The sequence below is a fragment of the Marinobacter sp. HL-58 genome, from assembly GCF_001314605.1.
Classification (GTDB): domain Bacteria; phylum Pseudomonadota; class Gammaproteobacteria; order Pseudomonadales; family Oleiphilaceae; genus Marinobacter.
In genome coordinates this window covers 57,672-113,963 of record NZ_LIHP01000002.1, presented here as the reverse complement: position 1 = coordinate 113,963, position 56,292 = coordinate 57,672, and the positions used below count along the sequence as shown (strand labels likewise).

Here is a 56,292-nt window from a genome sequence, read left to right as displayed (position 1 = left end):
CGCGCTTACCTCGGAAACCCGGCCGGCACCCTTGGTGACCACCAGGAAGTTGATGATCATCAGAATGGCAAACACCACCAGGCCAACGGCGTAGTTACCACCGATCAGCACCGCACCGAAGGATTCGATCACCTTACCGGCCGCATCCCCACCCTCATGGCCGTTGAGCAGCACAATCCGCGTGGAAGCCACGTTGAGCGCCAGCCTCAGCAGCGTAGCCACCAGCAATACCGTGGGGAAAGATGCAAACTCCATCGGCCTGAGGGCATACACACACACCAGCAGAATCACGATGGACAGGGTGATGTTGAAGGTAAAAAACACATCCAGCATGAACGCTGGCATGGGCAGTATCATCATGCCCAGCAGCCCCATCAACATGATGGGCACGCCCAGATTACCCCGCGTCAGGGATTTGACATTATTGAGGACTAACGCTCGGTCCATGCCGGAAAATTCTCCGATAAACGGTTAACCGCGGCCATTCGCGGGTGGTTTTTTTGACGCCGACGCATCGTTTGGAGGGGTATTCGCAAGATCCGTACCAGAGCTCGGTTTTTTTCTGTCTGCCATGCCTGACGGGCCTGCCGATATACGGTATCCTTGCGCCATTTGCCGGTAATTACGCCGCGCCGGCACTCCGCATCCAGACACTGACACAGAGCACATAGGTGAGCCCCATGCCAATCCACGAGGTGAAACACCCGCTGATCCGCCACAAACTTGGCCTGATGCGCCGCGCCGACATCAGCACCAAGAATTTCCGTGAGCTGGCCCAGGAAGTAGGCGCCCTGCTGACCTACGAGGCCACCAAGGACTTCTCCCTGCAGAAAAAAACCATTGAGGGCTGGGCCGGCCCGGTGGAAATCGAACAGATCCAGGGCAAGAAAATCACCGTGGTTCCCATTCTTCGCGCCGGCATGGGCATGCTTGACGGCGTGCTCACCCTGATACCGGGGGCCCGCGTAAGCGTTGTTGGCCAGGTCAGAAATGAAGAAACCCTGGAGGCCAGCACCTACCTCGAGAAGCTCGTGGGAGAGCTCGACCAGCGCATGGCCATGATTGTGGACCCGATGCTGGCTACCGGGGGCTCGATGATTTCAACCATCGACCTGCTCAAGAAAGCCGGCAGCCATGAAATACGCGCCCTGGTGCTGGTGGCAGCTCCGGAGGGGATAGAAAAGGTACTTGCAAAGCATCCGGACGTATCCATCTACACCGCGTCCATTGACGAGCGACTCAACGACAAAGGCTATATCCTCCCCGGGCTTGGCGATGCCGGCGACAAAATCTTCGGCACCAAGCAGAAGGACGTCTGATCATGCAGGACCACCACCTCAACGACCCTGTCTGGAAGCAGGCCATTGCCGGCTCGCAGATGCTGCTGGTGGCCTTTGGCGCACTGGTACTGATGCCACTGATTACCGGCCTGGATCCCAACGTGGCCCTCTTCACCGCCGGCATCGGCACCCTGATTTTCCATATCGTCACCGGCGGTCAGATTCCCATCTTCCTGGCGTCTTCCTTCGCCTTTATTGCACCCATCATTGCCGCCAAGGGCCGCTTCGGCCTGGAAGAAACCCTGGGCGGCCTGATGGCGGCGGGTATCCTGTACATCGTTCTGAGTGGCGCGGTGCGCCTGCGGGGCACCGGCTTTATCACGCGCCTGCTGCCCCCTGTGGTGATCGGCCCGGTGATTATGGTAATTGGCCTCGGCCTCGCACCGGTCGCCGTTCACATGGCTTCCGGCCGCACCGGCGATGGCTCCGAGCAACTGGTTCCCTACGACACCGCCATCTGGATCGCGATGATATCCCTGACGGTGACCGTGATCATGGCGGTCTGGTCCAGCGGTATTTTCCGCCTGATCCCCATCATGTTCGGCATTATTGTGGGCTATATCCTGTCCGCCATTGCCGGCATCGTGGACCTGTCCCCCATCAGCGAGGCGCCCTGGTTTGCCCTTCCCAATTTCGTGACACCGGAATTCAGCTGGGGCGCCATCCTGTTCATGATCCCCGTGGCCATTGCCCCGGCCATCGAACACATTGGCGACATCCTGGCCATCGGTACCGTTACCCGCAAGAATTACCTGGTCAAACCCGGCCTGCACCGCACCCTGCTGGGTGACGGCCTGGCCACCAGCGCGGCGTCAGCCCTGGGTGGCCCGCCCAACACCACCTACTCAGAAGTCACCGGGGCCGTGGTACTGACCAAGAACTTCAACCCGAAAGTGATGATCTGGGCCGCCTGTATTGCCATTGTACTGGCCTTCGTGGGTAAATTCGGTGCGGCCCTGCAGACCATTCCGGCGCCAGTCATGGGCGGCATCCTGTGCCTGCTGTTCGGTTCCATCGCCGTCGTCGGCCTTAACACCCTGATCCGCCACCAGGTGGACCTGTCAAAGCCCCGAAACCTGGTTATTGTCGCCGTTACCCTGGTATTCGGCATCGGCGACCTGGCGATCGGCAATATGGAAGGCATTGCCCTGTGCGCCGTGGTGGCCATTGCCCTGAACCTGATCCTGCCGGGCAGCGGCGAGGCGTGGGGTAAAAAGATCCATGAGCACGACACCCTCTGACAAAGGCCCGGGCAAGCAGGCTGACAGCTCCGGCATCAGCTTTACCGCCCTCTATACCGGTGCCGTCTGGCACCGGTACGGTCTCTCCGATGACGTGCTCACCACCAGCCAGGGCCGCTGGCTCTACCATCTGATGACCCCCTTCGAGGCCGGCAGCAAGGCCCTTATCGGCGGCAATATCCGCACCTTCCTGCTGCAGCGCCACCTGATCATCGACCACCTCATTGAACAGGCGCTGGAGCGCGGTATCACCCAGGTACTGGAAATCGCCTGCGGCATGTCCCCCAGGGGTATCCGTCTGCGGGACAGGCATCCCCTGATCCACATGGTGGAAGCCGACCTCCCGGACATGGCCACCCGCAAGGCGGCCCGTCTTCTGGTCTCCGGCCGGCTCGGCGACCGCCACCAGGTGGTGCCGATGGATATCCTGGCAGAATCCGGCAACCAGTCGCTGGAAGCAGTGGTTTCAGGGGTGTTCGACAACAACGAACCGATGATCGTCATCACCGAAGGCCTTACCAGCTATTTCTCACTCCCGGTTATTTCAGGGTTCTGGAAACGCCTGGCGGTGTTGATGCAGCAACTCCCCGGCTCGGTCTACCTTTCGGAAAGCTACCTAATGCCACAGCAACCGTTTCTGCGCGGCACCCTGAAATCCCTGGGCGGCCTGCTGGGCACGGTTACCCGCAGCGATGTCAGCTTCCACTTCAACAACGACCAGCAGGCCCGTGACCACTTCCTGGCCACCGGCTTCCCCTCAGTCCGGGTCTGGAACCCCACCGAGTTTTACGGCCACCTGCCGATCCCCGAGAGCCGCCGTGATCCTATGGTTCGGGTTATTGAGGCCCGGTCCTAGCCTTTTGTAGCATGATCGATTGCGGGTGTGAGCCGGGTGGGAGGCATTGACCAGGACACGCTACGAGCACATCCATGTGCGCTTGACTTTGGCCATCCATGGCCAAAGACAGTCCTGTTCAATGCCTCCCACCCGGCTCACTCGGGCTGTCGTGATATCGCTGGCTATTGACTGCAATGCGTAGGTCGGATTAGCGAAGCGTAATCCGACAAATGTTGTATAGCCGAGGCACAGTGTCGGATTACGCTTCGCTAATCCGACCTACGTTTCTTGTGCTGTATCGTGAGGTTGAAAGAGCTGTGTCGGGGCCGCCTCCCAAAACCGTGGAGCGCCAGGGATGGCGCGACCGAGCCCTACAGGGACGTATTCACGGGCGTGTTTTGGGAGGCGGCCCCGACACAGCAACACCCCCGAATCCATCAGGCTACGGGATAGAAGACAACCACCAAGCGTCAGATATCCCGCCGCAAATCCGAAGGTATGGGGAAGTCCGGAACGTGGGGTTTCTGGCCCCGGCCCTTGCGGAACTGGCGGAGCTGGAATACGTAGGCCAGAACCTGGGCGATGGCCATGTAGAGGCCGTCGGGAATCTCGCCGCCCAGTTCGGTGTTGTGGTAGACCGCCCGGGTCAGCGGTGGCGTTCGGAGGATTTCAACCTTGTTCTCGCGGGCAATCTCCATGATCTTGAAGGCAGTCTCATCAGAGCCTTTAGCCACCACAACCGGCGCCGCCATCTTCTTCTGATCATACTTCAGTGCCACCGCGTAGTGGGTCGGGTTGGTGATCACCACATCCGCACCCGGAACATCCTGCATCATCCGGCGCTGGGCCATTTCCCGCTGCAGCTGACGGATCTTGCCCTTCACTTCCGGCTTGCCCTCGGTGTCCTTGTATTCGTCCTTCACCTCCTGCTTGGTCATGCGCAGTTTTTTCTGGTGGTCGTAGATCTGGAAAGGCACATCGATAGCGGCAATGATAATGGTGGCGCAGGCGAGGATCAGAAAGCTCCAGCCCAGGGTCCAGAGCACGTGTTCCATGGCCGGTTTGATGGGCTCTTCCGAGATACTGAGCAGGTCGTCGGTGCGCAGGTTGAGAATCACTATGGCCACTGCCATGACCAGCCCCACTTTGAGGATGGCCTTGACCAGCTCAATCAGTGAGCGCATGGAGAACATGCGCTTGAGGCCTTTGAGCGGGTCCATGCGGTTGAGCTTGGGGGCGATGGCTTTGCCGCTGACCAGCAGGCCGCCGATGCCGACGGAGCCGGCGATGGCGGCCACCAGCAGCAGGATCAGTAGCGGCGCCAGGGACAAGGCGGCTTCTTTGGTGGACTGGATCAGTTGAACGCTCATGTGGCGGGTGTCGAAGATGGCTGAGCGTTCTATAACGAAGCTGTCCCGCATGATGCTTTCCATGGACGCACCCATGGAGGCGCCGAATATCAACAGGCCGCCGGCGCCGGCCAGCAGGACGGCCATGGTGGCCAGTTCCTTGGAGCGTGCGGTCTGGCCATCCTCCCTGGCTTTTTCGAGCCTTCGGGGGGTGGCCTCTTCGGTTTTATCCTGGCTGTTGTCGTTTTCTTCGGCCATGGTTTCTGTCTTTGCTTTATCTTCGGCTTCGGCTCGGGAGTGTCGGTTGGTGGGGAAGGCCCTCCCAAAAAACGCCCGTGAATACGTCCATGTAGGGCTCGGTCGCGCCATCCATGGCGTTCCACGTTTTTGGGAGGGCCTTCCCCACCAACCTCAGCAAACTTCTGAGTGCGACCACGCTCAAATCGCCCTATTGCCTGCTTCCTGGTTAACCGTTAGGGCTGACCCTGCAGGTTTCGCATGAAATCGAACGTTTCCCGTGTGTACTGCTCGAAGTGCGGCAGAAAATTGGCGTGCAGCACCCATATGGCAAATAATCCAAAAATCAGGCCAATCGGGAAGCCGAGGGCGAAAATATTCATTTGCGGGGCGGCGCGGGTCATGACGCCGAAGGAGATGTTGACGATGAACACGGCGGTGACCGCCGGCAGGGCCAGGAGTACGGCGGCGGCGAACATCCAGCTGATGCGGTGGGCCAGTTCCCACACACCCGTCTGGCCCAGGCCTTCAAGGCCGATAGGAAGGGTGCGGAAGCTTTCGATGAAGACTTCGAAGGCGACCAGGTGGCCGTTCATGGCCAGATACAGCAGGGTGATGGTGATGGTGTAGATCTGGGCCAGTACCGGCACGTTGACGCCGTTGGCGGGGTCGACCATGGAGGCGAAGCCGAGGCCCATCTGCATGGCGATCATCTGGCCGGCGACGACGAATAGCTGGAATAGCGCGGTCAGGGCGAAGCCCATGCCGACGCCGATGAGGATCTGCTGCAGGGTGATGATTACCCCGTCGGCGCTGAAGGCGTCTACTTGTGGGACCGGGGGGATCATCGGTACCACCAGGATGGTGATGATCAGGGCCAGCCCGAGGCGGACTCTGGCCGGGACCAGCTGGGTGCCGACGAACGGGATCACCATCATGAAGCTGGCCAGGCGGAACAGTGGCCACAGGTGCTGGCCTACCCACTGGTTGATCAAATCCGCTGAAATCTCGGTGGGCATGCCCGGTCAGCCGATCAGGTAGGGAATGCTGCCGATCAGCCGTTCCGCGTGGTCGATAAGCTGGGTGAGCATCCAGGGGCCGGCCACGATGATGGTGATCAGGGTGACCAGCAGGCGTGGCAGGAAGCTCAGGGTCTGTTCGTTGATCTGGGTGGCGGCCTGGAAGGTGCTGACCACCAGGCCGATGACCAGGCCGGGGCCGATGATCAGGCTGGCCAGCAGCACGATCATCCACAGGGCTTCGCGGAGGATGTCGATGACGGTTTCGGGTGTCATGGTTGTGCTCCCCTATATCCCGTAACTGGCGGCCAGGGTGCCCATGATCAGGGCCCAGCCATCCACCAGTACAAACAGCATGATCTTGAACGGCAGCGAGATGATGATGGGCGACAGCATCATCATACCCATGGCCATCAGCACGCTGGCCACCACCATGTCGATAATCAGGAACGGAATAAACAGGATGAAACCGATCTGGAAGGCGGTTTTCAGCTCGCTGGTGACAAACGCCGGCAGCAACACCCAGAAGGAGACGTCCTCCGGGGTGTCGTATTCTTCGTCGGCGATGCGCATGAACAGGCCCAGGTCACTCTCCCGGGTCTGTGCCAGCATGAAGGTGCGGAATGGCAGGCTGGCCTGCTCCACCGCTTCCAGGGATGTGAGTTCTTCTTCCATGTAGGGCTGCAGGGCCACTTCGTTGACCTCTTCCAGTACCGGTTTCATGATGAAGATAGTAAGGAACAGTGTCAGCCCGAGAAGTATCTGGTTGGAAGGCGTGGACTGCAGGCCAAGGGCCTGGCGCAGTATGGCAAACACCACGATGATGCGGGTGAAGGACGTCATCATCATCAGCATCGCCGGCAGGAAGGTTAGCGCTGTCATCAGCGCCAGGATCTGCAGCGATACCGAGTATTCCTCGACGCCCTCTTCCTCGCCCGGGGTTACGGTAAACGCCGGAATACCGGGGATGTCCGCCAGCGCGGCCGGCGCCCAGGACGTGAGTAATACAAGTACCAGCAACGCGACAATGCGCCCGGGAACACGCGCCAACATGTCAGGAGCCTTCCTTCGATGAAGAACCGGAACCCCAGGATTTACCGATCATGCCCTGGAGTTTGCGGGCGAAATCACCGGATACCGGCTCACCGGCACTGACCACCGGTTCGTCAAAAACATGCAATGTGCGAATCGTCGAAGGTGTGACACCCACGAGAATCTGTGTGCCGCCGACTTCGATCAGCGCTATCCGTTCCCGGGTACCCATGGGCATGACGGACACCACCTTGATGGCGCGGGTATTGCCGCCGCTCATCCCCCCCATGCGCCGGACAACCCAGGCGCATCCGAAAATAAGGGCAAGTACCGCCAACAGGCCAGCCCCGAGGGTCAGCATGGTCACCAGGGTATCAGGGGCTGATGCGGTTTCCCGGGCGGGGTTTTCCTGTTCCTGGGCCACCACAAGCGCCGGTGCCACCATGGCCAGAAAGAAGCCGGTAAACCTGTTGTGAAACAGAGACACGGAAAGCAGCGCCATATTACTTCTGCAACCGTTTGATACGTTCACCGGGGCTGATCACGTCTGTCAGGCGGATGCCGAACTTCTCGTTGACCATCACCACCTCACCATGGGCAATCAGAGTGCCGTTGACCAGGACATCAAGCGGCTCACCCGCCAACCGGTCCAGTTCAATAACCGAGCCCTGGTTAAGCTGTAACAGGTTGCGAATCGGTATCTGGGTGTTGCCCACTTCCATGGAAATGGTGACGGGAATGTCGAGAATAACATCCAGATCCGGTGCCGGGCCGCCGCCCTGGCTGAAATTCGAGCCTTCCGGAAACTCTTCCATGGGCGCTGTGCGGACATTGTCTTTACCAGTGTCTTTGCCGCCACCACCCTCGTCAGCGGTTTCACCCGCTTCCGCCATGGCTGCCGCCCATTCATCCTCACGGCTGTCTTCGTCGGCATCGCCAGATTCTTCCATGGCGGATTCCCACTCGGCCGCGAGCTTCTCGTCTTCGCTGAGCTCCTGCTCGTCTTTTTTGTTGTCATCAGCCATTGTTGCGTCCCACCTTCAGTTGCTTTTTCACCTTGGGCACGGTTGCCCGCTCATGGATTCTCAGTGCCAACTTGCCATCACGGGTACCCATCGTGGCTTTGTAGACCGGGATACCGTTGGCTGTCAGGGTCAGTAATTCGGGAATTTCCACCGGAATTATGTCGCCTTCCTTCAGTTTGGCGATATCGCGAAGGGAAATGCGGCGCCGACACACGGTGGTGTTGATGGGAACGTTCACTTCCTTGATGTCTTCCTGCAGGGCGCTGACCCAGCGTTCATCCACATCATCAATATCACTCTGAACACCGGCATCCAGCACGTCGCGGATCGGCTCGATCATTGAATAGGGCAAGGCCATGTGCAGTTCTCCGCCGCCCCCGTCCAGCTCGATGTGGAAGGTGCTGACCACCACCACTTCGCTGGGGCTGACGATATTGGCCATGGCCGGATTGACTTCCGAGCTCAGGTACTCGAAATCCACCTTCAGCACGGCGTGCCAGGCTTCCTTCATGTCATGGAATACCTGGTCCAGCACCATCTGCACGATGCGGGTTTCCGTTGGCGTGAATTCACGGCCCTCGATCTTGGCATGCCGACCCTCGCCTCCGAAAAAGTTGTCCACCAGTTTGAACACCAGCTTGGCATCCAGCACAAACAGAGACGTGCCACGCAGCGGCCTTACCTTGCACAGGTTCAGGCTGGTGGGCACGTAGAGGGTGTGAATATATTCGCCAAACTTCATGATCTGTACGCCGCCTGTTGAAACATCGGCGTTACGGCGCAGCAGGTTGAACAGGCTGATGCGGGTGTAGCGGGCGAAACGCTCGTTGATCATTTCAAGCGTGGGCATCCGGCCACGGACAATACGGTCCTGACTGGCAAGATCGTAGGACTTGATACCGGTATCATCGGTTTCTTCATAGGTATCAATATCGCCGTCATCCACACCGTGGAGGAGCGCATCGATTTCATCCTGTGACAATAAGTCCTGCATAGGTTCCTCTGCCCCTGATCTCTGCCCTGCCCGGGCCCGGTCGCACTATCTGGTGCGGTCTTTACCGAACTTTTTTCACTGCACCACGAAGTTCCTGAAAAGCACCCTTAACAAGGGAGGTTCGCCCTCCTGTTCGAGTGCATCATTGACTGCCTCCAGCATGTCATCGGCCAGCGCCTGCCGGCCTTCCGGCGTCTGCAACTCCTCGAAATCCCTGTCCCCGAGCACACTGATCAACCGGCTGCGCAATAGCGGCATGTGCTGGCCGGCAGCGGTCAATGCCTCGGGGTTGTCCGCTTCGAACGCCAGATAAGCCTGGGCGTAACGCTGCCGCCCCTCGGCCTGTACCGTCGTTACCAGCGCCTTATCCAGTACCGTATAGGTGCTGGGCTTAAAAGCATCAGTCTCCTCCGCTGACTCTTCGTTGCCACCCCCGAGACCGGGTAGTTCGCTTCCAAGGAACCACATGGTTCCTATTACCGAAAGCCCAACCGCCAGAATCACTACCAGTATCAGCAGTATAATAAGCTTGAGCTTGCCTTTCTTCGCCGGCGCCGCCGGGGGCGCATTATCTTCAGCCATAACGTGTTTCTGCCAGAAATCCGTCAACCGGACAGGTTATATGAAGGTATAAGCAAAGGGCGGGCCAGATAGGCCCATCCTCCTTATCAGAACAGCAGTTTAGCGTTGCGACGAAGGATGGGCAAAAGAAGAATTACCGGGAAGGGCAATCGGTTCAGGCGAAGATATCGACTTCGCCTTTCCAGGTCAGGTCCAGGGATTCGGGTTGCAGGTCCTGATCATCCGGATCGGTGGCTGCCAGCACACCACTGCCGTTATCACTGTGCTCACCCGTACCCTCCTCCCCGTTCTGCTGCTGGGAAGAGTCCGATACATCGAACTGTTCGAGGGACAGGCCCTGCTCACTCAGCATATCCCTGAGACGATGGCTGTGCAGTTCCAGCTGATCCCGCACCGCCGGATTAGCCGAATGGACGGTAATATTTGCCTGTTCCTGCTGCACCTGGACCCGCACTTCCATCGGCCCCATATCCGGAGGGGTCAGATGTATTTCAGCAACGGACATGTTGCGCGCGGTGAGCCAGGTCAGTTTGCCAACCAGTTTGTCGCCCCACTCCGCGTGGTTCACCGGCACATCAATTGAGGTGGTATATCCCCGCAGCGCGGCGGCATCCGCGGGAAGCTTGGCGGTATTGGGGTTGGCCACCTGCTGGCTGGCCAGTTCCGCCGCTGCCTGAAAGCGAATGGTACCCTGAACCTGGGGAGCCTCCTGGGTGCGAGACAAATCGGCGGTCATTCCTGACATCAGCGCCTCGGTAAGAGCCAATCCGGCGCCCGGGCCCTGGCCATTACCCTGGCCCGGCTTGCCTTCGCCCGCACCGGGCATGCCTGCCATCATTCCAACAAAAGCCTGCACGCCGGATATGACGCCATTAGAGCCACCGGTACTGCCTGACCGGGCATTGTTACCGCCAGCGGCAACGGGTGGGGTACCGTCCTCCGCAGGCATCACCAGCGCCTGGAGGCCGGCAAAGGTCAGTGGAACCACCTCTTCAGCGGGGTTTTCGCCGGAACCCTCCGGCGTTACGGCTTCGTCGGCCCGGGCAGCGGCATCTTCCCTGACTGCTGACTCGTCCTTCTCTGCTCTGGCGCGACTGTCGGTGTTGCGTGAGGCCTTGTCCACGGAGGTTTCCCTGGTGTCATCGGGACGCTTGTCGCTATTCTTGTCCGGGCGGGCCTCCTGGTGACGGGCTTTATCATCAGCCCGGGCCTGGTCCCGCTTTTCAGCCTGCTTTTTGTCGAGTCGCTGCTGCTCGGCACGGGAAACCGTATCAAAACGGCTGTCGCCGTTTTTATCCTGGCCGGCAGATCCGGGCTTTACACCACTATCGGACTTCGGCCCCTGCGGGGGCGTTTGTGGAAGAACCATCTGGGACATGGCAACCTCTTGCCGCTTTTTGCTGATCGGAGCGCATCTGTCTGCGTTACCGGATACTCAGCAAAAGCGGTGCCATTTCTCCACTATTCCAGAAACCGTCGCAGATTGTCTTCCACCTGCCGGAACTCATTCTCAATGGCATCGACCATGGCAGCCGCGTCTCCCAGGCGATTGTCGCGTCCGGCTTTTTCAGCTTCCGCGCACAGTTCACCCAGTCTTGGGGCACCGATATTGATGCAACTGCCCTTGAAACTGTGTGCGGATTTGGAAAAACCGTCCGCATCCTCCTGCTCCAGTGCCGAGCGCAGGTGAGCAATGCGATCCGAGGAATCCTTGATATAGGTGGTGATGAGAACGTCGAATTCGTCCTCCATCACATCCTGCAACTCGGCCAATGCTTCCTGATCAAGGTGTGGCTTGTCCGACATGACCAACCCCCTGTTTATGTGGTGGTACTACCCTACCGGGCAGCAACCTCGGAAAAATGCCAATCATATACGATCTCTACCCGGGAGCCATATTCCCGGAAGTTGAGGGAATGCCCCAGCTTCCGAAGTAACATCAGGCCTCGCCCGGAATAACCGTTTTCATTACCTTCTTCCGTGTGCTCCTGATAATCGAACCCACTGCCACTGTCTTCACAAACAATGGTCAACTGTCCACCCTGACCGGTCATGGTATGGCTCAGGGTAAACCGGATGAAGTGGTCAGTTACCGTTTGCAAACGCCGCTCTCTCTCAGCGTAGTAGCGGCCAAAACCGTCCGGTGTGGCCTTCCAGTCCGACGACAGGCCCAACACACCGTGTTCCAGCGCATTGGTGTAAAGCTCTGATAACAGAGTGTAGATTTCACCACTCTTGCGACGTAACCCCGGCACTTCCATGCAGATATGCAGCAACAGAGGCAACGGACTGAACTGTCCCAGCGACCGGTCCTGGATTTCGTAGACACAGTGCCACTCCGCCGGCCCTTCCAGCGCCGATTGGGGCAATCGTTCCGACACCCCAACCAGGTCGGCTTCCTTCACCATCTCCAGTGCCAGTAACGTCACGTCATCCTGTTCCGGCTGTTTGCCGGTAAATGCGCGAATTCCTGCCATCACCGCGTCGAACGGTGAACTGCCGGCATCCCTGTCCTCCAGCGAGCGCCTGAGTCGATCCTCTCCGTACATGGAGCCCTGGTGGTTCTCGGCTTCCAATACGCCATCGGTCATCATCAGCAGAGTATCCCCCGGCTCTGTACGGAAAACTTCCATTCCGGCATCGAAGCGGGCGGCACCAAGCACTCCCAGCGGCAGATGCCGGGACGCAACAGTCTCAAGCGCTCCATTTCTCCTTATCAGAACGCCATCCGGCAGCCCTCCGTTCCATATCTGCAACTGATTGAGGTGAAAATCAGCCTGGATCATTGCGGCGCAGCAGAACATACCCGTGGGAAGGATTCTGCCAAGCTTCTGGTTGATCTCCCGCAGCACGTCACTTCCGCTGAAGCCCTTACTGGTCATGCCATAGAAGATCTCGGCCACCGGCATGGCACCGACCGCAGCGGGAAGACCATGGCCGGTGAAGTCACCAACCAGTATCTGCATTCCTCCCGCAGGGCGCGGACAGGCAAAGAGCACATCGCCATTGAATATCGACATGGGCGATGCATGGAAACGGATATTCGGCGCATCCAGGCAACCGGTGTGGGCGATATTCTCGAAAACCCGCTTGGCAATCTCCTGTTCCTCCGTAAGCTGGCGGTTACGGTCACGGATCAGGTCGCGATGTTCGCTCAGGGTGCGGTGCATCAGCCGCATGCGATTGAACGCATTGATCTTGGCTTCGATGATGATGCGGTTATAGGGCTTTGTCAGGAAATCGTCGCCGCCTGCCTCCAGGCAGCGTACCAGTGCGTCGGCATCAGACAGGGAAGTCAGGAAAATCAGGGGCACCAGGCGCTCGCCTGCCAGCGCCTTGATGTGGTGAGCTGCTTCCATGCCATCCATGACCGGCATCAGGGCATCCAGCAATACGATGTCTGCTCCGGACTGGCGAAAGATATCGACGGCCTCTTCACCGTTTCTTGCGTCTTCCACCTCATGCCCCAGGCGACGGAGAAGGGTTTTGAGAATCAGACGATCGCTGTCGCTGTCGTCTGCGATCAGAATCCTCAGCGGCCGGTTGTCTGAGAGTGAATCATCCACAACGAACCTCCGCGACCCTGCGATGTCATGATTCAGTGAATCGCAAACAATTGCTCGAAATTGGAGATGGACAATATTCGGCGAACGTCGCTGTTGCAGTTTTCGATGCGAATTCTGGCGCTGTCACCACCGGCATAGTCCCGCAATAACAGCAACATGCCCAGGGCCGAGCTGTCGAGATAGGTGGTTTCGGAAAGGTCCACCACGAAAGCCGTTACGTTTTCGTCACCATGTTCATAGGCATCACGAAAGGCCTGATGGGTACTGAAGTCAAAGCGCCCTTCAATTTTTATGGTCAGGGTCTGACCGTCCTCGCTGCGATGCGTCTGAATTGGCATTCCGGAGCCTCCATGAGTAACGGGTGTGGTAACAGGGAACAACATGAGCCTCGGGGGCATCCTGTGCTAAAGGATAGCTCACCACACTGATTTTGCATCCATACGGCGTATTTCAGCCACATCTTTAACGACGCCGCGCGTGAATCCGCCCGGCGGCCTCATCCATCTGCTTCTGGTCCCTCAGGTCCTGTTCCCGCTGTTCCTGGCGGCGGCAGGTTTCGATGTACTTTTCCATGCCCCGGCGTCGTTCCCAGGCCCGCTGCCATTCCTCGCGACACGCCTGGAGCCGCTGTTCCGCCTGGACAAGCAGTTTCTGTTGCTGGGCAATCACCTGGTCCAGCTGGGCAATAAACGCCTGCCATCCCTGTAGCCGTGCGACGGATACCACACCTTGCTGACTGCTGCGGATCTGTTCACGATACTCCATCTGGTAGCGTTCAAGGTTTTCTATCTGCTGGCGTTGGGCTTCGTGTTTTTGCTGCGCTTCGGCCATCTTTTCCAGAGCGGCCTTTTCCCGGCGCTCTTCAACTGCCAGCACTACCGCCAGCCGCTGGGATCGCAACATCAGCTATTCCCCCTGGCCGCCGCAGGCGGGGTTTTCGGGCGGTCGGGGGAGCGCCGCTCCGGTACCACCGCGAGTAACTGCTGGATACTGTCCCCGAGGGGCGCACTTTCGTTCAGCCCCTGCTGCAGGAACTGGCCCATGTTACCGATATGGGCGATGGCAAAGTCGGTTTCCGGATCGGATCCTTTCACATAGGCGCCAACACTGATCAGGTCCCGTGCCTGCTGGTAGCGGGAGTATACCTGTTTGAAACGCTGGGCCCGGGCAAAATGTTCCGGTTCCGTCACCTGGGGCATGACACGGCTTATGGATGCTTCCACATCAATGGCGGGATAGTGTCCCTCCTCCGCCAGTCTCCTGGACAGCACAATATGTCCGTCCAGGATGGCCCTGGCGGCATCGGCGATAGGGTCCTGCTGATCGTCGCCCTCTGTCAGCACCGTGTAGAAAGCGGTTATGGAGCCTCCACCCGGGCGACCATTGCCGGTTCTTTCCACCAGCTGTGGCAACTTGGCGAACACCGAAGGCGGATAGCCCTTGGTGGCCGGTGGCTCACCCACGGCCAGGGCAATTTCCCGCTGGGCCTGGGCGTAACGGGTCAGAGAATCCATCAGCAACAGCACGCGCTTGCCCTGGTCCCGGTAGTATTCCGCGATACGGGTGGTCAGCATGGCAGCGCGAAGGCGCATCAGCGGTGAGTCGTCGGCGGGGGAAGCCACCACCACGGAACGGTCCAGGCCCTCATCCCCGAGTATGTCTTCAATGAACTCCTTAACCTCACGGCCCCGTTCACCAATCAGGCCGACCACGGTTATATCCGCATCGGTAAAGCGGGTCATCATGCCCAGCAACACACTTTTACCCACACCACTGCCGGCAAACAGGCCAAGACGCTGGCCCTGCCCTACCGTCATCAGTGCGTTGATTGCACGTATTCCCACATCCATGGACTGACGCACCGGTGCCCGGTCGAGGGGATTGATGATATCGCCACTGAGTGAAACCCGGGCTTCCGCCTGCAATGGCCCCTTGCCATCCAGCGGCTCACCATTACCGTTCACCACCCGCCCCAGCAATTCCGGGCCCACGGGAACCCGACTGGCCACGGATAACGGCACAACCCTGGCGCCGGGACGCAGCCCTTCAATGGCGGTCAGGGGCATGAGATAGACCCGGTCGTCCTCAAAACCGACCACTTCCGCTTCCACAGTGCCCGCGCCCTGCCCGGTAATCACGCAGCGGTCGCCCACCACCATGGGGCAGCCCACGCATTCAAGGGTAAGGCCGACCATCCGTGTGAGGCGGCCGGAAAGTTCCGGCTGGGGTTCCTCGATAAAATATTCCTGCAATCTTGCCAGTCGTTCAGCCAGATGCGCCGTCATCGCCCTCTCCCTCACCCTTGTCCTGGTCGGAATCAAGCACGCCGTGCTGGAAGTCGGTAAGATCGCTCATCATGGCATCAAGCTCTTCGCCTTCACCGGCCTTGTCTGTATCCAGCTGTTTGTCGAGCATGCCCTGAACGGCTTTCTGAAAGCGTTTTTCAACGGTGAAGTCTACCTGGCTGTGGCGGGTTTCCAGCTTGCAGCCTCCCCGCAGAATCGAGGCATCCTCCACGATGGAAGTGGCTGCCTCGAACTTGCCGGCAATCTCGCTGACCCACTGGTAATCATCCGGGTGAATATGAATGCGCACGTTTTCCGTGGTGGACGGCAGCGACGCCATGGCACGGCGAACCACCTGGGTAATGTGGGATGAGTCCAGGGACAGTTCCCGGAATACAACGGCGCGGGCGAGTACGGTGGTCAGGTTAACCAGGGCGGTTTCCAGCTCGTCTTCATGGCGCCGGATAGGAATCAGCAGTTCACCCAGCAGGTGTTCCAGACGGTCCAGCTTGGCATCCACCTCCTTGCGGGTTTCCGCCAGCCCCTGTTCGGTTCCCTTCTCATTGCCTTCGGCAAGTCCGGCTTCGTAGCCTTCCTGATGGCCCTTTTCCCGGCCCTCAACCAGTCCAGCCTGGTATCCCGCTTCACGACCTTCCGTGTAGCCATCCTCATAGGCAGCACGGCGAATGTCATCAATATCACCGGCGGTCAGTGGCTTTACCTCGCGCTCCTCTTCCCGCGCCACCTCATTGCCCCGGGCATCCAGCAAGGGCAGCTCCCAGCGTTCATAGGCGGTGAGATTCTCTTTGGGAATGCGGTCGAGGTTACGGCGGGGATCTTTCATCACATCATTTCTTCGCCTGCACCACCAAGGGTGATTTCACCGGCTTCAGCCATACGGCGCGCAATGGTGATAATGTCTTTCTGGGCGGATTCGACCTCGCTGACACGCACCGGACCCTTGGCTTCCAGGTCATCCTGCAGCAGTTCCGCAGCACGCTTGGACATGTTCTTGAAGATCTTTTCCTGGACCCCGTCGTCGGCACCCTTGAGCGCTACCACCAGTACCTCGGAAGACACCTCTCTGAGAAGTGCCTGAATACCGCGGTCGTCGATGTCCTTGAGGTTGTCGAAGACAAACATCAGATCCTCGATGGTCGAGGCCAGGTCAGGATCCATGTCCTTGATGGAATCCATCAGCCCGCCTTCGATACTGCGATCCATGAAGTTCATGATGTCCGCGGCTCGCTTGACGCCACCAATACGACTGGTCTGGGCGGCAGAGCCGCCGGAAAACTGTTTCTCGAGGATGTCGTTGAGCTCCTGCAGCGCCTGGGGCTGGATGCTTTCCAGTGAGGCCACCCGCATCATGACATCAAGGCGCACCTTGTCGTCCAGGGTGCCAAGGATTTCAGCGGCCTGATCGGGATCAAGATAGGAAATGACAATGGCCTGAATCTGCGGATGTTCATAGCGAATGATGTCGCCCACGGCACGGGGTTCCATCCATTTGAGGGTATCCAGGCCAGTGGTGTTGCCGCCGATAAGAATCCGGTCGATCAGGCTGGACGCCTTGTCGTCACCCAGGGCCTGGGTCAGCATGGTACGGATATAATCGTCGTTCCCGACACCCAGGCCAGTCTGGCCGCCCACCGCCTCGACAAACTGATTCAGCACATAGGTGACATCGTCCTTGCTGACATCCTTCATCTGGGCCATGGCCACGCCAACCCGCTGGACCTCCTTCGGGCCCATGTGTTTGAGCACCTCGGCGGCATCGTTCTCGCCCAGCGACATCAGCAGGATCGCCGCCTGTTCCACCCGCGGAATTTTCCGCTGGGGTTTCTGCGGCGCCTCAGGCTGGCGGTTGTTCTCATCAGTCATCGACATTCACCCACTGGCGCATCACCTGGGAGACCCGCGCGGGGTCTTCCGCAATCAGGCCTTTCAGTGCATTCAACTGCCTATCATAGCTGTCCGTCGCTCCGGGCAAAAGCAGATCGTCCTGTGAATGCATGGCTTCTCGCAGGGCGTCCCCGCCCTCAATGCCATCCAGGCCTTCGTAACCTTCATCATCCGAATCGTCCCGGCGCTCACTGCGGCCACCACCAGACAGGCTTTTCAGGGTCGGGCGCAGTAGGCCCAGTACCAGAACCAGGATAACCAGGCCGGCCAGCACCTGCTTCATCAGGTCCCAGAACCAGGGCTGCTCCCAGAACCCCGGTGTCTCAAACTCCATCTGCTCTTCGGCCGCAAAGGCGGTATTCATCACGGTAACACTGTCGCCCCGGGCGGCGGAATAGCCTACGGCATCCCGCACCAGCATGGTCAGGCGCTGAAGCTCCTGTTCCGGCCAGGGCTCATAGCTGACCTCTCCACTCTGGGGGTCAACCACTTTCATGTCATCCACGGCAAGGGCCACGGATAGCCGTTTTACACGCCCCAGTTCCTGGCGGATGTAACTGACCGTGCGATCCATTTCATAGTTACGGGTGGACTCCTCACGCAGATTCTCGGGTGGCGCGGCCGGAGCCTCGCCATCTTCGCCACCGTTAGCCTGTTCCGGAACCTCGGCCTGCCCGGGCGGCTGGTTCGAAAGGGCTCCCGGGATACCGCCGGCACCGCCGCCGGAGCGCCGCTCGGACATCTGGCGCTCGCTTCGTACGGCCTGCTGCTCGGGATTGAAAAGCTCCTCAGCCTGTTCCACCGATGAAAAATCCAGATCCGCCGTCACTTCGGCACGGAACCGGCCGTCACCCACTACCGGGCGTACCAGTGAGGCCACCCGGCGGGTCAGACGGTCTTCAACACGGGATGTGTAATCGTACTGGTCTTCAATCTGTCGGCTGTCACCGCCGTCGTCGCGGCCAGTGAGCAGGTTTCCGTTCTGGTCCACCACAGTGACATTGTTCTTGCTCATTTCCGGAATACTGCCGGCCACCAGGTTCATGATCGACGCGATCTGCTCCTGCTCCAGCCGGCGTCCGGCGACCACCTCCAGGAAAACAGACGCGGTTGGAACCCGGGCATCACGAACGAATACCGAGCGCTCCGGAATGGCCAGGTGAACCCGGGCAGATCGCACTGTACGCATGCTGCTGATGGTGCGCGCCAGCTCGCCTTCAAGGCCGCGCCGGAAACTGACGGTCTCCATGAACTGGGAGGTGCCCAGGCCACGATCCTCGTCCAGCAGCTCATAGCCAATGGTCTGCTCATCGGTGACGCCTTCAGCCGCCAGTTTCAGGCGGGCGTCATAGACATCCTCGGAAGGCACCAGCAAGGCCCCGGTGCGCTGATCCATGCGGTAATCGATACCATTGCTTTCAAGAATGGTCGTAACATCCTGGGGATTGTAGCCAGACATATCCCCTACCACCGGCTGGTAGTTCGGCTCCTGGGCCCAGAGCACCACCGCGACACCCAGGGCAACACTGGCTGCAAGCCCCACCATCAGCCCCACCTGCCGCAACAGGTTCAGCCGGTTAAACCCGAATAGCAGGTCACTGCGGCTTTCGCCGGTATCGTCAGCCCGTGCCGCGGGCATATTCGAGGGTGAGGTTTCGGCAGGTACGCTGGCCATGGGTATGCTCCGCTATTAAACCGGCATATTCATAATGTCTTCGTAGGCCTGTACCACCCGGTTACGAACCTGAGTGAGTGCCTCGAAGGAAATGGACGCTTTTTCGGACGCAATCATGACCCGGGTAATATCCACGTTGGGATCCCCCATGTCATAAGCGGTCTTGAGATCATTGGACGACTTCTGCAACTCGTTCACCGAGCCCACGGCCTGGCTGAGCATGTCGCTGAACTTCGGCGTCTCCTGGGATTCCTGAACCCGGGAAGGGCCATCAACCCGGCCGCGAATATTGTTATCCTGCTCGACCCGCTGATTTTCCATCATCTGCGAGCGCATATTGCGGATTTCGGATAGAACACTGTTGATATCAGCACGCTGGACCATGACTCACTCTCCCGGATTACCCCTGAAACAGGCAAACCATTGAACTGGATATGTCTTTCCCAGGTGAAAGCAATCCGCAGGCCAACATTAATTATTGCTATATTTTCATTAAGTTAATGAACACACCGAAAGAAATGGGCGGGTAAGCGACAGTCTTTTGACAGCCCCATAAAAAACGGCACCCGCGGGTGCCGAACGAAGGAGTTGTTGACGGAATCAGGCGGTAGCCAGTTCGGCATCCAGATCAATGCCTGCATCCCGCATCTGGGCCAGCTTGTATCTGAGTGTGCGGGGGCTGATACCCAACTGCTCTGCAGCCCGGTTGCGGCGGCCACGTTCCTTTTTCAGTGTCTGGATAATTATCCGGAATTCGCGCTGGCGAACCTCGTCACCGAGAGATGTCGGAGCCAGGTCTTCCGGGCCCGGTGTGGCCGATTCCCCGGCCGGCTCATCACTGGCCGGTCGCATGGTCTCCGAAAAATCCCCGGCGCCCATATTCCGGGGCGCTACGGCCCCTGAAGCGCTGTCCATACGCCCGGTAATACCCAGCTCCAGGCACAAGTCGCCGGCATGGATGACATTACCCTGATGCAGCACCAGTGCCCGCTGGATGGCATTGTCCAGTTCACGAACATTGCCCGGCCACCGATGGGCCAACAACGCATCCCTGGCGTCGGGCGCAAAGGTTACGCCAGTCAGTTTCATCTTGCGGCAATGATTCCTGAGCAGGAAACTGGCCAGCGGCATGATATCGAGAGCGCGCTCACGCAGGGGCTGCCAGTGCATGGGAAAGACCGTCAGCCGATAATAGAGGTCTTCCCTGAACTTGCCCTCACGCACATAGTCAGACAGATCCCGGTTGGTGGTGGCGATTACCCGCACGTCGAGGCTAATGGTCTTACGGCCACCCACCCGCTCAACCTCGCGTTCCTGCAGCACCCGCAGCAACTTGGATTGCAGGCCCAGATCCATTTCCGAAATCTCATCCAGCAGAATGGTGCCACCATTGGCCTGCTCGAATTTGCCGGGCGACGAAGCCACAGCACCGGTAAAGGCCCCTTTCTCGTGGCCGAAGAGGATGGCTTCCAGCATGTTCTCGGGAATGGCCGCACAGTTGATGGCAACAAAAGGCTGCTCTGCCCTCGGAGACTGCTGGTGAATATAGCGTGCCAGCACTTCCTTACCGGTCCCACTCTCACCGGAAATCATCACCGTTGAGTCGCTGGCAGCCACTTTTGCCGCCAACTGGAACATGCGCTTGCTGATGGGGTCTTCCGCAACCGGCTGGTCATTGCTTTTCTGCCGCCCTCCACCAACAACCTTGCTGACAGCGTCCACCAGCACGGCGGGCTCAAAGGGCTTGACCAGGTAATCAATGGCGCCTGCCTGCATGGCCGAAACCGCGTGGCTGATCTGGCCGTAGGCGGTAATCAGCATGGTCGGCAAACCGGGGTACAAACGCTGTACTTCGTGCAAAAGCTCGTGTCCGGACATACCCGGCATGTTCACATCACTGACCACCATGTCCACCGGCGACTCCGCCAGCCGAGACAGGGCCTGTTCCGCATTGGCGGCTTCCCGCACCCGGAACTTCGCCAACTCCAGCGTCGTTACCAGCGCTTCACGCAGATCGTGGTCATCTTCAACGATCAGAATCTGGGCTTTGGCCATGATTGCCTCCGGTCAGTTATTCTTTTGTGCCTGCGCATGCCGGCCATTGCCGGACAATGAACGCAGTAACGGTAGCGAGATAGTTGCCACAGCGCCTCCACCGGGGGGCGCGTCAATTGCAAACCGGCCCTGATGTGCCTTGACCACGGCCTGAACAACCGCCAGCCCAAGGCCAGTCCCATGGGACTTGGTGGTGTAGAAGGCCTCCAGCAGCTGGCCGGCCTGTTCCGGAGAGAAACCGGGGCCGTTGTCAGCCACCCGGATCACCAGCTCCTCTGCGGCAGACCTGACAGTAACGGTGATCACCGTCGCACCGGCTTCCACGCTGTTATTCACAAGATTGGTACAGGCACCGACAAGGGCGTCGCGGTTACACATCAGCGCCTCGTCGTCCACCCGGCTGTCAAGCTTCACGGTTGCACCGGAATGAAGTTTCAGCCCATCCAGGGCGGATGCCAGGGCCTGGACCAGCGAACCGGCGGACAGCTCCTCCGCCAGCCGGGTCTCACCCCGGGCGAAAATCAGCATATCGCGGACCTGCTGCTCAAGATGCGTCAGGCGGGACATCAGACGGGAGGCGCAACGCTGGCGCATCTCCTCATCCAGATCATCCTGGCTCAGGTGCCCGCCATACAGAATGGCGGCAGAAAGCGGAGTGCGAATCTGATGAGCCAGTGACGCCACCATCCTGCCCATGGCCGACAGGCGCTGGGCATGGGCAAGCTGGGCCTGGAGATGACGGGTCTCGGTCAGATCCGTCAGCAGGATCAACTGCCCTGGCTGATTCTCCATGGTACGGATTTCAATACTGACCCGCCGTCCGTCCTTCAGCGACACCTCATGACCGTCATCCCGCCGGGGCGCAAAACAGCGACGAATCACATCCACCCAGCGCTCGCCGCCCAGGGGCTCACCCAACAACGTAATCGCCGCCGGATTGGTCTGCGTCACCACACCCTGGCTGTCGAGTACCACAACACCGGCCGGAAGCGCATGCAACAGCGTCGACAGCCGGTCCGCCAGCTCCTCCTTCTGCTCCAGCTCCACCTGACGCTGTTGCGACTCCGCCGACAACTCCCCGGACAACTGATTAACCCGGGACTCAAGAGTGCGATAGGAATCAGTAATCTGCCGTGACATCTGATTGAACAGCTCCAGCGCCGTCCCCACCGCCTCATCATCCTGCGCAGGAAACAACGCCGTCACCTTGTCATTGACATCCGCCGCCGCATTGACCGAAGCCTCTTTACCACCTGAAGACTTCTTTGACGACGACAAACCAACAAATTGCAACTGACTCATAAACTCGCCCTCTGACCGGACCAACCCCCGGCCCGTACCACACGGATGGATCGTTTGGGCAAACCCAAGCCAGCACCGTGCCAACTTTAATTTTTGTTTATATTTCAGAAGGAAAGGAAAACAAAGAAAGGACCAACGACGGGTTTCCGTCGCCCTGAAACAACAACGGCGCCGAAGGTTACAAACCTTTGACGCCGTTACTTACAACTCTGACACACGATTTCCTGAGGGCTACTCAATGTCAGGGGCATGCAGCCGTCAGACTTTTCCAGGATTGTCTGAAACCAGGGATGGTTTCAGTCAAGCGCACAGGGATGTGCTTGTAGCGTATCCTGGAAAAGTCTGACGGCTGCATGCATACTCCGAAGGCCGAAAAACCTGTACCGAACAGGTGAAATCAGCCCTCCTCGGACTCCTCATCCCGAAGCCCATACTTCCGCACCTTCTCCACCAACGTCGTCCGCCGAATCCGCAACTTCTCCGCCGCCCGGGCCACCACACCCCCAGCCTCATCCAGCGCCTGCTGGATCAGCTGCTTCTCAAGATTGGCAAGATAATCCTTCAGATCAATACCATTGACCGGCAACAACGCCGGCGCATCCAGACCCACCAGCCCCGGAATGTTGGACGGCATCCCTGAATCCTCGACCGGCCGGTTTTCGTCGTAATCATCCACATAGCGGAACTTCTTGGGCAACTCCTGCACCCCGATCACCCCATAGGGATGCATGATCGCCAACCGCTCTACCAGGTTGGCCAGCTCCCGAACATTACCGGGCCAGTCATGGCGACACAGGCTCATGATGGCTGCTGAATTCATACGCAACGAACCGCGCTTCTCCTTCTCCATGCGGGAGATCAGCTCATTGATCAGCAGCGGAATGTCCTCAACACGCTCACGCAGGGCCGGCATCTCGATGGGGAACACATTCAGCCGGTAGTAGAGATCCTCCCTGAACTCGCCACTTTCGATCATTTCTTCCAGATTCTTGTGGGTGGCTGCAATTACCCGCACATCCGCAGACTGTGTACGGTTGCTGCCCACCCGCTCATAGGTACGCTCCTGCAGAACCCGCAGTATCTTCACCTGCATGTTCAGCGGCATGTCCCCGATCTCATCGAGAAACAGCGTACCACCCTCGGCCAGCTCGAATCGGCCAACCCGGGATGTGATCGCACCGGTAAAGGCACCCTTCTCATGGCCGAACAGTTCGCTCTCCAGCAATTCCGCCGGAATGGCACCGCAGTTGACCGGAACAAAAGGCTTGTCTCGCCGGGCAGAATGGTAATGCAGGTTGCGGGCCACCACTTCCTTGCCGGTGCCGGATTCGCCGGTAATCAGCACACTCACATCCTTGTCTGCCACCTGCTCCATCAGCTGGCGGACTGACTGCACCTTACGGCTGGTTCCGACAAGGCTGCGGAAAAGCTGCAAACCCCGCTGTTGCCCACGTTCCCGGGACCGGGCAAACTGATCCCGGAAAATCTGGGCACGGTATAGGGAATCCACAAACTTGGTGTAGTTCAGCGGCCATTCCATGCGGGCGATAACACGGCTGGCGTGGTTGTCAGGCAATCCTCTCAGGTCGGGATCGCCAACCATCAGAACCGGCAGGCCCTCAGCGGCGTTGCAGACTGAGGAAACGGTCTTCCGGACACTGTCGTCTTCGCCGTTCACAACCACAACGGAGATCTCGTCCAGGGTGTCGGGGTCGCCACTGGCAAGAAGCGAATGCGCCGCTTCACCAAAGATGACGTCTTCTTCGCCAATAAACTCAAGGATTGTCGCGATATCGCGCTTTCTTGAATCGTCCTCGCTGAGCACCAGCACTCTGTTATTCTTCGACATCCAAACGAATCTCTTGCGGGGATTTGTGCGGTATTTAAGACTGTAAGCGCGCCCGAGTCAATTTTATGACGCTATTTGGGACGATTTAAGGAGACGTTCTGATAGGCTTTTGCCGCACTCCGGTTCTGGCTGACCTCCTTCAGGGCCTTCTGGGCTTCCGCCCTGGCTTCATTTGCCGAAATATTGGCACGGTCACAGAAAGTCTGAAGCGTTGCCAGCCGTTGCCTGACCGGTTCCGCACTCAGTTCTCCGGCTTCAAGGGCAGCCATTACCGGTTCAATGGTCGGTTTGACCAGCTCGTTCAGACGCGAAAGCTCCTCCCAGTTTTTCTCGGCCAGAGCGGTTTTCAGGTGCTCCACCAGGGTATCTACTGCTTCAAGTTGTTCCGGCACCGACATGCCTGCATCTCCCGTCTTGTTACATGGCCCGGACCATGGCCGGGAACCCGATAGCCCCGGCCATTGCTACCTGATCATCAACGACGAGCTGCCCTGCGGGCAGCGGACGCCGAAAACTGGTTGCCGCGGAAACCGGGATTGAAATTATAGGCCGGGAAACCGTTATCCAGACCATCAATATAATAACGTTGCGCCTTGAGGTCGTACGTCATCTCCATGGTAGTCCAGAATACCGGTTCACTGTAATAGCTGATGTTGTGGGCTTCGGATACGCGCCAGAGTTCTCCGTCCCGGTCATACTCCTCAGTGGCCAGGATCTGCCAGCTATCCTCATCCACGTAGAATACCCGCCGGGAATAGATATGGCTGATCCCGGTACGCAGCCTGGCCTCTACCACCCATACCCGGTGCAGCTCATAACGGCTAAGTTCCTGATTGATATGCCTGGGACGGATGATATCGTCAGGGCTGACATCTTCATCGTGAAGCTTGTAGGCATTGTAGGGCACAAAAATTTCCCGCTTACCCTTCAATTCCCAGTCATACTGGTTCGGAGCGCCGTTATACATATCCTTCTGGTCAACGGATCTCAGGGAGGAGGAATTCGGCAGGTCCGTCTCGTAGGCCAGGTTGGGTGACCGGCGCAGGCGTCTGGAGCCGGAATCATAACGCCAGGCCAGGCGCGGGGAACGGATCTGGTCGAGCGTCTCATGGACCAGCGTAATGGTGCCTGCCAGATTCGAGGGAGCGATGGTGTCGGTCTTCAGGTAGAAGATCTTGTTATCGATATCGTCCAGAACAGCCCCTCTGCGACTGTAGGCAAAGAAGTAGTCGTACTGGTTGATAATCTGGTTGTAGGAGCCGTTCCGTTGCGGGGTCGCCGATGAACTGCGGAAGGACAGTTCCTCCCCACGGTAACGCAGAATGTGATTCCAGATGACTTCAAGCCCGTCCTCAGGAATCGGAAAAGGGCTTGTCATGATCGTGTCCCGAACCCCGTTACCGTTACTCAGCAGCTCGGCACTCGTTGCGTTTTCGCGGTACTTATCGTAAACATCGTCCGGAAAGGCGGCCGTGCGGCGAGTCTGGTACACCGGCATGACGAAATCCGGGCCATACTTCTCCAGCATACGGATATGACCGTCCGTGAGCTTGTCCCGATACAGGTCCACATTGTCTGCGGTAATCACAAACAGGGGCTCATCCTCGGGAAAGGGGTTGATCTCGATCTGTCCGGGTGCCCAGCCAGCCGGCGGTGTCGACAATCCACCCGTCCATTCCGGAATGCTGCCAGAGGCATTGCCCTTTCTTTCCGCACCAACGGGGGTGAGTTCGCTGCCCAACCTCTCGGCTTCGGACTCACTGACCTTTGCATGCAGGTTACCTGCAAACCCGAGCACTGCCACTGTCAAACCTGCGACCAAATGGTTACGCATTCCCTTCCACCTCCACTGAAGCTGATCCGGACACCTGGCCGACAAGATTTCCGGTTGTCGGGAACCCGGTGCCAGACGATCAATAGTTACTCAAAACCGGGCGCCTTTTTGCCAAATTCAAACGACCGTTTCAAGTGAATCTTTGTAGTTTCTTGTCAAAGCCGCAGCCGTCCGGCGGGAGGAAGAAATTCACAATCAGAAATGTTACTATCGGGAGTCAAGTTATCGCACTGTGTAAAATTAAAATGTTTCTGGCTCTGACTACAGGTATTTCCATGGCGTCACCCTGGCACTCGCTGGTTTCCCGGAATATTTTTCTTGCCAGAACCCTGCTTGGGCAACTCGAGGGCAATGACAGCACCCCGGGGCGTGAAGCGCTGGTACACGGGGCTACCGAACTGGCACTGCGCGCAAGGAAACTGCTTCTGGTGATGATCGCCAGAATGTATCAGGACAAACTGGCTCGGCCAGACAACCTGGCTGAACTGGCCGAACTATTCGGAGAGGATATTCCGGAAACAGCAGAGCTGCTCCGGTTGGCCGGCGACGCAGGCAGCTGGTGGAACCATCTTGAACAACTTGAGCGGTATCAGGGCAACCCGCCCACGGCCAAAAAAACCGTGAGCAGCGACAATATCATTGCGGTTTCAGCGGAGACGGGCCCCGACAGGTCAAAGCAGGCGCTTGAGCAGACCCTGAATGCGATCAAACACTTTACCGACACCCTGGAGGAACGGCATAGCGAGTGGTAACACCAGCTACCATCACTATTATCCGTCACCCGGGGAACGAACTGAAAGGTTAGATGAATGTCACCCTCTTTCTTTGAAATAGTACAACTGAGCAACGGCGATTATGCACTTCGCCGGATCGACGACGACAGCGCACCACTGGTGAAAATCTCGTTCTCGGACGAAGCGCGGGAAATGATGGAAGACCGGGATATGAGCGTGGCCAAGGCCATGATCGCCGCCGGCATCGAAGCGGTTGGCAATGTCGCCCACGATATTGACTGGGAGGAAGACGAGCCAGACACTCATGAGATCCGGCCCTCCTATACACTTCACTGACTGGCTTTCTGCAGATCCGTCACCGCTGGCGCAATACAACGCCGTGACTGTTGCCCCTGGCAGACGCTTCTTCCAGTGACGCCAGGGCCTCACGCCCAAGCTTCCGAGTCCACATTACCACCGCATGACAGGTGCCTGCGCTCAGCGCCCGTTCGGCCAACTGCCGTGCCGGATAGTCCGGCGTGGACCTTAAAACCAGCAATTCACCGGCGACAATACCACGCATGGTCTGCCACTTGCTGACCAGGCTTTGGGGTGGGTCGATCCAGGCGAGCCAACGCTTTTCCTGGTTCAGCTGGGTCAGCATCGGCAACAACAGCTGGAAGTTCTCAACCTGCCCTTCCGGCAGGATGATTTCAGTCACGTTAGCGGTCGGCTGTGCCGGGCGCCCCCGGCTGGACGCCGCCCTGTCCAAATCATGGCTGCTGAAACCGGCAGCCTCAGGGCCGGCGAAACTGCCGCCTCCCAGGGAGTAAGCCATATTCTGGTTAAAGCTGAGTTGTTCCATGATACGCCTCATCTGCTTTTGAGCTTGGCCCTTCTGTGACTGGCACATTGCGGGCACTGCCGGAAATGTCCGGAAACCGGGCTATCAGTGAAGATCCGAACGCCGGATCACCCCCACTCCCAGACCTTCGATGAATAATTCCTGCTCCGTCAGGTCTACCTCAATCGGCGCAAATTCTTCATTCTCTGCGATGAGGTAGACCTTCGATCCTTCCTTGCGGAACCGTTTGACCGTCACTTCTTCGCCAACCCTGGCCACAACAATCTGGCCATTGTGAACGTCACTGGTGCTGTGTACTGCCAGCAGATCGCCGTCCAGGATGCCGATATCCTTCATGCTCATGCCGCGCACACGTAGCAGGTAATCCGCTGACGGCGAGAAGAATTCCGGCTGCAGGGTGCAGTGATCCTCTATGTGCTCCTGGGCGAGAATCGGACTACCTGCAGCAACCTGCCCTATGACCGGCAACCCGAGATCCGCCTCTGCTTCCGGCAGCCGGATACCACGGCTTGCCCCGGGAACCATCTCGATGGCCCCTTTTCTGGCCAGCGCCCTGAGATGCTCTTCAGCGGCATTGGCTGAACGAAACCCGAGTTCCGCGGCTATCTCGGCGCGGGTGGGCGGATATCCAGTCTCGTCGACGTAGCGGCGGATGATATCCAGTACCTGTGTTTGCCTTGCTGTCAGCTTCATGAGTCGGTGGCCCCGGTTAGTCCTGTTTTTATATACAGTGATTTGACTATATACAGTGTTTTATCCAGTGTAAAGTCCGTGCCCGCAATTTTTCCCCCGCGGCGGGCGGATTCGCCGTCGCCACGCGTTTGCACGGTGAATGACTGTGTTAAGGTAACGCTAACCCCTTGTGGAGACGCGTTAATGAGCAATCAATGCAGTATGCCGGACATCACCAGAACCGATGGCGGAAAAGAACGGAAAGTCGGCGTCGAGATCGAATTGTCCGGCCTAGGATACGAGGACCTCGTATCGCTGTCGTCAAGACTCCTGCGCGGCGAAGCAAAACCCGTGGCGCGCTATGTGTCGGAGATTGCCACCGATGTAGGCACGTTCACGATTGAGCTGGATTCAGACCCCATCAAGGATCTGGATCTCCAGGACCAGCGGTTACCGGAGTCGGTGCGGGAACTCGGGGGGCAGGCAATGAATGTGATAGACGCGGCTGCCGAGAAGATCGTACCCCTGGAGATTGTCAGCCCGCCAATACCTTTCGGTGAACTGGAGCGCATCGAAACGCTCTGTGATGAACTGCGCAAGGCAGGTGCCCTGGGCAGCCGCGAAGCACTCTACTACGCTTTCGGCCTGCAACTGAACCCGGAGCTCCCCAACCTGAAGCCATCAACCCTCGTGCGCTACCTGCAGGCCTTTGCCGCCCTGTACGAGTGGCTCAAGGCCAGGCATCAGATTGATTTCAGCCGCAAGCTCACCAGCTATATCGAACCCTGGAGCAGCACATATATCGATCTGCTGATTGCCGAAGATTATGATCCGGACATGGATCAGTTGATGAAGGACTACCTTCACTACAACCCTACGCGGAACAAGGCCCTGGACCTGCTTCCGCTGTTTGCTCACCTGAACAGTGATCTCCTGGCCCGTTATGTAAAGGATGAGCGCATCAAGAGCAGGCCCACCCTGCATTACCGTCTGCCGGATTGCGACATCGACAACCCGGGCTGGCACTTCTCCACCGTCTGGAACGATTGGGTCGTCCTGGAGCAACTGGCCGCCGACGCGGGTAACCTCGCAGCACTGGTGGAGGCGTTCCGCAACAGCCGAAAACTGAGCTTTCACAACCTCACCCACAGCTGGGTTGATACCTGCAGCCAGTGGCTGCGGTCCCGGAATTATGTCTGAGGCTGCCAAAGAAAAACCGGAACATCCCGGCCTCACCATCGGGATCAGCGGCCCCGCCCGGCGCAGCCTGGCACACCGGCTGATCAGTTTTGCCCTGCGTATGCATGGAGCCCGCACTCATTTCATCCGGCCTGGTTCCAGAGTGGACGTCTCCCTGCTTGATGGGCTGGTGCTTTCCGGCGGCACTCACGTTCACCCCTCCCGGTACGGGCAGACACCGCAGGTCACTGCCAACTACGACCCCCGCCGGGACGAAACCGATATACGTCTGCTCACCCGTGCCGAAGAGCTGAATATTCCGGTGCTGGGCATCTGCCGCGGCGCCCAGTTCATCAATATTTTCCGTGGCGGGTCGCTGTGCCAGAACGTGACGCCACTGCGGGTAAACACCCGTCATCGGCCACTGCTCCTGCCCATGCAGACGGTTCGGGTGGTCAGTGACAGCCGCCTGGGACAGGTCATGCGCAGCCCGGTGATCGGCGCCAATCGCATTCACAGTCAGTCCATCAAAAAGCTTGGCAGGCATCTGCGGGTGGTTGCGGTGGATAACGACCTTTTTGTGCAGGCAATAGAAAATACCCGCGGGCAATGGCTGATGGGCATTCAGTGGCATCCCGAATATCTGCTGTATCACGGTGGCCACCGACGCATATTCAGTCACTTTGTACAGGCAGCCGAGGAGAGAAAGCTGATAAGGCTGGATGAGCCAACAGACATGGAAGGCGCAGGTGAAGACCCACTTCAGAGCGGCAGATAGCGCTGCAACACCGCCTTGATTTCCCGTATTTCCCTGGCATCCCCGGGCAGGGCCTCCAGATGACGTGCGGCCCACTCTTTCAGTTGGTCCCGGGTCGTCACATAATGGGGATCGCTCCCGGTCAGCCTGAGCAGGATGTCACGCTCCCGGGGAGTCAACCTGACCTGATTATTGTGTAAAAGCATGGAGATACCACAATGTTTTCCACCGCCCATCGTTACCTGCTGACTGCCGCCACCCTGACACTCCTTCCCCTGGGGGTGATGGCCGGGGAAGTAAGCCTGAGCGGCCAGGCCTCGGTAAAGTATACGCCAGACAGCGCCCGACTGCAGTTTACCGCCAATGCCGAACACAGCCTGCCCGAGACGGCCACCCGGCGGGTGAATGAAAAAATGGAACAATGGCGGGACGGCATCAGCGATTTCCGTGACCAGCTCGATTCCTACAGTGATGCCTCGGTCAACCTTTACAGCCGCTCGGTGCCAACCCAGGAGCGCAGTCAGAAAACGGAGAAAATAGCGGTGGCATCGCAGACCGTGAGCTTCACCATTGACGACCTTTCGCTGCTGAACCCGATTCTGGCGCAGGCCCAGGAACTGGGCCTCGATTACAACCTGGGGCCGCACCACTTCTTCCACTCCGATGAGAGCAGTCTACGCAAGCAGGCACTGGCAGGGGCAATCGCCGATGCCAGGGCACGGTGCGAATTCGTCGCCAATGAACTGGACAAGCAGTGCGGTGAGGTCATCAATATCAACATTGATAATAACCACCAGCCGCCTGTTCCCATGATGGCGGAAATGCGTGCTTCATCCGCCCCCGTGTCCGAAACAGGGCCACGGGAGCTCACGTCCCGGGTCAGCGCTACTTTCGAACTTGAGTAACCGCCAGGGTCAGAAATCCCGGGTATAGAAAATATCCAGGGAAGCAGCCAGCCCACTGGCTGCTTCCAGGTAAAAATACCTGCCCAGATCATAGCGCAGCGCAACTGTAGTGATCGGCGAGAAAATACCCACCCCATAACGCAGGCTCAGCTCGTCAGTCAGGTAGCCGCTGGCAACCACGGCTGACTCTTCACCGCTACCCTCCGCTTCCAGGGTCAGATTCCGTATACCAATTTCTTCGCCCAGGCCCTGGGTTACCTTGTTGGCCTGGGTCAGGCCCAGGGAAATGGCCGCCCGGCTCATCTGCCCTTCGTCCCCCCTGCTCTGGGGTGCCCGTCCCAGAATCACATATGACAATGCGTCTGTCTGGGGCATTTCCGGCTCCGAAAAGACTTCAGTCTGGGGAGCGCTTACCGGTCCACTGAGCCGGATCCCCGCCACCACATTGTCTACCCGCCGGACTGCTTCAATGTCCAGATAGGGTTCCGTCAGGGGCCCCACGAACTGCAGCCTGGCTCTGCGCAGCTCCAGTTCCTGGCCGTAGGCTTCATACTGCCCGTCAATCAGTTGCAGGGCACCACGGGTATCCATGTCGTTGCCGATACGCAGGGTGCCTTCCAGATTGCCAGTAACTCCGAAACCGTCGAAGCTGACCTGGTCATCCCCCACCACAACCGTCACGTCCATATTCAGGGAGCGCAGGCCTTCCTCTTCCTGCTCCACACCCACAATCACTTCATCTTCCGATACGGAAACCGCCTGTTCAGGCAGCGCCCTGATCTCGATCTCACCGCGTGGAACTTCCAGCCGGCCCGTTATGCCCAGGTCACCGCTGCTGTAGCTGATGGTGAGATCCGGAACCAGCTCCACACGAGCGTAAGGGTCGTAGCTGAATGGCAGACGATCGCCGGTGAGATTGATCTCCACCGAGGGTTCGCCCTCCCAGTCCAGAGCCCCCTTGAGATTGCCGGTACTGCGCTCATTGCTGCGCCAGCGGCCCGACAGATCGGAGGAATACCCGTTCAACTCAAGGCTCACAACCATGTCTTCCAGCGGTATGGGCAGCCGTGGATCGGAAATTCGCCCTCCGGTCAGGGCAATTTCACCGCTGACGCCCGGCTTCAGTAACGGGCCGGAAAGCGAACCCTCGCCATTGAGCTCACCCTCGACCACCTCCAGCCCGGCAAAAACACCCGCCATCGCAATGTCCAGTCCCCGGACACGGAACTCGCCATCCACCTCCCGCTCACTGTCATCTGGATCGACCGCCATCGATACTGACAGGTCACCCAGTTCAGGTCCCTCCAGACGCACATCCAGTTCGGCCACTTCCGGCTGCAACCTGAGCCCGGTGGTGAAGGTGTCATACCCCAGTGCCTCCCACTCGTCCCCCACCATGACTTCAAACTCGCCCGAACCAGCGTCCACTGACACCTCACCATCCGGGCCCTCTTCGGTCATCGCCAGTCTGATATCCGCGTTCAGGAGTGCATCCCAGCGCAGGGTTTCCGGCAGCAACGGCGTCAGCGCGGTGGTCGGGAAGTTCTCTATCCGGTACGCGATATCCTGGGTTGGCAGCAGAGTCTGGTCTTCAGCACAGACTGACGCCTCCTGCCATCGCCAGCAGTGGCGGCCGAAGGTGAGCTTTCCGGTGTCTGCCAATTCCAGTGAGGCCGGCTCCGCCAGCGTCCATTGCTGATCCTGCCGGGGAATATCGATCCGCCCCTGTTCCAGTGCCCCCCGCCAGGCCTTCCAGTCGCCGGAGGCATCGCCCGCGAACACCAGCCCGAGTTCGGCTTCTTCATGAACTGCACCCACTTCCAGCCGATGATCATCCCGGGTACCGGACAGCCCCAGCGTCAGGGACTCCAGCAACTGTTCGCCGTACCGGAGCTCACTTGCCTGCACATCGGCGTCAACACTCAGCCCTTCGCCAAGTGACGCATTCAGATCCAGGCTGGCCAGGCTCAGTTCATCCTGCCACGCCAGATCGGTACCGGACACACTCGCCTCGCCCTGCGGCTGATCGGGCGTTCCCGACACCGACGCCGTTCCGCTCAGTGAGCCAGCGAGGCCCGGCAGGAAGGTTTCCGGCGACGGCACCTCCATCGCCAGGTTTCCGGCAATCTCGTTACCCCACTGGCCATTGCCGGTAATACGGTTGTCACCCACCTCCAGTTCCAGGCCGGATAACATCCAGGCCCCCGCGTCGCTGTTCAAGGCACCACGAATGATGGCGTCGTTGGCCTGCCAGTTTCCTGACAGATCCCAGTCCGCCTTTACGGATGGCGTGCCATCCGCCTCCATCCGCCCGCTGGTATTGACGTCACCATCAAGGCTGGCTTCCAGAGCCGGCAACCAGTAGCCCGGGTTGAAACCGTCCAGTTCCAGGCTTGCATCCCAGGCCAGCTGGTCGGCAAAGGCAACGCTGCCATGCCCCCCGAGAAATCCGGCACCTGTATTCACTCTCAGGCGGGTTACCTCCACGGATTCCATATCACCGTCAAGCTCCCCTGCCAGGTCTGCCTTTCCGAGCGGGCCGTCAACACTGGCGTCGACATTGGCCTGGTAGCTACCGGACTGGTACCGGATATCACCGTTCAGTTGCCGCAGGGAAACAGGGGGCTGGCCGAAATCCGGTATCAGGGTGTACCAGGGAAAGTCTGCCATCGCGACGGTGGCATCCACCCGGAAATCCTGCTGCCAGTCCATGCTTCCCGTCACCGAGGCCTCGCCGGTTTCGGCCTCATCCTCACCCGGCCCCGAAAGGGAGAGGTTCAGCTCGTCAACGCCAGAAGTCGTAATCAGCCCTTCCAGTGCAACCGCAATATCACCGGATGTGCCGGGCAGCGTCGTGCTGGAGTCAGAGCGGAAGCCGTCCTCAAGGCTCCCCTTCAGAGCAACCTCTGTGTTCTTCAGCTCCAGGGTTTCAGGCAGGCCCTCGGCGGGAACGAAGCTCGGGGACCTCACTGTCAGTCGTGCCGGCAGCGCACTGTCCAGGGGAGCCACACGGCCGGCCAGGGTGGCTTCCAGGTAACCACTGCTTTCACCCTGCACTCTCAGGTCCACGGCACTGCCGGACAGATTCAGGGCAAGTTTCCATTCGGGCCCATAGGGGGGAGGCAGGTTTATATCCGCATCCAGATTCAGAGGCCAGTCACCGCGGGTCTGTACCCGGCCGTCCCCGTCAATACGGATACTGTCCCGGACAAAGGTCAGGTTCTGCAGATGCCAGTCCGCGCCGGAACCTTCGGCCTGTAACTGCAACTGATCCCAGATTTTACCGTCGTTCACGGTGAAGGTGCCGAGGTTCACGTCCCTGACCGCCAGTCCAAGGGGAAGGTTTACGCCGGGGAGACTGATATCGCCACGCTCATCCTCCTGGTCACCGGACGGCTGTAGCGTGAGGTCGATGGATTCCGCCCGCAGGGATTCCAGGCACAGCTGCTTGCTGAAAAGGCAGGTGGGCGACCAGTCAACAACAGGTTCTTCCAGCACAAGTCCAACGCCGTAACCCTGCCATCTCAGCGACCGGGCCTGCCACTGCCCCAGCAGTGAGCCCTGACCCTGCTCCACATTCAGGCCGGGGATCTGGTCGATGACCCAGGCGGTTCCGGTTTCCGAGCGCAGGGCCAACAGCAGCACCCCCACCAACAACAGGGGCAGCAGAATGGCAATAGCCAGTGCGGTCAGCAGCCAGTTTCTCAGGCGGTTTGGATGCCGGGCCTTTGCCGTTGCCTCGTCGGTCATAGCTCGGGCCCCATGGAGAAGTGAACACGCCATTCACCTCCGAATTCGGAATCCAGCCCCTTGGCGATGTCAAGGCGCAAGGGCCCCACCGGGCTTACCCATCGGATACCAAGGCCGGCGCCGGTAGCCAGCGGATCCGCCAGGTCATCAATGGCATTGCCCTCATCAACAAATGCAGCCACCCGCCAGTTGTCGGCAAACTGGTACTGGTATTCGGCACTGCCAATCATCATGAAACGTCCACCAAGGGCAATATCCTCATCGTCCCGCGGCGACAGGGTTTCATAGCCATAACCCCGCACGCTCTGGTCACCACCGGCAAAAAAGCGCAATGACGGCGGCACGTCGGAAAAGCGGTTGGTTGCCACCCCGCCAAACTGGAAACGGGTCAGAAACCGGTGGTTGTCCGCCAGGGTAAACAGCCCCTTGGCAAGAAAGTTCACGTGAAGAATGTCCACGTTCGACAATGCCGCCCGATGGGAGCCGGTGACATCAAACTGAATCCGGTAACCCCTTGAAGGATCCAGGGGCGAATCCGCGTGTAGCTTGGAATAGCCCAGACCGGGCAATAACAGGCTGCTCTGCTCCGTATCGCCGTCACCGATACGAAAACGCTCCCCTTCCCAGCGGAGCGATGCCAGTTGCTGCCAGCCATCGTCAAGCTGGTGTTTCCATTGCTGGCCAAGGGTCAGCAATTCCGACTCAACGTCCTCGATATCTTCGCGCTGATAGCCTGCCGACAAACGAATGGAGTCCGTCATCGGCGGATCCAGCGGCAGTTCATACCAGGTACTCAGGTTCTGGCGCGGGGCCGAAAGCTCGGTTTCAACCCCACGACTGTGGCCCATGGGATTGATCCAGTGCTCCCGCCAGTTGCCCCGGAAACGCGGCCCCACGTCTGTGGAAAAACCGACACCCGCGGAAACGGATCGGGGCGGGCGAGTGGTCAGCCCGACCTTCACCGGGATCACGCCATCCTCGGCGCTGCCGGGAGAGGCATCAACATCCACACCGGAAAAATACCCACTGTTGGACAGGTCACTGTTGAGCCTGGCGATCTTGTCGGCATGAAAGGTTTCTCCCGGTTCAAAGCGAACAAAGCGTTCCAATAGCTGTTCTTCGAATCCATGGCCTTCCTCAAAACTGACCTTCCCCAGCCGGTATCGTTCACCACTGCGATAGATCAGGGTGATATCGGCTACTCTTTTTTCAGGGTCCACTTCCAGTTTCCGGGTGGTGAACTCACCGTCAAAATACCCCAGCCGACTGGCACGATTCTGGATTGTCTGGCGCAGCGCACTGTACTCGCCATGATTCAGTACATCACCTTCGGCCGGTTTCTGCGGCAGGGTTCCCATGAACTCGGAGTCTTCACGGGCCGCCCCCTGAATTTCAACCCTACGGGAGCCGACACGTACCGGCTCACCGGGCTCAACGGTAAGCACCAGGCGCGCAGGCTTCTCTTCCTCTCCGGGAGGCTCGATGACTTCCCACTGAATCACCGGGCTGTAGTAGCCGAGGGCGCGAAGGGCGTCCTGTATCTGGTTTTCCGCAGTATCGGCATAACGTCTCAGACTGTTGGCGCTGCGGCCTTCGACCTCTCCGATAAACGCTTCGGCATTGTCCTGCAAGCTCGGATAATCACCTTCAACCTGCACTTCCACCTGCTGTGCAAAAACCAACGCCGGCAAAGACCAGGCCAGAAGTGTGGCAATCAGGAGCCGGTGATAAAAACGGTACTCAGTGTGGAGAAGCATCCAGCAGCGTTACTTCTGTCAGCGTGAATTGAAGGGGCAAGACAACAGTCGGAGTTTACCGGCTAGAGGTGCGGATAATCTACGGCAATTGGCCATCTTGCCCTCCCGTAATGTAAGGCGCGCCAATGGCGCCGATCCCGCCCGGGCCCATGATCAGCATACAACGACCGCCCCCTGCTCGCCCGAAAACGGGAGAAGCAATGCGTAAAACAGGAGAGAACAGATGACACGGGATCCCATGGGCTTCGCCCTGTCCATGATGAACAGGCTTGCCGCCAACCCGATGCTGGACCGTCTGGGGCTTCGCACCCCACTGGAAAGAACCGCTTACCACGGAACCCGGACCGGCTTTCGCACACTCGCATTCGCCGGTAGGGAGTTCAGGCGGGTCAACAACTGGTTGCCCAGAAAACGGCTGCCCATCCGCTCTCGTTCCGAACTGTTCGATCTTTCACTCAGCGACGACCAGCGCATGATCACCGATCTTCTCGGCCGGTTTGCCCGGGACGAAATCCGACCCGCAGCAGAATCCGCCGATGAACATGGTGACATCCCGGAGGGCGTCTCCAGGGCAGCAGCCGAACTGGGCTTGCCGTTGTACGCCGTACCGTCAGAATTCGGAGGCGTTGCGGAACAGCAGTCACCGGTGACCAGCTTACTGATCGCCGAACAACTGGCCTGGGGAGATATGGGCCTTGCTACCGGCCTCCTTGCGCCGTTCAGCGTCGCCCAGGCCATTACCCGCTGGGGAACGGGCGAACAGCAAAGCCGCTACCTGCCAGCGTTCTGTGAGGACCAGCCACCGGTAGCCACCATCGCCATTGACGAACCGTTTCCACTGTTCAACCCCTACAAGCTGCAAACGACAGCCCGGGAGACGGATAGCGGTTATACCCTGAGCGGCCTGAAAAACGGCGTTGTGCGCGGTTCGGGCGCCGATCTCCTGCTCATTGGGGCCGAGCTCCACGGGCAGCCAAGACTTTTTATTGTGGAGTCAGGCACACCGGGTATCAGCGTGAAAGGCGACCCGGCAATGGGGATCCGGGCCTCGGGCGCCGCCCGGATACTGCTGGAAAATGTGCAGCTGCCGCCTGACGCCCTGCTTGGAGATGACGACTTCGACTACCAGGGATTCCTCGATTGCGGCTCGATACTCCGATGCGGGCTCGCCATCGGCACCGCCCAGGCGGTTCTGGACTATGTGATTCCCTACTGCAACGAACGGGAGGCCTTCGGCGAACCCATCAGCCATCGCCAGTCCGTGGCGTTCATGATCAGTAACCTGGCCATCGAAACCGACAGCATGCGCATGCTCACCTGGCGCGCCGCCAGCCGGCTGGAACAGGGCCTGCCGGCTCACCGGGAAACAGCGCTGGCACGATTGCTGTGCAACGAGAAAGCGATGGAGGCCGGCACCAACGGCGTGCAATTGCTCGGTGGCCATGGCTTCGTCAAGGAACACCCCGTCGAACGCTGGTACCGGGACCTGCGCTCCGTGGCCACCCAGAACGGTGGCCTGCACGCCTGACAGCCCTTCCCCCCAATCAAAGTGAGCAGCACGACATGAACCTTGAAATACCGAAAAAATTTACTCCGCTGATCAACCAGGCCCAACAGGTTGCCCGGGAGGTATTCCGCCCCATTTCCCGTAAATACGACCTGGCAGAGCACGACTATCCCAGGGAACTGGACTTGTTCGCCTCCATTATGGACGGCATGAACGACGGCGCGGCGGATGGCGGCACCGGCGCCGGGAAACTGGCCCGCACCGACAGCAATGGCGAAGCCGGCAACCGCAATGGCACCAACATGAAAACCGTCCTCGGGCTGACCGAGCTGTGCTGGGGCGACGTGGGCCTGGCCCTGTCCATCCCCCGCCAGGGCCTGGGCAACTCCGCCATCGCCGCCGTCGCCAACGACGAACAACTGGCCCGCCTGGGCAAGACCTGGGCCGCCATGGCCATCACCGAGCCCGGCGCCGGCTCCGACTCCGCTGCCATCCGCACCACCGCCACGGAAGACGGTGACCACTATGTTATCAACGGTGAAAAAATCTACGTCACCGCCGGAGAACGCGCCGACGCTGTTGTAGTCTGGGCAACCCTGGACCGCAGCAAAGGCCGCGCCGCCATCAAATCCTTCGTGGTAGAGAAAGGCACCCCCGGCATGACCGTGGAACGCCTCGAGAAAAAACTCGGCATCCGCGCCTCCGACACCGCCGCCATCCGCTTCGACAACTGCCGCGTACCAAAAGCAAACCTGTTGGGTGACCCGGACATCAGCGTCGAAAAAGGCTTTGCCGGCGCCATGCAAACCTTCGACAACACCCGCCCGGTCGTCGCCGGCATGGCCATCGGCGTTGCCAGCGCCGCCCTGCAGAAAACCCGGGAACTCATCGCCCTCACCGGCACCGACCTGGACTATCACCACCAGACCTGGACCCAACCCGCCGTCACCCGCGAACTCCAGCTCATGGAAGCCGAACTCGAAGCCGCCCGGTTACTCACCCTGCGAGCCGCCTGGATGGCCGACAACGGCCTGCCCAACTCGAAGGAAGCCTCCATCGCCAAAGCCAAAGCCGGTCGCGTTGGCAACACCATCACCCTGCGCTGCGTGGAACTCTGCAGCAGCCTTGGCTACGGCGAAACCGAACTGCTGGAGAAATGGGCCCGGGACTCCAAAATCCTCGACATCTTCGAGGGCACTCAGCAGATCCAGTTGCTGATCATCGCAAGAAGATTACTGGGCAAGTCGTCGGCGGAGCTGAAATAGGCTAACCTGTGAAAAGTACCAGTAGAATCAGGCTTATAGCGAGAGAGAACAGCACGATGCCTGGCGCGAGTTTCGGGCGGGGCCTCCCCAGACCGTGCATTGCCATGGATGGCAATGCCGAGCCCCCATGGATGGGTTCACGGCGTGTCTGGGGAGGCCCCGCCCGTAACTCGCCAGCACCCAACCAAGCAGTCCTGGACCGATGAATGCTGAAAGTAAACCGAGAAAACCTGAAAACCAGCCACCAACTCATCTGGTTCGTCATAGACTTCCTGATGCTGGGCCTGCTCATCATCAACCTGGCCTTCATCATCTTCGACTCTGTCTACAACTTCGTCGCCATCCAGAACATGCTGGCCGAAAACGCCCCGGCCATCAAAGAGCTTTACCACCCCATCCACGAAAACTTCATCTTCTACGACCTCATCTTCGTCAGCATCTTCCTGACCGAGTTTGTGATTCGCTGGGGCTATGCCATCAAGGCAAAGGTCTATGACCGATGGTATTTTTATCCATTTATCCACTGGTATGACATAGTCGGCTGCATTCCCGTCGGGAGCTTCCGCTTCCTGCGGATTTTGCGCGTAATCTCCATTGTTTACCGCCTGCATCAGTACAAAGTCATCGACTTCACCCAGACCCGGACCTTCCAGTTCTTCAACTTCTACTACGAAGCCTTTATGGAAGAGTTGTCCGACCGGATCGTCATCAAGGTACTTTCAGGCGCCCAGGAAGAAATCCGCCGGGGTTCTCCCCTGTTCGATCGTATCCAGAACGACATCCTCTACCCCCGAAGGGAAATGCTCTCGGACTGGATATCGCAACGCGTGGCGGAAGCAGCGCAGGAAGGCTACGTGCCCAATCGCGGTGCCCTGCGCAGTTATCTCGAGACCCGCGTCGACAACGCCCTAAAGCAGAACCTGGAACTGTCGCGCCTGAAATACCTGCCCGTGGTCGGGCCGACCATCCAGGAAACCCTGGAAGACGCGGTGGGGGACATTGTCGCAAACGTGATTCACCAGATACTGGAAGACCTGGCGTCAGCCTCCAACCATGCCTTTGTTGAAGACATCGTGAACGTATTCCTTCCCTCTCCGGATGAAAACGGCAACCAGGAAGCACCCAACGAGGCGCTGATCAACCTGATCATCGAGATACTGGATGCCGTCAAATCCCAGGTAAAAGTCAAACACTGGCGCAGCGAACTGCCCTGACCTTCCGGCCCAGGACCAACGAGGAAACCATGAATCCACTGCATTACCGCCCTGCCACCGAACTTGTTAGCGACCTCAAGAACGGCAAGCTAACAAGCATGGAACTTACCCGTGCTTTTCTGGAAAGGATCCACCAGCACAACGGCACCATCAATGCGGTTGTGACACTGGACGAAAAGAAAGCCATGGAACAGGCCCGGAAGGCCGATGAAGCCCTGGCGCGGGGTGGCCCCACAGGCCCTCTCCACGGCCTGCCACTGACACTGAAGGATACCTGGGAAGTGGCGGGGATGGCCTGCACTGCGGGCGCACCTGCGCTGAAAAATCACCTCCCGGAAAAGCATGCGGATGTCGTCAAACGCCTGGTAGACGCCGGTGCCATTATCCTGGGAAAAACCAACGTTCCCGTCTACGCCACCGACCTCCAGAGTTACAACAAGCTCTTTGGCGTCACCAACAATCCCCACAATCCGGCGCATACCCCGGGTGGGTCTTCAGGTGGCGCCGCCGCGGCCCTGGCAGCCGGGATGACTCCCCTGGAAGTGGGCAGCGACCTGGCCGGCTCCATCCGCACGCCAGCCCACTTCTGCGGCATCTTCGGCCACAAGCCCTCACGGGCGCTGGTCTCGTTCAGGGGCCATATTCCTGGGCCGCCGGGTACCGAATCCCGTCCTGACCTTGCCGAGGGTGGTCCCCTGGCCCGTTCCGCGAGCGACCTGGAGTTGCTGCTGAAGGTGATCGCCGGCCCCGGAGAGAGGGAGCGCACCAGCTGGCAGCTGGCCATGGCGCCGGCAGCCATTGACTGCCTGGAACAGGCCCGGGTTGGGCTCTGGCTGAAAGACCCCCTGTGTCCGGTAGATGATGAATTGGTAACCGGCTACCAGCAACTGGGCCAGGACCTGGAAAACCACGGCGCGTTAGTGTCCGAAGCACACCACAACCTGTTGAACCTGGAACACATTCTGCCGGTTTATTTCAATCTTCTGGGCAGCCTGCTGAGCACCTCCCTGAAACCGGCCCAGCGCCGACAGATGAAGTGGATAGCCCGGCTTGAAAAATGGCTGCCCCTGTTCGGGCCGGTTACAGCGTTCATGGGTGAATACGGCCGTGGGGTGAATCAACCGGTCTATCAGTGGATGGCCTGGAACGAAACCCGGGAGAAAATGCGGGCTGAAATCATGTCGCTGTTTGAAGAATTCGATGTTCTGCTGACCCCGGTTACGCCCACCACGGCCATCCGCCACGACCACAGCCACCCGGTCTTCAAACGACGAATTACCGTGGCTGGCCAACCCAGGGCCTATATGGACCAGTTCTGCTGGATTGCCCTTGCCACACTCCTGGGCCTGCCGGCAACCTCGGTACCGATTGGCAGAACGAAGGAAGGTCTGCCATTTAACGTGCAGGTGATCGGGGCGCCGGGAATGGATCTGACCACCATCCGGTTCGCGGAGCTGCTGGAAGCAGACGGGCTTGCCGGCTTCCAGCGCCCACCAGATCTCAGCCGTTAACCAGGAAGTGCACCCAGATACTGGCTCCATAGCCCAGGGCGATCGCCGGTGTCCACTTCAGGTGGCTGAGGAAGGTATATTGCCCTCTCGCCTGCCCCATAAGGGCGACACCTGCGGCTGAACCTATCGACAACAGGCTACCACCAACACCGGCCGTCAGGGTTACCAGCAACCACTGGAAGTCCGGCATTGCCGGGTTCATGGTCAATACCGCGAACATCACCGGGATATTGTCGACCAGTGCCGAAATCACCCCGATCATGACATTGGCGAGAGTGGGGCCCAGGTCGCCATAGAGTGTGGCGGACATCATGCCCAGGTAACCGATGAAACCCAGCCCGCCAACAGCCATGATGACTCCGTAGAAAAAGAACAGCGTGTCCCATTCCGAGCGGGCAATGTGGGAGAACACATCAAAGGCACGACGACCTTGCGTCCGGTCCCCGGAGCTGTCTCCGGGAGGTGTTTCAAAGCTTTCGTTCCAGTGGTACTCCTCGTGGCGCTTGAGGTAGAAACCAAATACCTTCAGGTAACCCAGCCCCGTCATCATTCCGAATACCGGAGGGATATGCAGGAACTGGTGGAAACTGATAGCGGTGACGATGGTCAGCAGAAACAGGCCGCAGATCACCAGCCCGCCCGGACGAATGACATTATCGTAGAACTCCGGCGAGGCCGGCTGGCCCTTTGGCAGGGCAAAATGCATCAGCACAGCCGGCACGAGGAAGTTCACCATCGAGGGCAGCAGCAGGAGGAAAAAATCCTGGAACGGAAGAATGCCTTTCTGCCAGACCATCAACGTGGTGATATCACCAAACGGGCTGAATGCGCCCCCCGCATTGGCACCGACCACGATATTGATACAGGAAAGCGAGACAAAAGCCGCGCTGTCACGGCCCACCGCCATCACCACCGCGCACATGATCAGTGCCGTGGTCAGGTTGTCCGCCACCGGCGAGATACAGAATGCCAGGACACCGGTAATCCAGAACAGACGCCGGTAACCGTAACCCTTACCCAGCAGCCAGATCCGTAACTGATCGAAAACGCCGCGCTCAAGCATGGCATTTATGTATGTCATCGCCACCAGCAGGAAGAAAAACAGTTCAGCGTATTCCAGGAAATTGTGGCGGATCGCCTCTTCGACTTCGCCATTGGCTCCCGCAACCCGATAGGTAATGGCCACCAGCACCCAGATCAGTCCTGCGGCAATCAGCATGGGCTTGGACTTGCGCAGATGGATCCGCTCCTCCAGCATCACCAGAACGTAAGCCAGCCCAAAAATCGCCAGCGCCAGATAGCCTACCGGATGGTCAACAAGATTCATGGAATCAACTCCAGTTCACGACGAATTTCATCGGCCGTTGGCCGCAACTGAGGGAGTCCCTTGCCAGCGCGTCTCTGGCCCAGGTAATACAGAATCGGCGATGCGATAAAAACCGAGGAACTGGTGCCAATCACGATGCCGAACAGCATGGGTAATGCAAAGCTGGATACCGCCGCTCCACCGGCAATGCCCATGGGCAGCAGAGCCAGGAAGGTGGTTACCGAGGTGAACACGGTACGGGTCAATGTGGAGGAGATACTCTCGTTGAGTAGCTCCAGCATTGGCCGCTCCGGGGCGATTCGCATATTTTCGCGGATGCGATCGAATACTACCACCTTATCGTTGACTGAATATCCCATCAACGCAAGCATCGCAGCCACTGCCGTCAGGTTGAACTCCACGCCGGCCAGGGCAAAGAAGCCAATGGTCTTGGTGAGATCCAGGGCAATGGTCAGTACGGCCGCCCAGGCGAAGTGAGACTCAAAACGGAACCAGAGGTACGCCAGCATGCCGGCGCCCGCCAGCAGAATGGCGAGGATCGTGGCATCGCTGAAACTGCCGCTGACTTTCGGGCCCACCATGTCCACTTTCGGAAACTCGGCACCGGGCTCCAGTGAAGTAACCGCGGTTTTGAGCCATGCCACCTGCTCCGCCGTCGCACCGGGAGCGCCCTGCTCTGCCGGCAGGCGGATCAGGAAACGACCGTCAGCGCCAGCCTCCTGAATGGAGGCGTCTTCAAGATCTTGCGCCTGCAGGGTGGCGCGCAATTGGTCCACGGTAACCCCCTGGGCCCGCACGTCCACTACCGTACCGCCGGTAAAATCGACACCGTATTTCAGCCCGGGCTGCACGAACAGGGCAATGGCCGCAACGGAAAGCACCGCCGACACCATAAGCCCCATCACCCGGCCACGCATGAAATTCACACCGCGTTCACCGAGTTGGTCCAGCCAGGCATTGCCGGAAATCACCAGCGCCTCCCGTTCATGGCCCCGGATACGCCACTCCATGATCAGGCGGGTGACGGCAATCGCCGTAAACAGCGAGGTCACCAGGCCGATGCCTATGGTGACAGCAAACCCCCTTACAGGGCCGCTGCCAAACAGGAACAGCAGGCTGACGGCAATCAGGGTGGTAAAGTTGGAGTCCAGAATCGTGCTGTAGGCCTTGCCGAAACCTTCACGCAGGGCCATCCACGCCGGCTTGCCGCGACGGGATTCCTCGCGGATACGTTCGTTGATCAGGATATTGGCATCCACCGCCATGCCGATGGTGAGGATGATTCCGGCAATGCCCGGCAAGGTCAAGGTCGCCCCCAGCAGGCTCAGTATCCCGAAGACCAGGCCAATGTTCACCGTCAGCCCCACACAGGCAATCAGCCCCCAGCGACCATACAGGCCCACCATGAAAGCAATCACCATGGCCGCACCCAGCAAACCGGTGGTCAGCCCCATGGCGATGGCATCACTGCCCAGGTCCGGGCCAACGGTGCGTTCTTCCATCACATGCAACGGCGCCGGCAGGGCGCCGGCCCGCAGCAGCAGGGCCAGATCACTGGCTTCCCTGGTGGTAAACGCGCCACTGATCTCACCACTGCCACCACCGATCACGCTGCGAATCACCGGGGCGGTAATCACTTCGCCATCCAGCACGATCGCCAGGGGACGACCGATGTTGTCCCGGGTCATGTCCCCGAATATTTGCGCACCTTCATCGTCCAGCTTGAAGTTGACCACCGGTTCGCCGGTATCCGGATTGAACGCCAACTGGGCATCGCGAATGTGCTCGCCGGCCATGGCAACCCGCTGCTCGAGCCTGTGCTGCCTGTCGTCCTGGGCGTCCGGCAGGGTGATCACGGGAATATCGTCCCGCGACGTCTGCCGAGCAGCCCAGTGAAAGGTCATTTTCGCAGTGATACCCAGCAGCTCACGAATCTCGCTGGGGTCGGCAACGCCCGGCATCTGCACCAGGATGCCGTCACTGCCCTGGCGGGTGATACTGGGGTCCACAAGTCCGGTTTCGTCCAGGCGCCGCCTGACCACTTCCAGGCTGCGCTCCACCGCATCCCGGGCAATGCTCTCCCGCCAGGGCCCGGTCAGGGTCAACACCAGGCGCGTACCATGCAGGTCAACGTCAAACCGGCGCGTGCCATCCGGCGTTTCCGTAGCCAGCGCCCGGGCAAGGCTGGCCGCTTCGGATACCCTGTCAGCCTGGCGTACCGGCAGCTCGATTCCCGCATCGGTCATCTGGGCACGGCCGTAGCGAATACCCGCCTCACGGAGGGACTCGGTCAGCTCATCGGCAACCGTTTCATATTCGGTCGCAACCAGTTCCTGGATATCCGCCTCCAGGAGCAGGTGTGAACCACCCTGGAGATCCAGGCCCAGGCAAACAGTATTCTCCAGATACCAATCGGGCAGTTCTCCGGACAATTTATGGGGCAGGATATTTGGTAATGCGCTCAGCAAGCCAAGCACAATCACCAGACCGTAAACTACGGCTCGTGAACGCAGAGATTTCATGGGGTAACCCTCAGGAACGCCATCTATTTGGATTGACTGTTCCCACGGAACAGCCGTAAACAGGGGAGGATTACGCCAGAGGAGGAGCCCTGGGCAGTGGGCGCACAAAAGCACGGCACGGACCCGGGCCATTGCATACCGGGACGACAAAGAGAGCCTGGACAGCGTCGTCGGCGCCAGAATCCGGGGGACCAGCAGGCAGCCCGTCAGGACCATCATGATCGTTTCCGGAGCCGGCCATGGTGGCGACAAAGGTCCTTTCCACGCGGATTTTCTCGACGTGAGGCGCCAGTGCATGCTGCTGGAGTTCGGTGAAGGCGCGGGGATCAGCAAGGCTTCCTGGAGATAACAAGCCAGTGCTGCCGGAAACGATGATAAACAGCATCAGTATCAATGACAGGGAGGCAACTGGCGTCGCTTTTGCCCACTGATAGTCGATTTTTGCTGCGCTCATTGCCATGTCCCTCAGGCCCGGATATAAGTCTGGGGCCGGGCTGGATCTCCGTCAACTGAATCCTGATCCGGAAGGGGAAACTACCTAGATTCAGGGATTCACGCGTAGCCTGGCTTTCGATAAACTTGCGATGTTTCCACTACCACAAGGTTGTTATGACACTCCTGATCGCATTCGCGGTACTTTCTATTGCCTTTTCTTTTCTCTGTTCGATCCTTGAAGCGGCACTGCTATCAATCACGCCCAGCTACATCGCGTCGCTGAAGAAATCGAACACGACACTGTTCAAGCAGTTGCGCAAACTCAAGGATGAGATTGATGACCCGCTGGCGGCCATTCTGACCCTCAATACGGTTGCCCATACCGCCGGTGCGACTGGCGTCGGGGCCCAGGTAGCCGTGGTCTTCGGCCAGGCCTGGGTCGGGGCAGCCTCGGCAGTCATGACCCTGGCCATCCTGATTCTCTCGGAAATCATTCCCAAGACCATTGGCGCAAAGTACTGGAGAAGCATCGCCCCTATACTGCCGGCGTTCCTGCGCACCATGGTTCTTATACTGCTGCCTTTTGTGTGGCTGTCAAAACAGGTAACAAGGCGACTCACCCCGGGCGATGCCGATACGGATATCCGGGCAGAGATCAGTGCGCTCGCTGAGATAGGGCGTGATCAACAAGCGCTGGATGAAGACGAGCGCAGAATGATCCAGAATGTCCTCCGCTTTCACGAGATCAAGGTCAGCTCTGTCATGACACCTCGCACGGTGTGCAAAACCATCACTCCGGACACCACCCTTGAGCAGTTCAGGGAAAAAACCCGGTCAGCACCGTTCTCGCGGTATCCCATTATCGATTCGGAGGGGGAAGCCCTAGGTTATATCCATAAATCAGACCTGATCAACCTGCAACCTGGCGCCTCCCTCATGGACAACCTGCGCCAGATAAAGAAAATCAAGGCAAACACCAACATCGAGTATGTATTTTCGGAAATGCTCAGGGAACGGCAGCACATGGCCATGGTCTACGACGAGCTCGGCACCTGGCTCGGCGTGGTGACTCTGGAAGACATCCTGGAAACCCTTCTGGGCACTGAAATCATGGATGAGACCGACAACGTATCGAACCTGCGTCGCTACGCCAAGCAGCGCTGGAGCAGGAAGCTGCGAAAGGATACGAGCAAAGCCTAGCTTGGCCAGCCTTTTGCTGCGACAGAAATAAAAAAGGCAGATCAGTCACGTACTGATCTGCCTTTTCTGTATGGTAGCGGGGGCTGGATTCGAACCAACGACCTCCGGGTTATGAGCCCGACGAGCTACCAGACTGCTCTACCCCGCATCAAACTGGCTGTTGCCAGGGAACCCCTGATCAACGAGGTGAGAATGGTACGGGTAGAAACCGTGACTGTCAAAGGAAAAAATGAATTTTTCCGGATACTTATCGCTCCAGTATCGCGGTCACCCCCTGCCCGCCTGCGGCGCAGATGGAGATCAGCCCGCGGCCGCTGCCCTTCTGTTCCAGCAGCTTCGCCAGAGTGGCGACAATACGCCCTCCGGTAGCCGCAAAGGGGTGTCCGGTGGCAAGGCTGCTGCCCTTGATATTCAGCTTGCTGCGGTCAATGCTGCCCAGGGGTTTGTCCAGCCCCAGCCGATCCTTGCAGAAAGCCGGGTCTTCCCATGCCTTGAGGGTGGAAAGCACCTGCGCGGCAAAGGCCTCGTGGATTTCGTAGAAATCGAAATCCTGAAGCGTAAGCCCGGCTTTTTCCAGCATGCGTGGCACGGCATAGGCCGGCGCCATCAGCAGGCCCTCTTTCTTGTCCACAAAATCCACAGCCGCCACTTCAGAGAAGGTCAGATAGGCCTTGATCTCCATATTATTGGCCTTGGCCCACTCCTCACTGGCCAGCAGCACACAGGAAGCACCATCGGTCAGCGCCGTGCTGTTGGCTGCGGTCATGGTGCCATTGTCCCGATCAAACACCGGCTTGAGGGTCGCCAGCTTCTCCAGCGTGGTGTCCGGGCGCAGAATGTTGTCTTTCTCCAGGCCGGCCAGGGGGGTCATCAGATCCCTGAAGAATCCCTCCTCGTAGGCCGCGGCCAGTTTCTGGTGGCTTTCATAGGCCAGTTTGTCCTGCTCGTCGCGGGGAATCGACCATTCGTGGGCGGTAATCTGGCAGTGGCCACCCATGGACAACCCGGTTCTGGGCTCGCCGTTCTGAGGAATCTCCGGCTTCAGGTGCCCTGGGCGGAAACGGCTGAGAACCTTCAACCGCTCACCGGTGGTTCTGGCACGGTTCAGGTCCAGCAGAATATCCCGCAAGCCTTCACCAACACCAATGGGCGCGTCGGATGTGGTATCGGTACCACCGGCAATCCCGCACTCGATCTGCCCCAGGGCGATCTTGTTGGCCACCAGAATAGCCGCCTCCAGGCCGGTTCCGCAGGCCTGCTGGATATCGTAGGCCGGGGTTTCAGGCGCCAGGCCACTACTGAGGGCGGACTCGCGGGTCAGATTGAAGTCCCTTGAGTGCTTGATCACAGCGCCGGCAACCACCTCGCCCACACGCTGCCCCTGCAGGCCAAAGCGATCGACCAGCCCCCGCAGGGCAGCGGTCAGCAACTCCTGGTTGCTGACCTTGCTATAGGCCGTATTGGAGCGGGCGAAGGGAACCCTGTTACCGCCAATCACTGCAACCCGGCGAACGCCACTTCCGGAGGCCGCGGTCTTTTTCGGTGCCGTGGTTTTCTTTTGGGTGCTTTTCGGTGCCTGTGCCATGATGGTGTCCTGTTTGAACGAGTGTATTCATTGCGTTGCAGTTTAGCGCCGGGGGGGCCTGGCTCATTGGCATCCCTGACAACAACAGGGGAGCGTTGAGTCAATCCAAAAACGGCCCGATTCTTTAACCTGTACGCCGATATTCGTCTTGCAAAAGGAAAATGCCATGTCTGATCTTTATCTCAAATTCGTCAATACCCCGGTGGGCAAAACCACCGCCCAGACACTCGGGCTGCCCTCCCCCGTGCCGCTGAAACGCTGGAAACGCGCTGACCAGCCATTTATCGAGGGCGATGTACTGATCGGTGCCGCCAATGGCAGCAAGGCCATTGGCGCTGTTGCCAGCCTGCTGGGCGCAAGCCCGGCAAACCTCTTTCATGCCAGTGCTGTGAATACTCTGACCGATTCTGCCAAAGGCGGCAATAAAGCAGAGCCACTGCCCCTGGACGCCGACATCGAACGGAAATTCTCGGCGCTGGTATTCGATGCCACCGGTATGAAAGACACCACTGACCTGAGAGCGCTTTACGACTTCTTCCACCCTACCATCCGCAAGCTCGCTGGCAATGGCCGCGTTCTGGTGATCGGCCAGAACCCGGCCACCTGCCGCCAGCCGGCGAAGGCAGCCGCCCATCAGGCGCTGGAAGGTTTCGTTCGCAGTGTGGGCAAGGAAGTCGGCAAGAAGGGCGCCACCGCGAACCTGCTGTGGATAGCGCCTGGCGCGGAAAAGCAGCTGGACTCCAGTTTGCGCTTCTTCCTCTCTGCCCGGTCAGCCTATGTGTCCGGACAGGTCGCCCGCATCAGCAAGTCCACCGATGCACCGGCAACCAATCCGGTGGCGCCGCTGACAGGAAAAGTGGCACTGGTAACCGGTGCTTCGAGAGGCATCGGCGCGTCCATTGCGCAAACGCTGGCCCGGGACGGTGCAACGGTCATCGGTCTGGATATTCCGCCGGCCATGGAAGAGCTGCAGAAAGTCACCGACGCTATCAAGGGCAAGGCCCTGGCCTGTGACATTACCGATGAAAGGGCACCGAAGCAGATTGCAGACTTCGTGCAGGAGCACTTCGGCGGCATTGACCTGGTTATTCACAACGCCGGCATCACCCGCGACAAAACCCTGGGCAACATGCCGGAGCACTTCTGGGACATGACCATCGCCGTGAACCTGACGGCGGAGGAACTGATCGACGAGGAACTGATGCACCGGGAACTGCTGCGGGAGAACGGCCGCATTGTGTGCATTTCATCCATCAGCGGCATTGCCGGCAACTTTGGCCAGACCAACTACTCCACTGCCAAATGCGGCGTGATCGGCTATGTGGAAGCCATGGCAAAACAGGTGAAGAACGGCGTAACCATTAACGCCATCGCCCCCGGCTTTATCGAAACCCAGATGACCGCCGCCATGCCCATCACCATCCGCGAAGCCGGACGGCGCATGAACAGCCTTTCCCAGGGTGGATTACCAGTAGACGTGGCGGAAGCCATTGCGTGGTATTGCAACCCGGCATCGAACGGTGTGAATGGAAATGTGGTCCGGGTTTGTGGGCAGTCGTTGATCGGCAAGTAAGAAGGGTGTCGAGGTAAGGGTGTCGGATTGGGAGTCGTGGTGTCGGATTACGGCTGCGCCTAATCCGACCTACGGGGCTACGCCATTGTCGGCATCCGTGCCCCGTAGGTCGGATTAGGCGCAGCCGTAATCCGACGACCCAGAGCACCTGGATTGCGACAAAATAACAAGGGGAAAAATGGTGGGTGGTACTGGGATCGAACCAGTGACCCTCGCCTTGTAAGGGCGATGCTCTCCCAGCTGAGCTAACCACCCGGGAATAAAAATGGCGGAGCGGACGGGACTCGAACCCGCGACCCCCGGCGTGACAGGCCGGTATTCTAACCAGCTGAACTACCGCTCCGCATCAATCCCGGCCTGAACGGCCTCAGGGATCTGAAACCGGGCGGGGTGGCCCGGCGATGCTGAAAAGTGGTGGGCGGTACTGGGATCGAACCAGTGACCCTCGCCTTGTAAGGGCGATGCTCTCCCAGCTGAGCTAACCGCCCACTTTCGCAGCGCACTGGTGATTCAGCGTTGCTGTCTCAACCAAGTGAGACGCGCATTTTAAGCATTTGTCTGGCGGTGTCAAATTTTTTCCGGGATTTTTCTGAACAATCCCGCAAGCCCTTATAAAATGTGCACTTTCTGATCAGGCCTGTTTGTTACCGGAAGCCTTTTTGACACCCTCAACCACCTTGAGCTTCGTACTTTTCTGGCCCGCCTGCCGCGCCTTTCGGTGGAGCGACATCTCGCTGACACGGTGTTTGCGATCCTCCGGCAGGGCACGCTCCGCCAGTGAACAGTTCAGATGCTCGAGCCGCTTTCTGAGGTCTCCCGAAAGCCTGCGAAATGTGTGTTGCATTGAATCCTTCAGCGACATGTTTCCGCGACCCTGTTTTACCTGACGTCCTACAGTCTAGTAACAGTCACCGAAAACCACAATTCACCAGAGGCCACTTCAGGCCTCAGAAAATCCACCAGCCGCCACCGCCCTCTTCTTCCTCGCGCCGTTTACGCTCCTGCTCAAGGGCCGCATAATCCTGCTCAAGCTCTCTCAGCTTGCGGTCACTCTCCAGCGGCTGGGTCGGACCACCCCCGAAAGGCCAGTACCAGGGCGCCTCTTCATATTTCCCTTCTGCCTTCAGGCGCTCGATTTCTTCCTCACGCTCCTCTTCCAGCAATGCCAGATCACGCTCGTAATCGCCGTCCTCGTTGACCTCTACAATCGAGACCGCGGCGTGATTGGGCGCCAGCAGGTCGCTGTTGAGAAAACGCGTGGAAACAATCTCGTCAGACTGCATGGCATACTCCCGCGTGACCAGTTGCAAGTCACCTGACGTCAAAGGGTGATCTTCGGCCAGTTCAGGATGGGTGCTCTCGGGCTCTTCCAGTTCGTTGTAGCGCAGGTAATAGATCTTGCCCGGCTCTACCTTCAGGTTGGCATCGGCAATCAGGCTGAGACTGAAGGAGTTCAGCCCTTCAAGCCCCAGCAACGGCCGGCGTATGGCAATGTGGCGCTCGCCGGGGGCCACTTCGAGCCAGGTGAAACTGTCGTTGCGGATATTGAAGTAGTGGTTGTCGTCGATGTAGACACTGGGGGCTTCTATTTCATCCGCCGCCCACTGCGAGTGGGTGCGATAGAAATACAGAACCGCGTTGCTGCGATCCCACTGATCGTTATCGATATGGACAAAATCATGCCCGGATACCGGATGCAGGAACGAGCCCACGCTCTTGCCGATGGACTGGTACACCGTGCAGCCTGAGCCGGAAACCAGCAGAAAAACCGTTAACACCGCTGCCAGAAAACGGGGAAGACCGGGAAAAAGAAATCGGGTTCTCATTGTTGTTCACTCTTCATCCTTTCGCGAGTTGCCCCGATCATAGCAACTGCGTACCTGCGGAACTGAGAGCTACCGCAAGGGATGAATACAAACTGTTACACAGCCCGGCCACACCAGTGCAGGCGAATATCAGGGCGTGCTACTGCCCTGATATCTGTGAGCGCAGATCACTGACTTCCTCTGATAACCGCACCAGACGTGACGTCAACTGGGAACGGGAGGAATCGATCGACTCAACGGTTTTCTCGAGCTCCGACAGATCACCACGAACTGCATCCAGCTGACCGCCACTGGACAGATCTTCCGTCGCCTTCTCCAGTGCCGCGATCCGGCTTTCCAGGCCATCGATAGTCAGCTTCTGCTCCCGCTCAAAGCGCTGCAACTGGCGTTCAACCAGTTTGTCGACACCGTCGAGTGATTCATCAAGCTCGGTGAGCCTGGAGTCATTCTTCTGGCCGGCTTCACGAACCTCTGTAACCTGTTTCTCCAGGTCGGATGTCACCTCTTCCATCCGGGCCGCCAGATCTGCCTCCAGCTCATTCAGAGACGCCGCCAGTTGTTCCCGGTCGCCCTTGCCGCTGTCCACATCTGCCTGCAGCGACTCCAGCCTTGACTCGTGATCATCCAGGCGTTTGCGGTTGCGGTCATTGGTCACCCCCCAGAGCTTGCGTATTTCGCTGTCCGCGGTATCAAGGCGCTCATCCTGGTCAGCCAGCCGATCCTCAATGGACTTCCCCTTTTCCTGCAGACTCTCGCCGGTCTCGGAGAGGTCCCCTTCAAACCGTGCCAGGGCAAGCTTGCTCTGGCGCGCCCAGTAATCCGCCTCTTCCAGCTGGCCCTCGAGCATCTGTATTCGTTGTTCCTGCTGGTACCAGCCTGCCCCGGCCGCTCCTGCCACGACCAGCAGACCAACACCCAACACGAATCCACGGCCCGAACCACCGCCACCGGAGGATTTGCCGGCCGGTTTCCGGGTGCCACTGTCACCACCCTGCCCCGGCGGTTCGGGCTTTTTGCCCACAGCCGCCTTTTTCTCAGCCTTCGGTTCCCGCTGGGCAGACAAACCTTCTTCCCGCTTGGTGCCAGCGCGTACTTCATCATCATCCGGACGGATCGGTTCCATAACAGCTCCAGGATATGGACGGTAAGGGTAATAAGGCCTGATAATACCCGTACCTGGCGACACAGCAAAATGAAGGCCCGGAAAGGTGGGGCCGGACAACGCCAGATCATCGTCTGTTTGCATGGTCACAGGGCCTTACATACAATGGCCGGCTTTCTCACACATCAGGACTGTTGCATATGCAGCCGCTTGTAGGACTCATCATGGGCTCGAAGTCAGACTGGCCCACCATGGAACATGCCGCCGGGATGCTCGACAAGCTGGGCGTGCCATATGAGACAAAAGTTGTCTCCGCCCACCGCACCCCGGATCTGCTGTTTGATTACGCCAAAACCGCTTCTGACCGGGGCCTGAAGGTCATTATCGCTGGCGCTGGTGGCGCTGCCCATTTGCCCGGCATGGTCGCTTCACAGACGTCATTGCCAGTACTGGGTGTTCCTGTCCAGTCCAAGGCACTCAACGGTCTTGATTCGCTGCTTTCTATTGTGCAGATGCCTGGCGGTATTGCGGTCGGTACTCTGGCTATTGGAAACGCGGGCGCCACCAACGCAGGTCTTTTAGCGGCCCAGATTATCGGAACTTTCAGCGCCGATGTCCGTAAGGCGGTCGATGAATTCCGCGCGAACCAGACACAGACGATTCTGGATAATCCTGATCCCAGCGATCAGTGAATACAACTCCATAGTCGGCTGAGCGGGTCGGGGCAGGCTTTCCAAAACTGTGCGGAGCCATGGATGGCGGAGCTCAAGCGCCACAGGGATGTGCTTGAGCGTGTTTTGGAAAGCCTGCCCCGACCCGCTCACAACACCGAACTTTTGTAGATGCCCTTGAAGGCAGGAGATAACAGATGAGAATTGGTGTTCTAGGGGCTGGACAGCTTGGGCGTATGTTGGCGCTGGCCGGGTACCCGCTGGCCAAGACGTTTGTTTTCTACGATATGTCGGGTAGCCCCAGTGCCGGGCTGGGTGAAGTGATTATTGACCGGGATGGCCAATATCTGGACGACTTCATCTCCCGCGTAGATCGCGTCACTTATGAATTTGAGCACTTACCCGTTGAAGTGGCCGAGCAAATTGCCAAAGAGAAGCCGGTTCATCCCTGCCCCCGCGCCCTCCAGGTTTGTCAGAATCGCGAAATGGAGAAGACGCTATTCGGTGAACTCGGCATCCCGACACCGCAATGGAAAATTGCAGACAGTGCCGAGTCGCTGCAGGCTGCCGCCGAAGAGCTGGGCTGCCCGGTTGTGGCAAAATCCAACACTGAAGGCTATGACGGCAAGGGCCAGGCGGTTCTTCGCTCACCGGAAGAAGCCGCAGCAGCCTGGCAGTCCATTGGCCATCCGCGCCTGATTGTCGAGAAATTCGTCGAGTTTCGCCGCGAAGTGTCCATAATCGCTGTCCGCGCCGAAGACGGCGAGCTGGCGTTCTACCCCATGGCGGAAAACACCCACCATGAAGGCATCCTGCGCTACTCCGTTGCCCCGGCTCCGAAGCTTGAAAAGCATATTCAGGAAGACGCCGAGCGCTACATCAAGGCGCTGCTGAACGAGCTGGATTATGTCGGCGTACTGACCCTGGAACTGTTTGAAACCGCCGAAGGCCTGGTGGCCAACGAGATGGCTCCACGGGTGCATAACTCCGGGCACTGGACCATCGAGGGCGCGATGACCAGCCAGTTCGAGAATCATATTCGTGCGGTAAGCGGTTACCCACTTGGAAACACCGAGCCAAGGGGTGTCAGCTGCATGATCAATATCATTGCCGAGCATGGTGACATTGAACGAATCCTCGAACTGCCCTACGCTCATCTACACCTCTACAACAAAGGCGAACGCCCGGGGCGCAAACTTGGTCATGTGACCGTCCTGGCGGACAGCTACGAAGAATTGGTATGGCGGGTAAAAAACTGCGCCCAGTTTTTGCCCGGCTGTCCGGAGTTCAAAAGTAAGTTGACTGGATAACAGCAAAGGTTCTGAAGGGAGGCCCGCCTCCCTATACTCCGAAGTTGGGCGCAAGGGGTTGATATAACTCAAACCGCCCCTATATTTATGGTTTACATCCACATAAACAGAGAGAACCAGGGAGAACGACCTCATGGCATTTGAACTTCCCGCACTGCCGTATGAAAAGAACGCACTGGAACCGCACATCTCTCAGGAAACCCTTGAGTATCATTATGGTAAGCACCATAACACCTACGTTACCAAGCTCAACGGCCTGATCGAAGGTACGGACAACGCCAACAAGTCGCTCGAAGACATCATCAAGAGCGCCAGTGGCCCGCTGTTCAACAACGCAGCCCAGGTCTGGAACCACACCTTCTACTGGCACTGCCTGAGCCCGAACGGTGGTGGTGAACCTACCGGTGCTGCCAAGGATGCCATCGAGAAAGCCTTTGGCTCCTTCGAGGATTTCAAGAAAGAATTCAACGACAAGGCCGCCAACAACTTTGGTTCAGGCTGGACCTGGCTGGTGAAGA

Annotated in this window: 53 protein-coding genes and 4 tRNA genes (2 of these 57 running past the window's edge); 17 read left to right on the top strand and 40 right to left on the bottom strand. The window is 58.8% G+C overall.

Annotation, left to right across the window (positions count from 1 at the left end; translation table 11 throughout):
• On the bottom strand, positions 1-447 hold the 5' portion of the coding sequence (flhA, locus tag HLUCCO03_RS02695; protein WP_027832539.1) for a flagellar biosynthesis protein FlhA. 1,722 nt of this gene lie to the left of the window's left edge; the window shows 447 of its 2,169 coding nt (coding positions 1-447); its start codon is at positions 445-447; its stop codon lies off the left edge, out of view.
• Between the two features lie 233 nt (positions 448-680).
• Here flhA and upp point away from each other — a divergent pair, with 233 nt between their 5' ends.
• From upp to HLUCCO03_RS02680, 3 genes are read left to right on the top strand one after another with little or no spacing between them, the layout of a single operon-like run.
• On the top strand, positions 681-1,319 hold the full coding sequence (upp, locus tag HLUCCO03_RS02690; protein WP_027832540.1) for a uracil phosphoribosyltransferase: 639 nt from the start codon (positions 681-683) through the stop codon (positions 1,317-1,319).
• A gap of 2 nt (positions 1,320-1,321) precedes the next feature.
• Positions 1,322-2,581 carry a uracil-xanthine permease family protein gene (locus HLUCCO03_RS02685; protein WP_027832541.1) on the top strand — a complete coding sequence of 420 codons (1,260 nt, stop codon included), beginning with the start codon at positions 1,322-1,324 and terminating at the stop codon, positions 2,579-2,581.
• Positions 2,562-3,437, top strand: a complete 876-nt coding sequence (locus tag HLUCCO03_RS02680) for a class I SAM-dependent methyltransferase (RefSeq protein WP_051603894.1) — start codon at positions 2,562-2,564, stop codon at positions 3,435-3,437. The genes HLUCCO03_RS02685 and HLUCCO03_RS02680 overlap by 20 nt, the downstream gene beginning before the upstream one ends.
• Before the next feature lie 452 nt (positions 3,438-3,889).
• On the opposite strand, the gene flhB is transcribed toward HLUCCO03_RS02680, so the two are convergent.
• The 23 genes from flhB to HLUCCO03_RS02565 all read right to left on the bottom strand — a co-directional run bounded on the left by flhB (position 3,890) and on the right by HLUCCO03_RS02565 (position 26,128).
• Positions 3,890-5,026, bottom strand: a complete 1,137-nt coding sequence (gene flhB, locus HLUCCO03_RS02675) for a flagellar biosynthesis protein FlhB (RefSeq protein WP_292016603.1) — start codon at positions 5,024-5,026, stop codon at positions 3,890-3,892.
• A 215-nt stretch (positions 5,027-5,241) separates the two neighbouring features.
• The gene (gene fliR, locus HLUCCO03_RS02670) at positions 5,242-6,024 is read right to left on the bottom strand and encodes a flagellar biosynthetic protein FliR (RefSeq protein ID WP_027832543.1); all 783 of its coding nucleotides are present in this window, start codon (positions 6,022-6,024) and stop codon (positions 5,242-5,244) included.
• Positions 6,025-6,030: 6 nt separating this feature from the next.
• Entirely contained in the window at positions 6,031-6,300 is a 270-nt protein-coding gene (fliQ, locus tag HLUCCO03_RS02665; RefSeq protein WP_027832544.1) for a flagellar biosynthesis protein FliQ, read from the bottom strand.
• Between the two features lie 12 nt (positions 6,301-6,312).
• Positions 6,313-7,077: a flagellar type III secretion system pore protein FliP gene (fliP, locus tag HLUCCO03_RS02660; RefSeq protein ID WP_027832545.1), complete on the bottom strand. Its 765-nt coding sequence runs from the start codon at positions 7,075-7,077 to the stop codon at positions 6,313-6,315.
• A 1-nt stretch (position 7,078) separates the two neighbouring features.
• Complete coding sequence (gene fliO, locus HLUCCO03_RS02655; RefSeq protein WP_036197595.1) at positions 7,079-7,558, bottom strand: flagellar biosynthetic protein FliO; 480 nt, start codon at positions 7,556-7,558, stop codon at positions 7,079-7,081.
• Position 7,559: 1 nt separating this feature from the next.
• Positions 7,560-8,081, bottom strand: a complete 522-nt coding sequence (fliN, locus tag HLUCCO03_RS02650) for a flagellar motor switch protein FliN (RefSeq protein WP_027832547.1) — start codon at positions 8,079-8,081, stop codon at positions 7,560-7,562.
• Positions 8,074-9,075, bottom strand: coding sequence for a flagellar motor switch protein FliM (gene fliM, locus HLUCCO03_RS02645; RefSeq protein WP_027832548.1), 1,002 nt, complete (start codon positions 9,073-9,075; stop codon positions 8,074-8,076). The genes fliN and fliM overlap by 8 nt, the downstream gene beginning before the upstream one ends.
• Positions 9,076-9,150: 75 nt before the next feature.
• On the bottom strand, positions 9,151-9,657 hold the full coding sequence (fliL, locus tag HLUCCO03_RS02640) for a flagellar basal body-associated protein FliL (RefSeq protein WP_027832549.1): 507 nt from the start codon (positions 9,655-9,657) through the stop codon (positions 9,151-9,153).
• Between the two features lie 154 nt (positions 9,658-9,811).
• The gene (locus HLUCCO03_RS02635) at positions 9,812-11,035 is read right to left on the bottom strand and encodes a flagellar hook-length control protein FliK (RefSeq protein ID WP_027832550.1); all 1,224 of its coding nucleotides are present in this window, start codon (positions 11,033-11,035) and stop codon (positions 9,812-9,814) included.
• Positions 11,036-11,118: 83 nt separating this feature from the next.
• Positions 11,119-11,463, bottom strand: a complete 345-nt coding sequence (locus HLUCCO03_RS02630; RefSeq protein WP_027832551.1) for an Hpt domain-containing protein — start codon at positions 11,461-11,463, stop codon at positions 11,119-11,121.
• Between the two features lie 32 nt (positions 11,464-11,495).
• Positions 11,496-13,223 carry a fused response regulator/phosphatase gene (locus HLUCCO03_RS02625; protein ID WP_027832552.1) on the bottom strand — a complete coding sequence of 576 codons (1,728 nt, stop codon included), beginning with the start codon at positions 13,221-13,223 and terminating at the stop codon, positions 11,496-11,498.
• Positions 13,224-13,255: 32 nt separating this feature from the next.
• Positions 13,256-13,561, bottom strand: a complete 306-nt coding sequence (locus HLUCCO03_RS02620) for an STAS domain-containing protein (RefSeq protein ID WP_027832553.1) — start codon at positions 13,559-13,561, stop codon at positions 13,256-13,258.
• Between the two features lie 124 nt (positions 13,562-13,685).
• On the bottom strand, positions 13,686-14,126 hold the full coding sequence (fliJ, locus tag HLUCCO03_RS02615) for a flagellar export protein FliJ (RefSeq protein ID WP_027832554.1): 441 nt from the start codon (positions 14,124-14,126) through the stop codon (positions 13,686-13,688).
• A complete protein-coding gene (fliI, locus tag HLUCCO03_RS02610) occupies positions 14,126-15,508 on the bottom strand; it encodes a flagellar protein export ATPase FliI (RefSeq protein WP_027832555.1) in 1,383 nt (460 codons plus the stop codon). Before fliI ends, fliJ begins: the two co-directional genes overlap by 1 nt.
• Positions 15,489-16,352 (bottom strand): flagellar assembly protein FliH, encoded by an 864-nt coding sequence (locus tag HLUCCO03_RS02605; protein WP_051603895.1) that lies wholly within the window; start codon positions 16,350-16,352, stop codon positions 15,489-15,491. The genes fliI and HLUCCO03_RS02605 overlap by 20 nt, the downstream gene beginning before the upstream one ends.
• Complete coding sequence (fliG, locus tag HLUCCO03_RS02600; RefSeq protein ID WP_027832556.1) at positions 16,352-17,392, bottom strand: flagellar motor switch protein FliG; 1,041 nt, start codon at positions 17,390-17,392, stop codon at positions 16,352-16,354. Before fliG ends, HLUCCO03_RS02605 begins: the two co-directional genes overlap by 1 nt.
• On the bottom strand, positions 17,385-19,088 hold the full coding sequence (gene fliF, locus HLUCCO03_RS02595; RefSeq protein WP_027832557.1) for a flagellar basal-body MS-ring/collar protein FliF: 1,704 nt from the start codon (positions 19,086-19,088) through the stop codon (positions 17,385-17,387). The genes fliG and fliF overlap by 8 nt, the downstream gene beginning before the upstream one ends.
• A 15-nt stretch (positions 19,089-19,103) precedes the next feature.
• Complete coding sequence (gene fliE, locus HLUCCO03_RS02590) at positions 19,104-19,472, bottom strand: flagellar hook-basal body complex protein FliE (RefSeq protein ID WP_027832558.1); 369 nt, start codon at positions 19,470-19,472, stop codon at positions 19,104-19,106.
• A 216-nt stretch (positions 19,473-19,688) separates the two neighbouring features.
• A complete protein-coding gene (locus tag HLUCCO03_RS02585) occupies positions 19,689-21,143 on the bottom strand; it encodes a sigma-54 dependent transcriptional regulator (protein ID WP_027832559.1) in 1,455 nt (484 codons plus the stop codon).
• Positions 21,144-21,155: 12 nt separating this feature from the next.
• Entirely contained in the window at positions 21,156-22,445 is a 1,290-nt protein-coding gene (locus HLUCCO03_RS02580) for an ATP-binding protein (RefSeq protein WP_027832560.1), read from the bottom strand.
• Between the two features lie 397 nt (positions 22,446-22,842).
• Positions 22,843-24,294: a sigma-54 dependent transcriptional regulator gene (locus HLUCCO03_RS02575; protein WP_027832561.1), complete on the bottom strand. Its 1,452-nt coding sequence runs from the start codon at positions 24,292-24,294 to the stop codon at positions 22,843-22,845.
• 71 nt (positions 24,295-24,365) lie between these two features.
• Positions 24,366-24,692 (bottom strand): hypothetical protein, encoded by a 327-nt coding sequence (locus HLUCCO03_RS02570; RefSeq protein WP_027832562.1) that lies wholly within the window; start codon positions 24,690-24,692, stop codon positions 24,366-24,368.
• A gap of 77 nt (positions 24,693-24,769) precedes the next feature.
• On the bottom strand, positions 24,770-26,128 hold the full coding sequence (locus HLUCCO03_RS02565) for a DUF1329 domain-containing protein (protein WP_036197598.1): 1,359 nt from the start codon (positions 26,126-26,128) through the stop codon (positions 24,770-24,772).
• A 275-nt stretch (positions 26,129-26,403) separates the two neighbouring features.
• On the opposite strand from HLUCCO03_RS02565, the gene HLUCCO03_RS02560 reads away from it, so the two are divergent.
• On the top strand, positions 26,404-26,880 hold the full coding sequence (locus HLUCCO03_RS02560; protein ID WP_027832564.1) for a DUF6586 family protein: 477 nt from the start codon (positions 26,404-26,406) through the stop codon (positions 26,878-26,880).
• 57 nt (positions 26,881-26,937) lie between these two features.
• Positions 26,938-27,198 carry a hypothetical protein gene (locus tag HLUCCO03_RS02555; protein ID WP_027832565.1) on the top strand — a complete coding sequence of 87 codons (261 nt, stop codon included), beginning with the start codon at positions 26,938-26,940 and terminating at the stop codon, positions 27,196-27,198.
• Positions 27,199-27,217: 19 nt separating this feature from the next.
• On the opposite strand, the gene HLUCCO03_RS02550 is transcribed toward HLUCCO03_RS02555, so the two are convergent.
• Positions 27,218-27,706, bottom strand: coding sequence for a SulA-like leucine-rich domain-containing protein (locus HLUCCO03_RS02550; protein WP_027832566.1), 489 nt, complete (start codon positions 27,704-27,706; stop codon positions 27,218-27,220).
• An 84-nt stretch (positions 27,707-27,790) separates the two neighbouring features.
• Positions 27,791-28,399: a transcriptional repressor LexA gene (gene lexA / locus HLUCCO03_RS02545; RefSeq protein WP_027832567.1), complete on the bottom strand. Its 609-nt coding sequence runs from the start codon at positions 28,397-28,399 to the stop codon at positions 27,791-27,793.
• Between the two features lie 183 nt (positions 28,400-28,582).
• Here lexA and HLUCCO03_RS02540 point away from each other — a divergent pair, with 183 nt between their 5' ends.
• Together HLUCCO03_RS02540 and HLUCCO03_RS02535 are read left to right on the top strand one after the other, a co-directional pair.
• Positions 28,583-29,578: an amidoligase family protein gene (locus HLUCCO03_RS02540; protein WP_027832568.1), complete on the top strand. Its 996-nt coding sequence runs from the start codon at positions 28,583-28,585 to the stop codon at positions 29,576-29,578.
• Positions 29,571-30,335: a gamma-glutamyl-gamma-aminobutyrate hydrolase family protein gene (locus tag HLUCCO03_RS02535; protein WP_027832569.1), complete on the top strand. Its 765-nt coding sequence runs from the start codon at positions 29,571-29,573 to the stop codon at positions 30,333-30,335. Before HLUCCO03_RS02540 ends, HLUCCO03_RS02535 begins: the two co-directional genes overlap by 8 nt.
• On the opposite strand, the gene HLUCCO03_RS02530 is transcribed toward HLUCCO03_RS02535, so the two are convergent.
• A complete protein-coding gene (locus HLUCCO03_RS02530; RefSeq protein ID WP_155939962.1) occupies positions 30,320-30,520 on the bottom strand; it encodes a hypothetical protein in 201 nt (66 codons plus the stop codon). The two genes, HLUCCO03_RS02535 and HLUCCO03_RS02530, sit on opposite strands and share 16 nt — an antisense overlap.
• 12 nt (positions 30,521-30,532) lie before the next feature.
• Between HLUCCO03_RS02530 and HLUCCO03_RS02525 the strand changes: the two genes are divergently transcribed.
• Complete coding sequence (locus HLUCCO03_RS02525) at positions 30,533-31,219, top strand: SIMPL domain-containing protein (protein ID WP_027832571.1); 687 nt, start codon at positions 30,533-30,535, stop codon at positions 31,217-31,219.
• A 9-nt stretch (positions 31,220-31,228) separates the two neighbouring features.
• On the opposite strand, the gene HLUCCO03_RS02520 is transcribed toward HLUCCO03_RS02525, so the two are convergent.
• Together HLUCCO03_RS02520 and HLUCCO03_RS02515 are read right to left on the bottom strand one after the other, a co-directional pair.
• Positions 31,229-34,969, bottom strand: a complete 3,741-nt coding sequence (locus HLUCCO03_RS02520; protein WP_027832572.1) for a translocation/assembly module TamB domain-containing protein — start codon at positions 34,967-34,969, stop codon at positions 31,229-31,231.
• Complete coding sequence (locus HLUCCO03_RS02515) at positions 34,966-36,726, bottom strand: autotransporter assembly complex family protein (protein WP_081813569.1); 1,761 nt, start codon at positions 36,724-36,726, stop codon at positions 34,966-34,968. Before HLUCCO03_RS02515 ends, HLUCCO03_RS02520 begins: the two co-directional genes overlap by 4 nt.
• Positions 36,727-36,949: 223 nt before the next feature.
• Between HLUCCO03_RS02515 and HLUCCO03_RS02510 the strand changes: the two genes are divergently transcribed.
• The 4 genes from HLUCCO03_RS02510 (at position 36,950) to HLUCCO03_RS02495 (ending at position 42,223) form a co-directional block, all read left to right on the top strand.
• Positions 36,950-38,254, top strand: a complete 1,305-nt coding sequence (locus HLUCCO03_RS02510; protein ID WP_027832574.1) for an acyl-CoA dehydrogenase family protein — start codon at positions 36,950-36,952, stop codon at positions 38,252-38,254.
• A gap of 35 nt (positions 38,255-38,289) precedes the next feature.
• Positions 38,290-39,498, top strand: coding sequence for an acyl-CoA dehydrogenase family protein (locus HLUCCO03_RS02505; protein WP_027832575.1), 1,209 nt, complete (start codon positions 38,290-38,292; stop codon positions 39,496-39,498).
• A 206-nt stretch (positions 39,499-39,704) separates the two neighbouring features.
• On the top strand, positions 39,705-40,712 hold the full coding sequence (locus HLUCCO03_RS02500) for a hypothetical protein (RefSeq protein ID WP_027832576.1): 1,008 nt from the start codon (positions 39,705-39,707) through the stop codon (positions 40,710-40,712).
• A gap of 29 nt (positions 40,713-40,741) precedes the next feature.
• On the top strand, positions 40,742-42,223 hold the full coding sequence (locus HLUCCO03_RS02495) for an amidase (RefSeq protein ID WP_027832577.1): 1,482 nt from the start codon (positions 40,742-40,744) through the stop codon (positions 42,221-42,223).
• On the opposite strand, the gene nhaD is transcribed toward HLUCCO03_RS02495, so the two are convergent.
• The 3 genes from nhaD to HLUCCO03_RS02480 form a co-directional block, all read right to left on the bottom strand.
• Positions 42,213-43,550, bottom strand: a complete 1,338-nt coding sequence (gene nhaD, locus HLUCCO03_RS02490; protein WP_027832578.1) for a sodium:proton antiporter NhaD — start codon at positions 43,548-43,550, stop codon at positions 42,213-42,215. The two genes, HLUCCO03_RS02495 and nhaD, sit on opposite strands and share 11 nt — an antisense overlap.
• The gene (gene secD, locus HLUCCO03_RS02485; protein WP_027832579.1) at positions 43,547-46,072 is read right to left on the bottom strand and encodes a protein translocase subunit SecD; all 2,526 of its coding nucleotides are present in this window, start codon (positions 46,070-46,072) and stop codon (positions 43,547-43,549) included. Before secD ends, nhaD begins: the two co-directional genes overlap by 4 nt.
• Before the next feature lie 70 nt (positions 46,073-46,142).
• Positions 46,143-46,526, bottom strand: coding sequence for a hypothetical protein (locus HLUCCO03_RS02480; protein WP_027832580.1), 384 nt, complete (start codon positions 46,524-46,526; stop codon positions 46,143-46,145).
• A gap of 155 nt (positions 46,527-46,681) precedes the next feature.
• Between HLUCCO03_RS02480 and HLUCCO03_RS02475 the strand changes: the two genes are divergently transcribed.
• Positions 46,682-47,707, top strand: a complete 1,026-nt coding sequence (locus tag HLUCCO03_RS02475) for a CNNM domain-containing protein (protein WP_027832581.1) — start codon at positions 46,682-46,684, stop codon at positions 47,705-47,707.
• Positions 47,708-47,778: 71 nt separating this feature from the next.
• Here the strand turns inward: HLUCCO03_RS02475 and HLUCCO03_RS02470 are convergent.
• A tRNA-Met gene (locus tag HLUCCO03_RS02470) sits at positions 47,779-47,855 on the bottom strand.
• A 99-nt stretch (positions 47,856-47,954) separates the two neighbouring features.
• A complete protein-coding gene (locus tag HLUCCO03_RS02465; protein ID WP_027832582.1) occupies positions 47,955-49,292 on the bottom strand; it encodes an acetyl-CoA C-acetyltransferase in 1,338 nt (445 codons plus the stop codon).
• A 166-nt stretch (positions 49,293-49,458) separates the two neighbouring features.
• Between HLUCCO03_RS02465 and HLUCCO03_RS02460 the strand changes: the two genes are divergently transcribed.
• A complete protein-coding gene (locus HLUCCO03_RS02460) occupies positions 49,459-50,865 on the top strand; it encodes a 3-oxoacyl-ACP reductase (RefSeq protein WP_027832583.1) in 1,407 nt (468 codons plus the stop codon).
• Positions 50,866-51,044: 179 nt separating this feature from the next.
• Here HLUCCO03_RS02460 and HLUCCO03_RS02455 read toward each other — a convergent pair.
• The 6 genes from HLUCCO03_RS02455 to HLUCCO03_RS02430 all read right to left on the bottom strand — a co-directional run bounded on the left by HLUCCO03_RS02455 (position 51,045) and on the right by HLUCCO03_RS02430 (position 53,814).
• Positions 51,045-51,120, bottom strand: a tRNA-Val gene (locus HLUCCO03_RS02455).
• Positions 51,121-51,131: 11 nt separating this feature from the next.
• A tRNA-Asp gene (locus HLUCCO03_RS02450) sits at positions 51,132-51,208 on the bottom strand.
• 69 nt (positions 51,209-51,277) lie between these two features.
• Positions 51,278-51,353, bottom strand: a tRNA-Val gene (locus tag HLUCCO03_RS02445).
• Positions 51,354-51,496: 143 nt separating this feature from the next.
• Positions 51,497-51,709, bottom strand: a complete 213-nt coding sequence (locus tag HLUCCO03_RS02440; RefSeq protein ID WP_197025683.1) for a hypothetical protein — start codon at positions 51,707-51,709, stop codon at positions 51,497-51,499.
• A gap of 103 nt (positions 51,710-51,812) precedes the next feature.
• Entirely contained in the window at positions 51,813-52,691 is an 879-nt protein-coding gene (locus HLUCCO03_RS02435; protein ID WP_027832585.1) for a DUF2846 domain-containing protein, read from the bottom strand.
• A gap of 139 nt (positions 52,692-52,830) precedes the next feature.
• Positions 52,831-53,814: a hypothetical protein gene (locus HLUCCO03_RS02430; protein WP_027832586.1), complete on the bottom strand. Its 984-nt coding sequence runs from the start codon at positions 53,812-53,814 to the stop codon at positions 52,831-52,833.
• 179 nt (positions 53,815-53,993) lie between these two features.
• Here HLUCCO03_RS02430 and purE point away from each other — a divergent pair, with 179 nt between their 5' ends.
• The 3 genes from purE to sodB form a co-directional block, all read left to right on the top strand.
• Entirely contained in the window at positions 53,994-54,485 is a 492-nt protein-coding gene (gene purE, locus HLUCCO03_RS02425; RefSeq protein ID WP_027832587.1) for a 5-(carboxyamino)imidazole ribonucleotide mutase, read from the top strand.
• Between the two features lie 176 nt (positions 54,486-54,661).
• Positions 54,662-55,774, top strand: coding sequence for a 5-(carboxyamino)imidazole ribonucleotide synthase (locus HLUCCO03_RS02420; RefSeq protein WP_027832588.1), 1,113 nt, complete (start codon positions 54,662-54,664; stop codon positions 55,772-55,774).
• Positions 55,775-55,907: 133 nt separating this feature from the next.
• A protein-coding gene (gene sodB / locus HLUCCO03_RS02415; protein WP_027832589.1) for a superoxide dismutase [Fe] crosses the window boundary here: on the top strand, positions 55,908-56,292 show its 5' portion. It continues 194 nt past the right edge of the window; only the first 385 of its 579 coding nucleotides appear in the window; it begins with the start codon at positions 55,908-55,910; the stop codon falls past the right edge of the window.

What these genes read in the sequence shown, in the direction of transcription:
- upp (WP_027832540.1), top strand. Translation starts at nt 681, where the DNA reads ATGCCAATCCACGAGGTGAAACACCCGCTGATCCGCCACAAACTTGGC.
- HLUCCO03_RS02685 (WP_027832541.1), top strand. Translation starts at nt 1,322, where the DNA reads ATGCAGGACCACCACCTCAACGACCCTGTCTGGAAGCAGGCCATTGCC.
- HLUCCO03_RS02680 (WP_051603894.1), top strand. Translation starts at nt 2,562, where the DNA reads ATGAGCACGACACCCTCTGACAAAGGCCCGGGCAAGCAGGCTGACAGC.
- flhB (WP_292016603.1), bottom strand. Translation starts at nt 5,026, where the DNA reads ATGGCCGAAGAAAACGACAACAGCCAGGATAAAACCGAAGAGGCCACC.
- fliR (WP_027832543.1), bottom strand. Translation starts at nt 6,024, where the DNA reads ATGCCCACCGAGATTTCAGCGGATTTGATCAACCAGTGGGTAGGCCAG.
- fliQ (WP_027832544.1), bottom strand. Translation starts at nt 6,300, where the DNA reads ATGACACCCGAAACCGTCATCGACATCCTCCGCGAAGCCCTGTGGATG.
- fliP (WP_027832545.1), bottom strand. Translation starts at nt 7,077, where the DNA reads ATGTTGGCGCGTGTTCCCGGGCGCATTGTCGCGTTGCTGGTACTTGTA.
- fliO (WP_036197595.1), bottom strand. Translation starts at nt 7,558, where the DNA reads ATGGCGCTGCTTTCCGTGTCTCTGTTTCACAACAGGTTTACCGGCTTC.
- fliN (WP_027832547.1), bottom strand. Translation starts at nt 8,081, where the DNA reads ATGGCTGATGACAACAAAAAAGACGAGCAGGAGCTCAGCGAAGACGAG.
- fliM (WP_027832548.1), bottom strand. Translation starts at nt 9,075, where the DNA reads ATGCAGGACTTATTGTCACAGGATGAAATCGATGCGCTCCTCCACGGT.
- fliL (WP_027832549.1), bottom strand. Translation starts at nt 9,657, where the DNA reads ATGGCTGAAGATAATGCGCCCCCGGCGGCGCCGGCGAAGAAAGGCAAG.
- HLUCCO03_RS02635 (WP_027832550.1), bottom strand. Translation starts at nt 11,035, where the DNA reads ATGTCCCAGATGGTTCTTCCACAAACGCCCCCGCAGGGGCCGAAGTCC.
- HLUCCO03_RS02630 (WP_027832551.1), bottom strand. Translation starts at nt 11,463, where the DNA reads ATGTCGGACAAGCCACACCTTGATCAGGAAGCATTGGCCGAGTTGCAG.
- HLUCCO03_RS02620 (WP_027832553.1), bottom strand. Translation starts at nt 13,561, where the DNA reads ATGCCAATTCAGACGCATCGCAGCGAGGACGGTCAGACCCTGACCATA.
- fliJ (WP_027832554.1), bottom strand. Translation starts at nt 14,126, where the DNA reads ATGTTGCGATCCCAGCGGCTGGCGGTAGTGCTGGCAGTTGAAGAGCGC.
- fliI (WP_027832555.1), bottom strand. Translation starts at nt 15,508, where the DNA reads ATGACGGCGCATCTGGCTGAACGACTGGCAAGATTGCAGGAATATTTT.
- HLUCCO03_RS02605 (WP_051603895.1), bottom strand. Translation starts at nt 16,352, where the DNA reads ATGAAAGATCCCCGCCGTAACCTCGACCGCATTCCCAAAGAGAATCTC.
- fliG (WP_027832556.1), bottom strand. Translation starts at nt 17,392, where the DNA reads ATGACTGATGAGAACAACCGCCAGCCTGAGGCGCCGCAGAAACCCCAG.
- fliF (WP_027832557.1), bottom strand. Translation starts at nt 19,088, where the DNA reads ATGGCCAGCGTACCTGCCGAAACCTCACCCTCGAATATGCCCGCGGCA.
- fliE (WP_027832558.1), bottom strand. Translation starts at nt 19,472, where the DNA reads ATGGTCCAGCGTGCTGATATCAACAGTGTTCTATCCGAAATCCGCAAT.
- HLUCCO03_RS02585 (WP_027832559.1), bottom strand. Translation starts at nt 21,143, where the DNA reads ATGGCCAAAGCCCAGATTCTGATCGTTGAAGATGACCACGATCTGCGT.
- HLUCCO03_RS02580 (WP_027832560.1), bottom strand. Translation starts at nt 22,445, where the DNA reads ATGAGTCAGTTGCAATTTGTTGGTTTGTCGTCGTCAAAGAAGTCTTCA.
- HLUCCO03_RS02575 (WP_027832561.1), bottom strand. Translation starts at nt 24,294, where the DNA reads ATGTCGAAGAATAACAGAGTGCTGGTGCTCAGCGAGGACGATTCAAGA.
- HLUCCO03_RS02570 (WP_027832562.1), bottom strand. Translation starts at nt 24,692, where the DNA reads ATGTCGGTGCCGGAACAACTTGAAGCAGTAGATACCCTGGTGGAGCAC.
- HLUCCO03_RS02565 (WP_036197598.1), bottom strand. Translation starts at nt 26,128, where the DNA reads ATGCGTAACCATTTGGTCGCAGGTTTGACAGTGGCAGTGCTCGGGTTT.
- HLUCCO03_RS02560 (WP_027832564.1), top strand. Translation starts at nt 26,404, where the DNA reads ATGGCGTCACCCTGGCACTCGCTGGTTTCCCGGAATATTTTTCTTGCC.
- HLUCCO03_RS02555 (WP_027832565.1), top strand. Translation starts at nt 26,938, where the DNA reads ATGTCACCCTCTTTCTTTGAAATAGTACAACTGAGCAACGGCGATTAT.
- HLUCCO03_RS02550 (WP_027832566.1), bottom strand. Translation starts at nt 27,706, where the DNA reads ATGGAACAACTCAGCTTTAACCAGAATATGGCTTACTCCCTGGGAGGC.
- lexA (WP_027832567.1), bottom strand. Translation starts at nt 28,399, where the DNA reads ATGAAGCTGACAGCAAGGCAAACACAGGTACTGGATATCATCCGCCGC.
- HLUCCO03_RS02540 (WP_027832568.1), top strand. Translation starts at nt 28,583, where the DNA reads ATGAGCAATCAATGCAGTATGCCGGACATCACCAGAACCGATGGCGGA.
- HLUCCO03_RS02535 (WP_027832569.1), top strand. Translation starts at nt 29,571, where the DNA reads ATGTCTGAGGCTGCCAAAGAAAAACCGGAACATCCCGGCCTCACCATC.
- HLUCCO03_RS02530 (WP_155939962.1), bottom strand. Translation starts at nt 30,520, where the DNA reads ATGCTTTTACACAATAATCAGGTCAGGTTGACTCCCCGGGAGCGTGAC.
- HLUCCO03_RS02525 (WP_027832571.1), top strand. Translation starts at nt 30,533, where the DNA reads ATGTTTTCCACCGCCCATCGTTACCTGCTGACTGCCGCCACCCTGACA.
- HLUCCO03_RS02520 (WP_027832572.1), bottom strand. Translation starts at nt 34,969, where the DNA reads ATGACCGACGAGGCAACGGCAAAGGCCCGGCATCCAAACCGCCTGAGA.
- HLUCCO03_RS02515 (WP_081813569.1), bottom strand. Translation starts at nt 36,726, where the DNA reads ATGCTTCTCCACACTGAGTACCGTTTTTATCACCGGCTCCTGATTGCC.
- HLUCCO03_RS02510 (WP_027832574.1), top strand. Translation starts at nt 36,950, where the DNA reads ATGACACGGGATCCCATGGGCTTCGCCCTGTCCATGATGAACAGGCTT.
- HLUCCO03_RS02505 (WP_027832575.1), top strand. Translation starts at nt 38,290, where the DNA reads ATGAACCTTGAAATACCGAAAAAATTTACTCCGCTGATCAACCAGGCC.
- HLUCCO03_RS02500 (WP_027832576.1), top strand. Translation starts at nt 39,705, where the DNA reads ATGCTGAAAGTAAACCGAGAAAACCTGAAAACCAGCCACCAACTCATC.
- HLUCCO03_RS02495 (WP_027832577.1), top strand. Translation starts at nt 40,742, where the DNA reads ATGAATCCACTGCATTACCGCCCTGCCACCGAACTTGTTAGCGACCTC.
- nhaD (WP_027832578.1), bottom strand. Translation starts at nt 43,550, where the DNA reads ATGAATCTTGTTGACCATCCGGTAGGCTATCTGGCGCTGGCGATTTTT.
- secD (WP_027832579.1), bottom strand. Translation starts at nt 46,072, where the DNA reads ATGAAATCTCTGCGTTCACGAGCCGTAGTTTACGGTCTGGTGATTGTG.
- HLUCCO03_RS02480 (WP_027832580.1), bottom strand. Translation starts at nt 46,526, where the DNA reads ATGAGCGCAGCAAAAATCGACTATCAGTGGGCAAAAGCGACGCCAGTT.
- HLUCCO03_RS02475 (WP_027832581.1), top strand. Translation starts at nt 46,682, where the DNA reads ATGACACTCCTGATCGCATTCGCGGTACTTTCTATTGCCTTTTCTTTT.
- HLUCCO03_RS02465 (WP_027832582.1), bottom strand. Translation starts at nt 49,292, where the DNA reads ATGGCACAGGCACCGAAAAGCACCCAAAAGAAAACCACGGCACCGAAA.
- HLUCCO03_RS02460 (WP_027832583.1), top strand. Translation starts at nt 49,459, where the DNA reads ATGTCTGATCTTTATCTCAAATTCGTCAATACCCCGGTGGGCAAAACC.
- HLUCCO03_RS02440 (WP_197025683.1), bottom strand. Translation starts at nt 51,709, where the DNA reads ATGCAACACACATTTCGCAGGCTTTCGGGAGACCTCAGAAAGCGGCTC.
- HLUCCO03_RS02435 (WP_027832585.1), bottom strand. Translation starts at nt 52,691, where the DNA reads ATGAGAACCCGATTTCTTTTTCCCGGTCTTCCCCGTTTTCTGGCAGCG.
- HLUCCO03_RS02430 (WP_027832586.1), bottom strand. Translation starts at nt 53,814, where the DNA reads ATGGAACCGATCCGTCCGGATGATGATGAAGTACGCGCTGGCACCAAG.
- purE (WP_027832587.1), top strand. Translation starts at nt 53,994, where the DNA reads ATGCAGCCGCTTGTAGGACTCATCATGGGCTCGAAGTCAGACTGGCCC.
- HLUCCO03_RS02420 (WP_027832588.1), top strand. Translation starts at nt 54,662, where the DNA reads ATGAGAATTGGTGTTCTAGGGGCTGGACAGCTTGGGCGTATGTTGGCG.